The 56,302-nt window shown below is 53.1% G+C and carries 58 protein-coding genes (2 of these 58 only partly in view); 31 read left to right on the top strand and 27 right to left on the bottom strand.

The features are described 5' to 3' along the window. Positions 1–207, bottom strand: partial view of a LysR family transcriptional regulator ArgP gene (locus ACFOMG_RS16470; RefSeq protein WP_376868269.1) — the beginning only. The gene continues 666 nt to the left of window position 1, outside the view; 207 of the gene's 873 nt are visible here — the first part of the coding sequence; the start codon lies at positions 205–207; the stop codon falls past the left edge of the window. Between the two features lie 27 nt (positions 208–234). On the opposite strand from ACFOMG_RS16470, the gene ACFOMG_RS16465 reads away from it, so the two are divergent. The 3 genes from ACFOMG_RS16465 (at position 235) to ACFOMG_RS16455 (ending at position 3,371) form a co-directional block, all read left to right on the top strand. Then, positions 235–939: a LysE/ArgO family amino acid transporter gene (locus ACFOMG_RS16465; protein WP_376868267.1), complete on the top strand. Its 705-nt coding sequence runs from the start codon at positions 235–237 to the stop codon at positions 937–939. A gap of 143 nt (positions 940–1,082) precedes the next feature. Next, complete coding sequence (locus ACFOMG_RS16460) at positions 1,083–2,396, top strand: acetyl-CoA hydrolase/transferase family protein (protein WP_376868266.1); 1,314 nt, start codon at positions 1,083–1,085, stop codon at positions 2,394–2,396. Between the two features lie 66 nt (positions 2,397–2,462). Further along, complete coding sequence (locus tag ACFOMG_RS16455) at positions 2,463–3,371, top strand: hypothetical protein (protein WP_376868264.1); 909 nt, start codon at positions 2,463–2,465, stop codon at positions 3,369–3,371. A gap of 24 nt (positions 3,372–3,395) precedes the next feature. On the opposite strand, the gene ACFOMG_RS16450 is transcribed toward ACFOMG_RS16455, so the two are convergent. From ACFOMG_RS16450 to ACFOMG_RS16435, 4 genes are all read right to left on the bottom strand, one after another. Next, on the bottom strand, positions 3,396–4,424 hold the full coding sequence (locus ACFOMG_RS16450) for a hypothetical protein (RefSeq protein ID WP_376868263.1): 1,029 nt from the start codon (positions 4,422–4,424) through the stop codon (positions 3,396–3,398). A gap of 226 nt (positions 4,425–4,650) precedes the next feature. Continuing rightward, on the bottom strand, positions 4,651–5,391 hold the full coding sequence (rlmB, locus tag ACFOMG_RS16445; RefSeq protein ID WP_376868262.1) for a 23S rRNA (guanosine(2251)-2'-O)-methyltransferase RlmB: 741 nt from the start codon (positions 5,389–5,391) through the stop codon (positions 4,651–4,653). 123 nt (positions 5,392–5,514) lie between these two features. Further along, entirely contained in the window at positions 5,515–8,109 is a 2,595-nt protein-coding gene (gene rnr / locus ACFOMG_RS16440; RefSeq protein WP_376868260.1) for a ribonuclease R, read from the bottom strand. Positions 8,110–8,217: 108 nt separating this feature from the next. Next, the gene (locus ACFOMG_RS16435) at positions 8,218–8,589 is read right to left on the bottom strand and encodes a gamma-butyrobetaine hydroxylase-like domain-containing protein (protein ID WP_376868258.1); all 372 of its coding nucleotides are present in this window, start codon (positions 8,587–8,589) and stop codon (positions 8,218–8,220) included. 130 nt (positions 8,590–8,719) lie between these two features. On the opposite strand from ACFOMG_RS16435, the gene ACFOMG_RS16430 reads away from it, so the two are divergent. Then, positions 8,720–10,357 carry a methyl-accepting chemotaxis protein gene (locus tag ACFOMG_RS16430; RefSeq protein ID WP_376868256.1) on the top strand — a complete coding sequence of 546 codons (1,638 nt, stop codon included), beginning with the start codon at positions 8,720–8,722 and terminating at the stop codon, positions 10,355–10,357. 92 nt (positions 10,358–10,449) lie between these two features. Here ACFOMG_RS16430 and hslU read toward each other — a convergent pair whose 3' ends face one another. Both hslU and hslV read right to left on the bottom strand, forming a co-directional pair. Continuing rightward, the gene (gene hslU / locus ACFOMG_RS16425; RefSeq protein WP_376868255.1) at positions 10,450–11,796 is read right to left on the bottom strand and encodes an ATP-dependent protease ATPase subunit HslU; all 1,347 of its coding nucleotides are present in this window, start codon (positions 11,794–11,796) and stop codon (positions 10,450–10,452) included. Continuing rightward, on the bottom strand, positions 11,793–12,341 hold the full coding sequence (hslV, locus tag ACFOMG_RS16420; protein ID WP_376868254.1) for an ATP-dependent protease subunit HslV: 549 nt from the start codon (positions 12,339–12,341) through the stop codon (positions 11,793–11,795). Before hslV ends, hslU begins: the two co-directional genes overlap by 4 nt. Before the next feature lie 185 nt (positions 12,342–12,526). Here hslV and ACFOMG_RS16415 point away from each other — a divergent pair, with 185 nt between their 5' ends. Continuing rightward, positions 12,527–13,051: an FKBP-type peptidyl-prolyl cis-trans isomerase gene (locus tag ACFOMG_RS16415; protein WP_376868252.1), complete on the top strand. Its 525-nt coding sequence runs from the start codon at positions 12,527–12,529 to the stop codon at positions 13,049–13,051. Positions 13,052–13,095: 44 nt separating this feature from the next. Here ACFOMG_RS16415 and ACFOMG_RS16410 read toward each other — a convergent pair whose 3' ends face one another. Beyond that, positions 13,096–13,485, bottom strand: coding sequence for a hypothetical protein (locus ACFOMG_RS16410; RefSeq protein WP_376868251.1), 390 nt, complete (start codon positions 13,483–13,485; stop codon positions 13,096–13,098). 130 nt (positions 13,486–13,615) lie between these two features. On the opposite strand from ACFOMG_RS16410, the gene ACFOMG_RS16405 reads away from it, so the two are divergent. From ACFOMG_RS16405 to ACFOMG_RS16395, 3 genes are all read left to right on the top strand, one after another. Then, positions 13,616–14,197, top strand: a complete 582-nt coding sequence (locus tag ACFOMG_RS16405; RefSeq protein ID WP_376868249.1) for an LPP20 family lipoprotein — start codon at positions 13,616–13,618, stop codon at positions 14,195–14,197. 82 nt (positions 14,198–14,279) lie between these two features. Further along, entirely contained in the window at positions 14,280–15,800 is a 1,521-nt protein-coding gene (locus ACFOMG_RS16400) for a hypothetical protein (protein ID WP_376868248.1), read from the top strand. Between the two features lie 149 nt (positions 15,801–15,949). Next, complete coding sequence (locus ACFOMG_RS16395) at positions 15,950–16,600, top strand: MBL fold metallo-hydrolase (RefSeq protein WP_376868246.1); 651 nt, start codon at positions 15,950–15,952, stop codon at positions 16,598–16,600. A gap of 72 nt (positions 16,601–16,672) precedes the next feature. Here ACFOMG_RS16395 and ACFOMG_RS16390 read toward each other — a convergent pair whose 3' ends face one another. The 5 genes from ACFOMG_RS16390 to ACFOMG_RS16370 form a co-directional block, all read right to left on the bottom strand. Continuing rightward, complete coding sequence (locus ACFOMG_RS16390) at positions 16,673–17,206, bottom strand: hypothetical protein (protein ID WP_376868244.1); 534 nt, start codon at positions 17,204–17,206, stop codon at positions 16,673–16,675. Positions 17,207–17,297: 91 nt separating this feature from the next. Beyond that, a complete protein-coding gene (locus tag ACFOMG_RS16385) occupies positions 17,298–17,543 on the bottom strand; it encodes a FeoC-like transcriptional regulator (RefSeq protein WP_376868242.1) in 246 nt (81 codons plus the stop codon). Further along, complete coding sequence (feoB, locus tag ACFOMG_RS16380) at positions 17,540–19,816, bottom strand: Fe(2+) transporter permease subunit FeoB (RefSeq protein WP_376868241.1); 2,277 nt, start codon at positions 19,814–19,816, stop codon at positions 17,540–17,542. The genes ACFOMG_RS16385 and feoB overlap by 4 nt, the downstream gene beginning before the upstream one ends. Beyond that, on the bottom strand, positions 19,813–20,043 hold the full coding sequence (locus ACFOMG_RS16375) for a FeoA family protein (protein WP_376868239.1): 231 nt from the start codon (positions 20,041–20,043) through the stop codon (positions 19,813–19,815). Before ACFOMG_RS16375 ends, feoB begins: the two co-directional genes overlap by 4 nt. Before the next feature lie 127 nt (positions 20,044–20,170). After that, complete coding sequence (locus tag ACFOMG_RS16370) at positions 20,171–21,022, bottom strand: SDR family oxidoreductase (RefSeq protein ID WP_376868238.1); 852 nt, start codon at positions 21,020–21,022, stop codon at positions 20,171–20,173. A 172-nt stretch (positions 21,023–21,194) separates the two neighbouring features. Between ACFOMG_RS16370 and ACFOMG_RS16365 the strand changes: the two genes are divergently transcribed. From ACFOMG_RS16365 to ACFOMG_RS16355, 3 genes are all read left to right on the top strand, one after another. After that, complete coding sequence (locus ACFOMG_RS16365; RefSeq protein WP_376868236.1) at positions 21,195–22,091, top strand: hydrogen peroxide-inducible genes activator; 897 nt, start codon at positions 21,195–21,197, stop codon at positions 22,089–22,091. Positions 22,092–22,109: 18 nt separating this feature from the next. Continuing rightward, positions 22,110–24,206 carry an ATP-dependent DNA helicase RecG gene (recG, locus tag ACFOMG_RS16360; protein ID WP_376868234.1) on the top strand — a complete coding sequence of 699 codons (2,097 nt, stop codon included), beginning with the start codon at positions 22,110–22,112 and terminating at the stop codon, positions 24,204–24,206. 63 nt (positions 24,207–24,269) lie between these two features. Continuing rightward, positions 24,270–25,664 (top strand): aminoacyl-tRNA deacylase and HDOD domain-containing protein, encoded by a 1,395-nt coding sequence (locus tag ACFOMG_RS16355; protein ID WP_376868232.1) that lies wholly within the window; start codon positions 24,270–24,272, stop codon positions 25,662–25,664. A 48-nt stretch (positions 25,665–25,712) separates the two neighbouring features. Here ACFOMG_RS16355 and hisA read toward each other — a convergent pair whose 3' ends face one another. After that, positions 25,713–26,471: a phosphoribosylformimino-5-aminoimidazole carboxamide ribotide isomerase gene (gene hisA, locus ACFOMG_RS16350; protein ID WP_376868230.1), complete on the bottom strand. Its 759-nt coding sequence runs from the start codon at positions 26,469–26,471 to the stop codon at positions 25,713–25,715. Between the two features lie 157 nt (positions 26,472–26,628). Then, complete coding sequence (locus tag ACFOMG_RS16345) at positions 26,629–27,393, bottom strand: ribonuclease H family protein (protein WP_376868229.1); 765 nt, start codon at positions 27,391–27,393, stop codon at positions 26,629–26,631. A 128-nt stretch (positions 27,394–27,521) separates the two neighbouring features. On the opposite strand from ACFOMG_RS16345, the gene ACFOMG_RS16340 reads away from it, so the two are divergent. The 5 genes from ACFOMG_RS16340 to ACFOMG_RS16320 all read left to right on the top strand — a co-directional run bounded on the left by ACFOMG_RS16340 (position 27,522) and on the right by ACFOMG_RS16320 (position 32,973). After that, positions 27,522–28,022: a (2Fe-2S)-binding protein gene (locus ACFOMG_RS16340; protein WP_376868228.1), complete on the top strand. Its 501-nt coding sequence runs from the start codon at positions 27,522–27,524 to the stop codon at positions 28,020–28,022. Further along, the gene (locus tag ACFOMG_RS16335; protein WP_376868226.1) at positions 28,015–30,255 is read left to right on the top strand and encodes a xanthine dehydrogenase family protein molybdopterin-binding subunit; all 2,241 of its coding nucleotides are present in this window, start codon (positions 28,015–28,017) and stop codon (positions 30,253–30,255) included. Before ACFOMG_RS16340 ends, ACFOMG_RS16335 begins: the two co-directional genes overlap by 8 nt. A 284-nt stretch (positions 30,256–30,539) precedes the next feature. Beyond that, complete coding sequence (locus ACFOMG_RS16330; protein WP_376868224.1) at positions 30,540–31,523, top strand: XdhC family protein; 984 nt, start codon at positions 30,540–30,542, stop codon at positions 31,521–31,523. A gap of 73 nt (positions 31,524–31,596) precedes the next feature. Next, positions 31,597–32,190, top strand: coding sequence for a nucleotidyltransferase family protein (locus ACFOMG_RS16325; RefSeq protein ID WP_376868222.1), 594 nt, complete (start codon positions 31,597–31,599; stop codon positions 32,188–32,190). 96 nt (positions 32,191–32,286) lie between these two features. After that, positions 32,287–32,973, top strand: a complete 687-nt coding sequence (locus tag ACFOMG_RS16320) for a hypothetical protein (protein ID WP_376868221.1) — start codon at positions 32,287–32,289, stop codon at positions 32,971–32,973. Here the strand turns inward: ACFOMG_RS16320 and ACFOMG_RS16315 are convergent. Beyond that, entirely contained in the window at positions 32,970–33,725 is a 756-nt protein-coding gene (locus tag ACFOMG_RS16315; protein WP_376868219.1) for a Nif3-like dinuclear metal center hexameric protein, read from the bottom strand. The two genes, ACFOMG_RS16320 and ACFOMG_RS16315, sit on opposite strands and share 4 nt — an antisense overlap. A 59-nt stretch (positions 33,726–33,784) precedes the next feature. On the opposite strand from ACFOMG_RS16315, the gene ACFOMG_RS16310 reads away from it, so the two are divergent. Beyond that, entirely contained in the window at positions 33,785–34,951 is a 1,167-nt protein-coding gene (locus ACFOMG_RS16310; RefSeq protein WP_376868217.1) for a S1C family serine protease, read from the top strand. Positions 34,952–35,044: 93 nt separating this feature from the next. Beyond that, a complete protein-coding gene (locus ACFOMG_RS16305; RefSeq protein WP_376868215.1) occupies positions 35,045–36,148 on the top strand; it encodes a hypothetical protein in 1,104 nt (367 codons plus the stop codon). A gap of 55 nt (positions 36,149–36,203) precedes the next feature. Here ACFOMG_RS16305 and ACFOMG_RS16300 read toward each other — a convergent pair whose 3' ends face one another. The 9 genes from ACFOMG_RS16300 to ACFOMG_RS16260 all read right to left on the bottom strand — a co-directional run bounded on the left by ACFOMG_RS16300 (position 36,204) and on the right by ACFOMG_RS16260 (position 42,951). Beyond that, a complete protein-coding gene (locus ACFOMG_RS16300; protein ID WP_376868213.1) occupies positions 36,204–36,623 on the bottom strand; it encodes a VOC family protein in 420 nt (139 codons plus the stop codon). 204 nt (positions 36,624–36,827) lie between these two features. Then, the gene (gene hisD, locus ACFOMG_RS16295) at positions 36,828–38,132 is read right to left on the bottom strand and encodes a histidinol dehydrogenase (protein WP_376868211.1); all 1,305 of its coding nucleotides are present in this window, start codon (positions 38,130–38,132) and stop codon (positions 36,828–36,830) included. 121 nt (positions 38,133–38,253) lie between these two features. Beyond that, a complete protein-coding gene (gene hisG / locus ACFOMG_RS16290; protein WP_376868209.1) occupies positions 38,254–38,901 on the bottom strand; it encodes an ATP phosphoribosyltransferase in 648 nt (215 codons plus the stop codon). 66 nt (positions 38,902–38,967) lie between these two features. Continuing rightward, positions 38,968–40,242 (bottom strand): UDP-N-acetylglucosamine 1-carboxyvinyltransferase, encoded by a 1,275-nt coding sequence (murA, locus tag ACFOMG_RS16285; RefSeq protein ID WP_376868207.1) that lies wholly within the window; start codon positions 40,240–40,242, stop codon positions 38,968–38,970. Between the two features lie 3 nt (positions 40,243–40,245). Continuing rightward, positions 40,246–40,482 carry a BolA family protein gene (locus ACFOMG_RS16280; protein WP_376868205.1) on the bottom strand — a complete coding sequence of 79 codons (237 nt, stop codon included), beginning with the start codon at positions 40,480–40,482 and terminating at the stop codon, positions 40,246–40,248. A 95-nt stretch (positions 40,483–40,577) separates the two neighbouring features. Beyond that, the gene (locus ACFOMG_RS16275; protein ID WP_376868203.1) at positions 40,578–40,886 is read right to left on the bottom strand and encodes an STAS domain-containing protein; all 309 of its coding nucleotides are present in this window, start codon (positions 40,884–40,886) and stop codon (positions 40,578–40,580) included. A 3-nt stretch (positions 40,887–40,889) separates the two neighbouring features. Beyond that, a complete protein-coding gene (gene mlaD / locus ACFOMG_RS16270) occupies positions 40,890–41,348 on the bottom strand; it encodes an outer membrane lipid asymmetry maintenance protein MlaD (RefSeq protein WP_376868201.1) in 459 nt (152 codons plus the stop codon). Positions 41,349–41,350: 2 nt separating this feature from the next. After that, complete coding sequence (gene mlaE, locus ACFOMG_RS16265) at positions 41,351–42,139, bottom strand: lipid asymmetry maintenance ABC transporter permease subunit MlaE (protein WP_376868199.1); 789 nt, start codon at positions 42,137–42,139, stop codon at positions 41,351–41,353. Beyond that, complete coding sequence (locus ACFOMG_RS16260) at positions 42,136–42,951, bottom strand: ATP-binding cassette domain-containing protein (RefSeq protein ID WP_376868197.1); 816 nt, start codon at positions 42,949–42,951, stop codon at positions 42,136–42,138. Before ACFOMG_RS16260 ends, mlaE begins: the two co-directional genes overlap by 4 nt. 187 nt (positions 42,952–43,138) lie before the next feature. Here ACFOMG_RS16260 and ACFOMG_RS16255 point away from each other — a divergent pair, with 187 nt between their 5' ends. The 13 genes from ACFOMG_RS16255 (at position 43,139) to ACFOMG_RS16195 (ending at position 54,157) form a co-directional block, all read left to right on the top strand. After that, positions 43,139–44,098 (top strand): calcium/sodium antiporter, encoded by a 960-nt coding sequence (locus ACFOMG_RS16255; protein WP_376868195.1) that lies wholly within the window; start codon positions 43,139–43,141, stop codon positions 44,096–44,098. Positions 44,099–44,117: 19 nt separating this feature from the next. Beyond that, positions 44,118–45,092, top strand: a complete 975-nt coding sequence (locus ACFOMG_RS16250) for a KpsF/GutQ family sugar-phosphate isomerase (RefSeq protein WP_376868194.1) — start codon at positions 44,118–44,120, stop codon at positions 45,090–45,092. After that, positions 45,092–45,652, top strand: coding sequence for an LPS export ABC transporter periplasmic protein LptC (gene lptC / locus ACFOMG_RS16245; RefSeq protein ID WP_376868193.1), 561 nt, complete (start codon positions 45,092–45,094; stop codon positions 45,650–45,652). The genes ACFOMG_RS16250 and lptC overlap by 1 nt, the downstream gene beginning before the upstream one ends. Continuing rightward, positions 45,639–46,157, top strand: coding sequence for a lipopolysaccharide transport periplasmic protein LptA (gene lptA / locus ACFOMG_RS16240; RefSeq protein WP_376868191.1), 519 nt, complete (start codon positions 45,639–45,641; stop codon positions 46,155–46,157). The genes lptC and lptA overlap by 14 nt, the downstream gene beginning before the upstream one ends. Further along, entirely contained in the window at positions 46,154–46,882 is a 729-nt protein-coding gene (gene lptB, locus ACFOMG_RS16235) for an LPS export ABC transporter ATP-binding protein (protein WP_376868190.1), read from the top strand. Before lptA ends, lptB begins: the two co-directional genes overlap by 4 nt. A gap of 144 nt (positions 46,883–47,026) precedes the next feature. Next, on the top strand, positions 47,027–48,616 hold the full coding sequence (locus ACFOMG_RS16230; protein ID WP_376868188.1) for an RNA polymerase factor sigma-54: 1,590 nt from the start codon (positions 47,027–47,029) through the stop codon (positions 48,614–48,616). Between the two features lie 45 nt (positions 48,617–48,661). Continuing rightward, a complete protein-coding gene (hpf, locus tag ACFOMG_RS16225) occupies positions 48,662–48,964 on the top strand; it encodes a ribosome hibernation-promoting factor, HPF/YfiA family (protein WP_376868187.1) in 303 nt (100 codons plus the stop codon). A gap of 23 nt (positions 48,965–48,987) precedes the next feature. After that, positions 48,988–49,440, top strand: a complete 453-nt coding sequence (gene ptsN / locus ACFOMG_RS16220) for a PTS IIA-like nitrogen regulatory protein PtsN (protein WP_376868186.1) — start codon at positions 48,988–48,990, stop codon at positions 49,438–49,440. 82 nt (positions 49,441–49,522) lie between these two features. After that, positions 49,523–50,383, top strand: a complete 861-nt coding sequence (gene rapZ, locus ACFOMG_RS16215) for an RNase adapter RapZ (RefSeq protein ID WP_376868184.1) — start codon at positions 49,523–49,525, stop codon at positions 50,381–50,383. Then, positions 50,343–50,699: an HPr family phosphocarrier protein gene (locus ACFOMG_RS16210; protein WP_376868183.1), complete on the top strand. Its 357-nt coding sequence runs from the start codon at positions 50,343–50,345 to the stop codon at positions 50,697–50,699. The genes rapZ and ACFOMG_RS16210 overlap by 41 nt, the downstream gene beginning before the upstream one ends. A 256-nt stretch (positions 50,700–50,955) precedes the next feature. Continuing rightward, positions 50,956–52,308: a magnesium transporter gene (gene mgtE, locus ACFOMG_RS16205; RefSeq protein WP_376868182.1), complete on the top strand. Its 1,353-nt coding sequence runs from the start codon at positions 50,956–50,958 to the stop codon at positions 52,306–52,308. A gap of 36 nt (positions 52,309–52,344) precedes the next feature. Then, positions 52,345–52,866 carry a ribosome biogenesis factor YjgA gene (gene yjgA, locus ACFOMG_RS16200; protein ID WP_376868181.1) on the top strand — a complete coding sequence of 174 codons (522 nt, stop codon included), beginning with the start codon at positions 52,345–52,347 and terminating at the stop codon, positions 52,864–52,866. Positions 52,867–53,086: 220 nt separating this feature from the next. Further along, entirely contained in the window at positions 53,087–54,157 is a 1,071-nt protein-coding gene (locus tag ACFOMG_RS16195) for a BMP family ABC transporter substrate-binding protein (RefSeq protein WP_376868179.1), read from the top strand. Between the two features lie 341 nt (positions 54,158–54,498). Here the strand turns inward: ACFOMG_RS16195 and gatB are convergent, their stop codons facing one another. Both gatB and gatA read right to left on the bottom strand, forming a co-directional pair. Next, the gene (gatB, locus tag ACFOMG_RS16190) at positions 54,499–55,950 is read right to left on the bottom strand and encodes an Asp-tRNA(Asn)/Glu-tRNA(Gln) amidotransferase subunit GatB (RefSeq protein ID WP_376868177.1); all 1,452 of its coding nucleotides are present in this window, start codon (positions 55,948–55,950) and stop codon (positions 54,499–54,501) included. 11 nt (positions 55,951–55,961) lie between these two features. After that, positions 55,962–56,302 carry the final stretch of an Asp-tRNA(Asn)/Glu-tRNA(Gln) amidotransferase subunit GatA gene (gene gatA / locus ACFOMG_RS16185; RefSeq protein WP_376868176.1) on the bottom strand. The gene runs 1,126 nt beyond the window's last position, so 341 of the gene's 1,467 nt are visible here — the last part of the coding sequence; the start codon falls outside the window, past its right edge; its stop codon occupies positions 55,962–55,964.

Genomic DNA, 56,302 nt, shown 5'->3' with positions numbered 1-56,302 from the left:
TTGCAGATGATTGGTGAGCCGCTGCCCTATTTCCGTCAGCCTGGGGGGAGAGATGCGTAACAATACCGGCTGGCCAAGACGAAACTCCAACTGTCGGATGCGTTGACTGACCGCCGATTGGGAAATATTCAGCCGTTTTGCAGCGCGCTCAAAACCGCCCTGTTCTATCACTGCGGTCAGAGCTTCCAGCGCCCGATAATCAAACATTAGTTTTTCTAATATCCCATCAGATTTATGAGTTGGATTAATAATAACGCCGGTTCTATTGTGGCGGCAAATAGCCCGTTTTTGCCGTTAGCGGAGGACAATATGCAAACCGAGCTGCAGCAGTTATTCACCAATGGCGCGACCGGTTTTATGGTGGCGTTTGGCCTGATTGTAGCCATCGGTGCGCAGAATGCCTGGGTACTCAATAAAAGCCTGCGCGGCGAACATCCCTGGGTGATCACGGCAGTTTGTGTCGCCATTGATATCACCCTGATCAGCGTTGGGGTGTTCACCATCAGCCAGATCCAGCAATGGTTACCGCCGTTAATTCCGGCCGTGACATTATTTGGCGTATTGTTTTTATGCTGGCTCAGTGCCCAGGCGTTTTACCGCGCCTGGCTGGGTGGCGCAGGGCTGGCAACCAGTAACAATAGCCAGCTCAGCAGCCCCTGGCGCAGTGCCGGCCAGGCCTGCGCCATCAGCCTGCTGAACCCCCATGTTTATCTGGATACCGTGATCCTGATTGGCAGCATCGGCGCTCAGCAAAGCGCCCCGTTATGGTTTATCGCCGGTGCCGGCAGTGCCTCAGCGCTGTGGTTCAGCACCCTGGCTGCCGGTGGTCGCTGGTTGCGCCCCTACCTGACTCAGCCCCGCCACTGGCAATGGCTGGAGTTAATTACCGGCCTGTGTTTATTCGTAGTGGCTTTATTATTACTACAACGTTTGTGGTAGTCGCTCCCGCTTTATGGTGTGTTTTTTGTCATCACTGACCAGCGCCTTGACCCAGCTCAGCAAAGTTTCTGTAGCTGTCATAGACAGGCAACGCCGAACTGCTAAAGTTCTCAGCAACATTCACTTCCCGACAGGACCCGCAGATGGACATTGCCAGCCTTTACGACCAGAAAAGGATTAGCCCGGAAAACGCCGCCGACTACCTGAACGACGGTGACAACCTGATTCTTGGTATGAGCGTCGCCATGCCACCGGCACTGATGGCCGGTGTTGCCAGTGCTTTACATCAGCAACAGCTGAAGTCACTGAACCTGTATTACATGCACGGCACCCAGGCCTTATGTGACACCTTACTGGTGCCCGAACTGGCCGATCAGGTCTGCCCGCGCCCCTTATTTATGAGCAGCCACGACCGCGAAGCGCTGAAGCGGTTAAACAGCCATACCCTGATGGAGTTTGTGCCATCAACCTTCCATCAGGTCGGACGGTTATTAACCGAACAGATTGAGCCGCACTGTTTTATGGTGACGGTATCGCCGATGGATAAACACGGGTATTTCAGCCTCGGTACCAATGCCGACTACGGCGCCAGTGTGATTCGCAAAGCCAGGAAGGTGGTGGTGGAAGTAAATGAACATATGCCGCGTACCTTTGGCGAGTGCTCGGTTCATATTTCCGAGGTCGATGCCATCGTTGAGCATCACCAACCCTTAATCGAAATCAGCGCTCAGCCGCCCTCTGCAACCGATACCCAGATTGCCGAATTTATTGTTGAGCGCATTGACGATGGCGATACGCTGCAAATGGGTGTGGGAGGTGTTCCCAATTCGGTGCTGGGCTATTTATCCAACCATAAAAACCTCGGGCTCCATTCAGAGTTATTCAGCCCGGCGATGGTGGATTTAATTAAATCCGGGGTTATTAATGGCCGCCTGAAAAACTGGATGCAGCACAAACACGTTTTTACCCTGGCACTGGGTGACAAAGCGATGTACGACTTTATGGATGACAATCCATCGATTGTTGGTTACCCGGCGTCCTGGGTGAATAACCCCAGTATTATTCGCAAAAATCGCAATATGGTTTCGGTCAATGCCGCCATTGAGGTAGACCTCACCGGCCAGATCAACGCCGAGCAACTGGCCGGACAACCATTCTCGGGCACCGGCGGGCAGCTGGATTTTGTCCGGGGCGCCTATGCATCGAATGGCGGCCGTTCCTTTATTGCGCTGCACTCCACCGCGAAACAAGGCCAGCTCAGCCGCATCGTGCCACAACTGCAAGGCGGTGCGGTTACCGATACCCGCATGGACACCCAGTTTGTTGTCACCGAGTATGGTTGCGTTGATCTCAAAGGCCTGTCGTTACCGCAACGGGCCCGCGCGCTGATCGGTATCGCTCATCCCGACTTCCGTGACGACCTCAGTAATAAAGCGCTGGCGCTGGGCCTGCTTTAATCCACAGAGTTTTTATCAACTCCGGGATACAGGCTATGCTGTACCGGAGTTAACCGGGAAATGTCTATGAAAACACACAGCCTGAGCGCGCTGGTCCTTATAGCGGTCGGCCATATCGCAATCGCTAACGAAAACGAAAACGATGCCGACACTAACAGCTACATCCCCAAACCGCCCGCCGGTGCCTTTGTGGTAACCTATTTTGATAGCGCCGCCATCACCAATCTGAATGGTGTTGAGCCGGCACCCGAGGCCACTCAGGTGGATACCTACCTGAAAGTACCACTGGGTGTGTCCGGCGATCTGACACAAGGCCTCTGGGTGTATCAGTTTACCTTCCGGGAACGTGAATTCCGTTTCGACAATACGCCATCCTCCACCAAGCAACGGCTGTACGACATCGCCTTTCCGCTGAGCTACATCGTTGAACACGATAAAAACTCGCGCTGGGTGTTTAACCTGTCACCGGGGGTTAAATCGTCACTGGAATACTTCGGCAGTGACGATCTGGCGATGAATGCTGTAGCGCAATATTCCAGCAAGGGGCAATACCACGGTTATAACCTGGGTTTGGTGTACACCCATCGTTTTGGTGAAGGCAAATTTGTCCCCCTGATGAACTACCGCTATCGCAGTGGAAAAACCGTCAGTATGGTGGTCGGCTTCCCATTTTCCCGCCTCAGTTATGCGCCCAGCTTTGGCCAGCATTATTTTGCCAAGCTGACGCCGGAAGGTGGCAGCTGGCACGTTTACAACAAAGGCAATAAAAAACAGAGCTACCAGTTTGAACAACAGGGTTTCCGCCTCGGCTTAGGCGCGGAATATCAGCTAACCGGGCCGTTATGGCTGGGAGCGGAAGCCGGCGTACAATTTAAGCAGCAATTAACGCTGGATAACGATCAGGGCCAGAGTGGTACGCTGGAGCTGGAAGACAGTAATTACCTGCAACTGACGGCCAAATTACGCTTTCGCTGACACCGGCAGGTCAACGGCAATAACTCAGCGCCAGCTTTCTATTTGCAGGCGTATCTGGCGGATGTTTTCCACCATCGCCTCGGGCAGTTGCCAGTCGAGGATATCGGCACGTTTGGCTAATAACGCTTCCGGTTGCATCAAGTCTGGTAACAGCTTCAGACCATCTGTATTCAACAAGGTCGCCGCCAGAGTTTTATCATAACGTTGCGGCAATAATTCCGTCTGGCAGCGCGGCTGATAATCCATGACTTTGGTTAACATCGACGCGGTACGAAAGGCATTACAGTTCACCGCTTCATTCCAGCCCTGATCAACATACCCTGCCCAGCGGAATGGCTGGCTGACCTGCCAGCGTTTATTAATACAACGAATATAGGGTTCCGGCTGTTCACCGCTCAGAGGGTCTGGCTGGTGCGCCAGGATACGGTTCCAGAAACGTAAACCGTTAAAGTTGGCGGTTAAATCGGCATAAGAAAACACACCGGTTGTTTGTGCGCCAAAATACACAGATTCAGACCACTGACCAAATACCAGCGCCTCATTGATACCATCCCGCAGGCGGCTGGTTACTTCAAAATAGCTCAGCCCTTCGGTAAAAAAATGGCCCAGTTTATCGCTGCCGATTTCGACATCATGAATACGGATAACGGCGGCCATTCGTTCACTCAGCACCAGGGTTGGCGCTTCGGCACTGTCGTATTGGCGGTAAACAGACTGAGGAAAGCTGACCCGGCGTTTATCCACCTCTGCAGACTGCTCAGCGAACGTCTCCAGCTGACCGATTAACGGTCGCGCCAGTTGTGACTCCAGCTGTGTATACAGCCGATTAACATCACACTGAGCACGAATGCGGTGATGCACTTTTTTGGATTGCTGGGGACGGGCGTAAAAGCCATTGGCACGTCGTACCGCTTCGTGGATACGGCGATTAATTTCTTTTTCCAGTCGCTGGCTGCTGTCTTTTAATGGTCGCCCTGGTGTGAACTGATCAACCTCCGCCGCAAATGACAGGGGCAAGTAAAACAATAAACACACAACAAAACAGGCACGCATAAATATCTCAGCGGTTATATACACAGCCGCAGTATATCGTGAATCCGGAGCAGCCGGGTTAAAGAAGTGTATTTATCAGCGCGCAGCGCGGCTCAGCCGCTCACAGTCATCCAACTTAACGGCTTATTCGGTTAACTGCGAAAGCTCTTTTTATACATCGCGATGTTTTCAGGCGGATAAAAAAATAGCGCCGCTATGGCGCTATAGTATGACAAACCAGGCGATATTACAGCGAACCGCGCTGGCGCACCGCTTCAAACAAACAAATACCGGTCGCCACAGAAACATTCACCGAGCTGACTTCACCAGCCATTGGAATATTCACTAAAAAGTCGCAGTGCTCGCGCGTCAAACGACGCATGCCCGGCCCTTCTGCACCCATCACCAGCGCCAGAGGCCCAGTCATATTCTGCTGATAGATATTCTGTTCGGCTTCCCCCGCCGTGCCACCAATCCAGATGCCACGTTCCTGCAGTTCTTTCATAGTGCGCGCCAGATTGGTCACCTGAATATAAGGTACGGTTTCCGCCGCGCCACAAGCGACTTTAGCGGCCGTGGCATTCAACGGTGCGGATTTATCTTTCGGAGCAATGACCAGATGAACGCCTGCAGCATCGGCGGTACGAATACAAGCACCGAGGTTGTGTGGGTCGGTTACGCCATCCAGGATCAGAATAAACGGATGACCTTCGATGTTGTCCAGCACATCCGGCAGTTGTTTTTCACTCATGCCCTGTACCGGCTTGCGCCAGGCAATAATTCCCTGGTGATTACCTTCTGCTTTCTGATTCATTAAGCCTTTATCGGCTTCACGGACCGGTAAGCCCTGCTCTTCCGCCAACTCCAGTACGCGTTGCATGCGTTTATCCTGACGGCCTTTCATCACCCACAGCTCGACCACCTGATCGGCGCTGCGTTGTAATAATGTGGTGACGGCGTGTAAGCCATACACGGCTTCTAACTTCATTGTGTGTCTCCAATAGCGAATCACTCCGCTATTTTAAGCTTAAGCATTGAGCATGTTTTTCGCAGCAGCAACATGGATGTTGCGTCCGCCCGGCAGAAAAATATGCTTAATGATTAAGTGAATCTATTTCTTTTTTCCGCTTTTCGCGCTTTTGCCTTTGGCGGATTTCGCTTTCGCAGGGCCAGCTTTTTTAGCATTCAGCTTCTGACGCTTACTCGGCTTTTTGCTGCCTTTCTTTTTGCCACCGGCGTTTTCCGCCTGGGCTTTTTTAAAGCTATCGCGCTGTGAACGGCGTGGCTTAGATGACGTCTTAGCATCGGCTTTTTTGCCTGGCGCCAGGGTTTCCGTCTCGCCCTCGGCACCGCGACGGCGCGGCAGACGGGTTGGTGTCGGCAGCTCATCGGCACCACGACGGCCTTTATTCATCGGCGCGGTCGTCAGTTCAAAGTCGATTTTACGATCATCGAGGTTAACATCCACCACCCGCACCCACAGTTTATCGCCCAGTCGGAAACTGCGTCGTGTACGTTCGCCGATTAACCGGTGTTTTACCGCATCGAACTGGTAATAGTCATTTTGCAGGGTGGAGATATGCACCAGGCCTTCGACATAAACGTCTTTCAGCTCAACAAATAAACCAAAACCGGTCACCGCCGAAATCACACCTTCGTATTCTTCACCGATACGGTCACGAATGTATTCACACTTAAGGAAATCCATCACGTCTCGGGTGGCGTCGTCGGCGCGCCGCTCGGTAATCGAACAATGCTCACCCAGGCTGATCATACGGGCAGTATCGTACGGATAAATACGCCACTTCTGCATATTTTTTGCGCCTTCTACCCGGCGCACATGGCGACATTCCATTTCGCTGCGGATCACATGACGTATGCCGCGGTGTACCAGCAGGTCGGGGTAACGACGAATCGGTGAAGTAAAGTGAGTATACGCCTTGTAGGCCAAACCAAAGTGGCCTTCATTTTCCGGGTCGTAGACCGCCTGAGATAACGAGCGTAATAATACCGTCTGAATTAAATGGGCGTCCGGACGATTTTCGATCTGCTGCAATAACGCCTGATAATCTTTCGGCGACACTTCTTTGCCTTTATGCAGCGATAAACCCAGCTCGCCCAGGAAGCTGTATAAATTTTCCAGTTTTTCCTGGCTCGGGCCTTTATGCACCCGGAATAACGCCGGAATATTGTAGCGCTGGAAAAAGTCGGCCGCACAGACGTTCGCCGCTAACATACACTCTTCAATCAGCATATGAGCATCGTTACGTTCGGTCGGAACAATTTCCTGAATCTTGCGCTCGGCATCAAATACAATGCGGGTTTCTACCGAGTCAAAGTCCATTGCGCCACGTTGTTCGCGGGTTTTGCGCAATAACTTAAACAACTTGTACAGGCTTTCCAGGTGTGGAACCACCGGGCGGTAATGATTACGCCAGGCTTTGCCATCTTCCGTTAGCGGCTTCTGTAACATATCCCACACTTTGTTGTAGGTCAGCCGTGCATGGGAATGAATCAGGCCTTCCATAAACTTATAACCGGAAATTTTGCCCGCCGCCGAAATGGTGATTTCACACACCATCACCAGCCGGTCCACTTCCGGATTCAGTGAACACAAACCGTTGGATAATTTCTCCGGCAACATAGGTACAACATAACCAGGGAAATACACCGAGTTGCCACGTTCATAAGCCTGTTCGTCGAGTGCCGATTTCACTTTCACATAGTGAGACACATCGGCAATGGCAACGTATAAACGCCAGCCTCCGGTGTTTTTATTGACTTCACAATACACCGCATCGTCAAAATCTTTGGCGTCTTCACCATCGATGGTGACAAACGGCAGATGACGCAAATCGATGCGGTTTTGTTTGTCCGCCGCTTTCACCTGTTGCGGCAGTTTTTCCGCCTCGGCCAGTACCTCTTCCGGCCATTCTGCCGGGATGTTATGGCTGCGGATGGCAACGTCGATCTCCATGCCTGGTGCTAAGTGGTCACCCAGGACTTCAATCACTTCACCCATTGGCAGAGAACCCGGACGCGGCTGCTGAGTGATCTGCACCACCACAAACTGGCCATGCTGGGCGGCTTTACGCCCGGCCGGTGGCACCAGCACTTCATGACTGACGCGTTTATTGTCGGGCTGTACCACGCCAACTCCCGACTGATCGAAATAACGACCCACGATTTGCTGGGTATTACGTTCCAGTACTTCGACAATTTTACCTTCCGGCCGGCCACGACGGTCGAGACCTAGAATCTGAACCGCAACTTTATCGCCGTGGAATACTTTGCTCATCTGCCGGTTGGACAGATGAATATCATCATTGCCTTCGCGCAGCACAAAGCCAAAACCATCGCGGTGGCCCATCACAGTGCCCACCACCAGATCGGCTTTGCTCATTGGCATAAACTGGTTACGGCGGTTAGAAATCAGCTGGCCATCACGCGACATAGCAATCAGACGGCGGCGTAACGCTTCAACCCGTTCTTCATCGCTTTCGCCCAACGCCGCGCAGACGTCGGAATGAGTCATCGGATGACCCTGTTGTTCCAGCAGCATCAGCAAAGCATCGCGGCTGGCGACCGGGTTGTCGTAGCGTTGCGCTTCAACCGCGGCATTCGGATCTTTAAAGGTCTGCTGCTGACCTTTTGAGGAAGTTTTGGAGGTCTGAGTACCCTGAGAAGGTTTTGACTTTTTCGTCATGGAATCCTGTTTTCGGAATTGTCCGTAGGCCGGACATCGCGCCCGGCCGGTGAATGATGGCCACAGTATAACCAGAAATAAGACAAATCGTCGGTTTCTGCGGTCTTTTTACAGTGCTTTAAAGTTAATACTGGCCGATTCGCGTTTTTCTCCGGCCTGTTCCAGCCGCTGCAGGTAATCGGCCCACAGTGACTGCTGATTGATACACAGATGATGCAGGTAGTTCCAGTCGTACAAGCCGGAGTCGTGACCGTCATCAAATACCAGCTTCAGCGCATAGTTACCGGCCGCTTCCATGGTCAGCAGCGTCACATCTTTTTTACCAACCTGCAGCACTTCGTTACCCACCCCGTGGCCGCGCACTTCGGCTGACGGGGAGTACACCCGCAGAAATTCAAAACTGAGCTGATACAGATCATCACCATAGCCCAGTTCGACACAACGGCTGTTTTTGCGGACTTTAATGGAAGTTGGTGTCACGACTTTCGCTCCAAAAATGGCTGGTCTTATTCTAAGGAATTCTAACCCTTTAGTCTCAGTGACGATATGCCGGAAAAACCCTTTACTACACTGTAAAGATCCGTATAGCGACGACATAAGGAGGCGCCAAGTGAACTGGCTCCGCAATCTGAGTATTCGTGCCCGCCTGATCGCCTTATTAGTGGTGTCGGCGGTCAGCCTGATTCTGGCTGAAGCCACCAACGTGTTCAGCAGTAAACAACAGTTACTGGAAGCGCGCCAGCTGATCGTGCGCCAGCAGGTGGAAACGGCCTACAGTCTGATTGAACATTTTTATCAGCAACAACAACAGGGCATGGCAGAGCAACAGGCCAAACAACTGGCTGCCAATGCGATCCGCGACCTCAGTTACGGCAACAATGAATATTTCTGGGTCAATGACTCACAACACGTAGTGCAGGTTCACGGTGCCAAAACTGAGCTGGAAGGCAAAAAACTCGACGATCTGAAAGATCCGAACGGGCTGTATATTTTCCGCGAAATTGTACTCGCTGCACAACAAAACCGCGCCGGCGGTTACGTCAATTATTTCTGGCCGAAAAAAGGCTCTGATAACCCGGCGGCCAAAACCAGCTTTGTAAAACGCTTCCCGCAATGGGACTGGATTGTTGGCAGTGGTATTTATCTCGATGATGTCGACGCCGCATTTTACAGCCTGCTACAGCAAACCTTACTGAGCAGCTTATTGGCTATTGCTCTGCTAGCCGCGGTGATGCTGGCGATTCTATCCAGCATTCGGGTACCGCTGAACCGGGTAAATCAGGCGATGGCCGATATTGCCCGGGGCGAAGGTGACCTGACGCAACGCCTGCCCGCTAATGGCAACGATGAAATCACAGCCATGGCACGTGCGTTTAACAGTTTTATCGACCAGATACAGCAACTGGTGAGCGAAGTGAAAAATAACAGCGCTCAGGTGACCCACACCAGTGAATTGTTATCGCAAAATGCCAGCCATGTGCGGGGTCTGACCGAAGGTCAGCTGCAACAATCGGATATGGCAGCCACCGGTTCGGAAGAAATGGCACAAACGGTATCGGAAGTATCCGGCAACGCCGAACGGGCGGCCGACGCAGCACGCCAGGCCGATGACAACGTCAAAAGCGGGCTGCAGATTATGCAGCAGGCGCAGCAGCGGATTGTCAGCCTGGCCGAGGATATGCACAACTCGCAACAAGTGATCAATAACCTGCGCAGCGAGTCTGATAATATCGGCTCGGTGCTGGATGTGATTCGTGGCGTGGCGGAACAAACCAATCTGCTGGCACTGAATGCCGCCATTGAAGCCGCCCGTGCCGGGGAACAAGGCCGTGGTTTTGCCGTGGTTGCAGACGAAGTACGCACTCTGGCATCGCGCACCCAGGAAAGTACCGAAGAAATTCACAATATGATTTCGCGGCTGCAGGATCAGGCTTCCCAGGCGGTGGTTGCAATCGAAAAAAGCGCCGACAGTACCCAGTCATCGTCACAAATGTCGCAACAGGCTGCGGAAGTCATCGCCCAGATCAGCACTGCGGTGGCCACCATTACTGAAATGAATCTTGGTATTGCCAGCGCCGTAGAACAACAAAGTGTGGCTGCCCGGGAAATCAATTCCAATATCACTCAGGTGGTGGAGTCGGCCCATTCCATTAATACCGTGGTGCAGCAGGCCGACGATGAAAGTTCCGCGCTGCTGTCCAGCAGTCAGTCACTGACTCAGCTGGTTGGCCGCTTTAAAACCGAATAATAACTCGCGAAAATAACCACCCATAAAAAACAGGCCAGTCGGCTAACACCGCACTGGCCTGTTGTTATCCTGCTGGTTGATCGTGAGGAATATCAGAGAATAAACTGACTCAGATCCTGATCCTGCACCAGGTTACCCAGCTGTTCATTCACGTAGCTGGCATCAATCACCACCGCCTGCTCCATATCTGTGGCGTCGAAAGAAATTTTTTCCAGCAGCCGTTCCAGAATGGTGTGCAAACGACGGGCGCCGATGTTTTCGGTGCTTTCATTCACTTCAAAGGCGATCTGCGCCAGACGTTTAATCGCATCATCGGCAAATGAAATATCCAGTCCTTCGGTTTTCATCAGCGCTACATATTGTGCGGTTAATGAGGCATTCGGTTCCGTCAGGATACGTTCAAAATCTTCCGGCGTCAGCGCCTCCAGTTCCACCCGGATCGGCAACCGACCCTGTAATTCCGGAATCAGGTCCGATGGTTTGGAAAGATGGAAAGCACCAGAAGCAACAAACAGAATATGATCCGTTTTGATCATGCCGTATTTAGTGGAAACGGTGCAGCCCTCGATCAGAGGTAACAGGTCACGCTGTACCCCTTCGCGCGATACATCACCACCAGAGCCACTTTCCTGACGTTTCGCCACTTTATCGATTTCATCCAGGAACACGATACCATTCTGTTCCACCAGGCTAACCGCCTGAGCCTTCACTTCGTCCATATTTAACATGGACGCGGCTTCTTCATCCTGCAGCTGTTTTTGTGCATCTTTAATTTTCAGTTTGCGGGTCGCTTTCTTTTCGCCCCCCAGATTAGAAAACATGTTCTGCAACTGGCTGGTCATTTCTTCCATGCCCGGCGGGGCCATAATTTCCACACCAACGTTCGGCATCTGCGCCATTTCGATTTCAATTTCTTTATCGTCGAGCTGACCTTCGCGTAACTTTTTACGGAAAATCTGACGTGTGGAAGAATCTTCGGCTTTCGGCTCTTCCGTCGTATCCCAGCTGGTCTGATTATTACGCGCCGGAGGTAATAAAGCATCGAGAATACGTTCTTCAGCCGCTTCGGCAGCGCGCTGGGAAACTTTTTCCATTTCCTGCTCACGCAACATTTTCACCCCGGTTTCCACCAGGTCACGGATAATCGATTCCACATCTTTGCCGACATAACCCACTTCGGTGAACTTGGTGGCTTCGACTTTAATAAAAGGCGCATTGGCCAGCTTTGCCAGCCGCCGGGCAATTTCGGTTTTACCCACACCGGTGGGGCCAATCATCAGAATATTTTTGGGTGTCACTTCGTCACGCAGCTCACTATCAAGCTGCATCCGCCGCCAGCGATTACGCAGCGCAATCGCTACTGCACGCTTGGCATTATTCTGGCCGATAATATGGCGGTCTAATTCGTGAACAATTTCACGCGGGGTCATCTGGCTCATGGTTGTTCTCCCGCTACATCGCTGGCATTTAAGGTTTCAATAGTAAGATTAGTATTGGTAAAGACGCAGATATCACCGGCAATATTCAGACTTTTTTCGACGATATCGCGGGCGCTCAGCTCGGTATTTTCCAGCAGCGCACGGGCCGAAGCCAGGGCAAAATTACCACCGGATCCAACACCAATCAGATCGTCTTCCGGCTGCAACACATCACCATTACCGGTAATAATCAGCGACGCGGTATGGTCTGCCACCGCCAGAATGGCTTCCAGCTTGCGTAACGCCCGGTCAGAGCGCCATTCTTTGGCCAGCTCAACTGCCGAGCGAGTCAGCTGACCGTGGTGTTTTTGTAGCTGAGCCTCAAACTTTTCAAATAAGGTAAATGCATCAGCGGTACCACCGGCAAACCCGGCAATCACCTGACCGTTATATAAACGGCGAACTTTACGGGCATTACCTTTCATCACGGTATTGCCCAGGGAAACCTGACCGTCACCGCCAATTACCACTTCATCACCGCGGCGTACGGATACAATTGTTGTCATCGCTAAATCCTGATTGTGTTAGCCAGAAACTCTTTTGTTAGTTCTGATATGGGGACAGGGTTGCAGAGTTCAAGAGCTTGTGTCGTGGCGGACAAATCCCGATACTAGCCAGCCTCAGTATCATGCGCCGCCCGTCATAACCACAGACCAGGCGGCCAGAGCCTTATCGATAAAGAAGCACAGCTATGAAAATCGCCAAAGATACCGTGGTGCAACTGCACTACAGCCTGTATGACGACCAGGGCAACCTGATCGAAAGCACTCTGGATGCATCCGGCAACTCAGAAAGTGGCAGCGAGCCGGTGGCTTACCTGCAGGGCCATCAGAATATGATTGCCGGCTTTGAAAAAGCCGTTACCGGTATGGAGCCCGGGGAACAACAGAGTTTCACACTGGAAGCCAAAGACGCTTACGGTGAGCGTAAAGAAGGTAATGAACAACGGGTGCCGGTCAAGCACCTGCAAAGCCCGGATGCCGGAAAAGGCAAAACCAAATGGCGCAAAGGCATGGTCGCCTGGGTACAAACCGACCAGGGCACCCGTCAGGTGACCATCAGCAAAGTCGGGCGTTTTATGGCTGATGTCGACACTAACCACCCGTTAGCGGGAAAAACACTGCGTTTTGACGTGGATATTGTTGCCGTGCGCGCTGCAACACCGGAAGAAATCGACCATAAACACGCCCATGGCGTGGGTGGCCATCAGCACTGAGCCCCGATATTCAGCGCCGCCTGCGGCGCTGATCGTTCGCCGGCTTATTCGGCAAACATCCAGACGTAATATTCATCCCGCTGGGCGTCGTACCAGCTTTCGCGCAAGCGCGCTTTTACCGTTACCTGATTCACTTTTTCCAGCGTTTCCTTATCCAGCGATACCTGCTGCTGATCATTGCGCACCCGGGTGTTGAGATAAGAAATACTGCTGACTTCAACCCCGCGGCGCGCCGCCAGACGCTCGCGCGCCCGTTGCAACGCACATTCCTGCTGCGCGTAATGGCCTTTAATATGAAAACCACAAGACGCCACCACTCCATCTCCCGGGTTCAGCAACCATTCAGGTGGCCCCTGTTTAACTGGCGCACTGGTACACGCCGATAGCCATAACATGCTGATTAGCAGGGTGATTTTAGCCGCCGGACAGCGCATTCCGATGCCTCTCTTGAGTGATTAATCCTGTGTAGCATTTTGCCATAGCATTCGCTATTCTCGGCACACATTCTTTAATTCTGGCCGGTGATAACCCCTGGCCACCCCCGCTTCAGTCAAGGAGAGGAAGATGATGATCCGTAATATGTTTGTTGCCGCTGCGGCCACCTTATTGGTTGCCTGTGCATCCAACCAGCCTGCACCGCAACAGCCGGTTGCCAGCTGTATGTTTGCTGATGGTTCTGGTCAGGCTGCCCCGGAATGGGTATGTGGTGCACCGGTTAACGGTGTTGACCTGTCTGCCGTTGGTTATGCTGACAAGTCCGCTGCTGGTCCTAACTTTATGAAACAAATGGCGGCAACGGCTGCCCGTGTTGAACTGGCACAAACCATGAAGGTTGAAGTTCAGAACATGGTGAAACAGTTTGCCGAAACCACCGGTACCGGCGACAGCGAAACCGTTGACCGGGTTAATACCTCAGTGACCAAACAAATCACTAAAGAAACCCTGGTAGGTTCAAAAATTTTCCGTCAGATGCCAACCCCAAGTGGCGGTATGGTCGTTCTGGTTGGCCTGGACGCCGACACCGTTAACAAACTGGCGGAGCAGGCACTGAAAACCTCAATGAATAATGAGCGTGCTCTGTGGCAAAAATTCCAGGCAGAGAAATCGTTCGACGAACTGGCTTCAGAAATTGCCAACATGGAATAAGCCGTAACCGCATAAACCCGGTCGGAAACGACTGATAAAGCCGGCGTTATGCCGGCTTTTTTGTTTGATCAGGAGAGACGGAATGAAAAAACTCTTGTTATTGAGCAGTGCTCTGCTGTTAAGCAGCCTGGTCCAGGCCGACAGCAAGCTGGACGAATACCAGAAATGGCGCCAGCAGGAATTAACCAGCTTTCAGAACTATCTGGATGAAAACGATAAAGCCTTTATTGGTTTTCTGAAACAACAATGGAAACCGGTTGAGGTCAAACCGGCAGAAGTCCGCGACCCAAAACCCAAGCCGGTTACATTGCCGCAAGCGCCAGCGCAAACACCGGAGCCTGACCGCAATATTCCAGCCGATCAGCCGTTACCCGCGGGTAAACCACTGGTGGTTGAAAAGCCTGAACCAGCCCCTTCGAAACCAGCGACTCCATCACAAACTACGCCAGCACTAACGACTCCAACAGCGGATAAACCCGCAAACAAACAGCCTGGTGTACAGCTGCAAAGCAAAAAAGTCCGTACCGCCAGATTTAATTTTTACGGTAACCCGGTCAGTATTGAATATCCGAAAAATTTTAAGCGTATTTTTGCCGGCAGTATCAACAGCGAAAAAATCGCTGCGTATTGGCAATACCTGGCCAGTAAAGAACATGCACCAACAGTCAATCAGCTGAAAGCCGCCGCCAAACGGTTAAAACTGAACGACTGGGGTACAGCCCAATTATTCGACCGTTTCAGCGGTACGGTATTACGCCAGCAAACCAGCCGCCAGCTGACCACCTGGTTCCTGCTGGTAAAAGCCGGTTACGACGCCCGGGTGGCCTATAACGATAAAATGCACCTGTTATTACCTTCACGTCAGGAGCTGTTTGGCGTGACCTTTTTTAAGCTGAGCGGTAAACGTTATTACGCGGTAAATCTGAGTGGTAAGTCGTTAAAACCGGGCAAAGTATTTACCTATAAAGGTCAGCATGGAGCCGGTCATGGTGCACTGGATTTCAGCCAGCCCAACGAGTTCAGCGCCCGCGGAGAAATCACCCAGCGGCAGCTGAAATTCCGTTATGACGACGAAACCTTCAGCATCGATATCGCTTACCCGAAACGGTATGTGGAATATTTCAACAGCTTCCCACAATTGTCGCTGCCGAATTATTTCCAGGCGGGCTTACCGGCGGTTACCTCAGAGTCGTTGCTAAAACAGCTGCAGCCAGTGGTTGCTGGCCTGTCGGAACAGGAAGCGGTTAACCGATTATTACGGTTTGTGCAGACGGCTTTTCAATACCAGACCGATGATCAGCAGTTCCGCGAAGAAAACTACCTGTTCCCGCTGGAAACACTGCATTATCCCTACTCCGACTGTGAAGACCGCGCCGCACTGTTTGCCTGGCTGACCGAAAGCCTGCTGCAGCTGGAAGTGATCATTCTCGATTACCCGGGGCACGTTGCCACGGCAGTGAATTTCAACAGCAGGGTGCCCGGAGATGCCTGGCAATACCATGGCAAACGTTATGTGGTGGCAGACCCGACTTACGTTAATGCCAATGCCGGCATGACGATGCCACAGTTCGCGGGTAAAGCACCGAAGGTGCAGCCGTTCTGAGTCCGGCCTTTCAAAGCCGGCTCTTCTGAGCCTGCCCGGCAAAGCCATGGAGGACTTTGCCGGGCCACAGCTAACGCTTCTTCACTGGTCTTTCCCGTTCTCCGGGTTTACCCTAGCCGCCATAATGACAAGCTAAATGAGAGAGCGTTATGTCCGCGTTATCCGTTGCCGTGGTACCGGTAACCGCCTTCGCCCAGAACTGCACCATTCTGATGTGCAACCACAGTAAACAGGCTGCGGTGATTGATCCGGGTGGTGAAACCGACAAAATCAAACAACAGCTGAAGCAGATGGGAGCGACCGCAACCAAGATTCTGCTGACTCATGCCCATATTGATCATGCCGGAGGCACAGCTGAGCTGGCCAAAGATCTGGATCTGACCATTGAGGGGCCACATCAGGGCGACCTGTTCTGGATTCAGAGCCTGGCGCAACAATCCGCCATGTTTGGCTTCCCGGCGGTGGAAAGTTTTACCCCGGATCGCTGGCTTAACGACGGCGACCAGGTGCAGGTGGGCGAGCTGAGTTTTGACGTGCTGCACACGCCGGGTCACACCCCCGGTCATGTGGTGTTTTATAACGCTGCGGCAAAACTGGCCTTTGTTGGCGATGTGTTATTTAACGGCTCGATTGGCCGTACCGATTTTCCCCAGGGTGACCATGCTCAACTGATTTCCTCAATCCGGGAAAAGTTATTCCCGCTGGGGGATGATATTGAATTTATCTGTGGCCATGGTCCGAACTCGACCTTCGGTCAGGAGCGCCGCAGCAATCCGTTTGTCTCCGATCATCGCGGTTAAATTACGGTCGTTGGTTTAAACCAGAAAAAACCCGGCAAAATGCCGGGTTGTGGTTCAGCCTGCGGGCATGAATTATTCATCATTCAGCGGCTTCGCCAGACGTGATAAGCGTTTGGTTTGTAAGCGCTCCAGTTGCTGCTGCCGGGCTTTGCTCTGTTTCAGCGCCAGATCCATCTTTTCGTTATAGATCTCCAGCCAGGTGCGGGACCCCGGCATCATACGCGACAGATCTTTCATGCCCTGCTTCAGGGCGGTCAGATGCAGCTGATAACTCTGTTCCTGATCGAGCAATAACTCTTTGAAAGCCGACGCACTGCTGCTGTCGAGAATGGCATTGATGTCTGATAACTGACCCTGCCAGCGCTCGGAGCTGGTTTCCAGAAACTCCACCTGTTTTGCCAGCGAATTAAAATCACGCTGCTCGACATAAATCACTTTCGGCTGAGAAAACTTCAGCACCACCACAGTCACCGCCACCGATACGCCCACCAGCGCAATCAGAGCCATCACAAGCAGAATATTACGGTTAGTAGCGACATAACCTTCCAGAACAGTAAGACGCTGGCCGTCGCTCAGGTCATATTCTTCTTCCCTGGAGTCGTTCACAGCAACCTCCGACACAGTTTAATGAGTCTTTTAAGTGTAGCAGCTGGTTATAATTACGACGGTTGTTTAGATGTTTTTGTCTGAGGCCCACTTAATTCTGCTGAATTCCTATGGTGCCGGCTTGCGCCCAGCGGTATTGCACACCGCCGGAGGCATCGCCACAACCACAACCGCCGGAGCAGCCAGCGGCAGTATTACGCACCACCAGCCCACGCCGCATCCAGATACTTAACATCGAATCCAGCGCATCCTCAGACAGATTAAAACGCCGCATCAGATTACGCTGCTCCACCCAGCCCTGATCTTCCAGCGCCTGCTTCAGTTGTTGCAAAATCATCCGGCTAACTCCCAGCGGCTGGCTAATACATCTCCGCGACGACGCATCAGGCCGACAACCAGTATAAATAACACCAGATACACCAACACCCAGAGTGACGAACTCAGTGGATGCCGGGCAAAGGTGGCCAGCTGATAAAACAGCGTCGCGACCATAAAGGCCATGGCCATCGACCAGCTGGCAATAAAAGCCGACCAGCGCGGTCCGACTTCACGGACGAAGGCCCCCATCGCCGCAGCGCAAGGGGTATACAGCAAAATAAACAACATATAAGCAAAGGCACCGACCGTGCCGTTAAACTTACTCTGCAGGGTGCTCAGCGTGGTGACTTCCACCTCCTGCTGTTGGGCGGCATTTTCCAGCGTCGAAATATCACCGATATCCAGACCGATCGGGTCACTGGCACTGATATCAAACAGATTTTCCGGAATGGTTTGCAGCGCCTGTTGCAGGCTGGCCAGCAGATCGTATTCGCCACCATCATCAGTGGCGCCGGAGTACAGGCTGTTTAACGTACCCACCACCGCTTCTTTGGCAAAAATGCCGGTCACAATACCAATCGTCGCTTCCCAGTTATCCTGCTCAACCCCAATCGGGGCGAACAACGGAGTAATGGCCTGGCTGGTTTTCGCCAGAATGGATTCACCGGCTTTCAGGTCACCAAAACGACCATCCAGACTGATACTGTTCAATACACTTAACACCGCCACCACCCAGACGATGGTTTTACCGGCACCGGTTAAAAAACCTTTCAGCTTTTGCCAGGTTTTAATGCTGATATTGCGCAGGCTCGGCACTTCGTAATCGGGCATTTCCAATAACAAATTTTCACTGCTGCCGGGCAACAGGGTATAGCGCAACACCAGGCCGGTCAGAATGGCGGCCGCCACGCCACATAAATACAGCAGAAAGACCACATCCTGGCCATTGTCCGGAAAAAATGCGGCAACAAACAAGGCATACACCGGTAAACGTGCGCCACACGACATAAACGGGCTCATAAAACTGGTGATCAGCCGTTCGCGTTCCTTATCCAGCGTACGGGCCGCCATCACCGCGGGTACGGTACAGCCAAACCCCATCACCATAGGTACAAACGATTTACCCGGCAGGCCGATTTTCTGCATTAAGCGGTCAACCACAAACGACGCGCGGGCCAGATAACCGGAGCTTTCCAGTACGGATAAAAACAGATACAAACAAGCGATCACCGGAATAAAGGTCAACACCGTCTGAATACCGGCACCAAAGCCCTGAGCAACGATAATATCCAGCCAGCCGGGCAGCCCCAGTGCCGCCATCACTTCGCTGACACCATCAACAAACAGCGCACCGGCAGCAATATCAAAGAAGTCGATAAAGGCACTGCCAATATTGATAGAAAACTGGAACATCAGGTACATCACTGCCAGAAACAGCGGTATCCCCAGCCACTGATTTAACAGCAAGCGATCTATTTTATCGCTGACTCCGGCACTCAGCTTGCCGCTCTGCCCGACCGCTTGCTGAGTCAGCTGATAAATCCAGCTGAAGCGGCTGTCGGCGACCTGTAAATCCAGATCGATATCGAGCTGATGGCTTGCCCGGGTCACTTCTGCCCGCTGTGTTTCATCGAGTTTATCCAGCAGCCAGTTATCGTGTTCCAGCAGCCGTAACGCCAGTGCCCGTGAATCCAGTGCCGGCAATAACTGCTGTGCCAGTGGCGCCAGCTGCTGCTGTTGCCTTGCTACTTCAGCGCCATAATCCAGTGTCAGTGGTTTAAGGTTGCTCAGCTGCTGCAATTGTTGTGGCAGCTGCTTGCAGAACTGCTTAACCTGCTGCTGTTTATGGGCTGATAACGGCACTACCGGGCAACCCAGCGCCTGCTCCAGCGCGCCATGGTCGATGATCAGTCGCTTACGTTTGGCGGCATCCATTTTATTCAGCACCACCAGCATCGGCAGGCCCAACTCCCGCAGCTGCAGCGTCAGGTATAAACCACGCTCCAGTGTGGTGGCATCCACCACATTAATGATCAGATCCGGGGTTTTGCTGGTGATATAAGAAAAGGCAATCTGTTCGTCGAGGGAATGCTGATCGTTTGCATCGAGCGAATAAATACCCGGCAGGTCGATCAGACGGGCACGTTCACCCGCCAGCAGCAGCTGACCTTCTTTTTTATCGACGGTGACACCGCTCCAGTTACCCACCTGCTGGCGGCTACCGGTGAGGGCATTAAACAGTGAGGTTTTTCCACTATTGGGATTGCCTACGGTGACAATATGCAGGCTCATACAACTAACTCTACGTGGATTTTTTCCGCCAGCGCCTGACGGATACTGAATTGTGAAGACCCGATGCGCAGCTGGATCGGATCACCCAACGGTGCACGACGCACAAACTGCACCTGACGGTTAGGCAACAGCCCCAGCGCCAGCAGTTTTTTGCGGATGGCCGGGTCCATATCCAGGAATGCCAGCACCCGGGCCGTCTGCCCGGCAGACAATTCGCCCAGTCGCATAATACCTCTCAGGGAAAATCAGATTAATTCTCAATAAGATTGCGAATTATACAAAGATCCACGGCAAAAGGTATTGTTTTAGCTCAGGCATTACAATTTAACAGCCTTGAGTCACCGGGCCGGTGCGTTACACCAGGCCCATGTCCGTTAGTTGTTTGTCATAACCCTGGCGGTAATCCGGGTAGCGGAAACGATAACCCAGCGCTTTGATTTTCTGATTATTGCAGCGCCGGTTAGCACGCCGGGTCGCTTCCGGCAGGTCGTGGTCGTCTTCCACATCACCGATGCGGTCTTTCATCCACTCCAGTACATCGTACAGGGTGGCGGGTTCGTCATCGGTTGCCAGATAAACATCATCCAGTGGTTCATCACTGAGGGCTTTATCCACCAGCAACTGCAACACCCCAACACAGTCATCACGATGAATGCGGTTCGTCCACACCGGCGGCTCCGGATCGCAATGACTGCCTTTTTTGGCCTGTTCAATCATGCGGTTACGCCCCGGGCCATAAATACCGGTTAACCGCACTACTGTGCCTGGCAGCTTATCTTTGAGTAATGCCTGTTCCGCTGCCAGCATTTCTTTACCGGCAAAACTGGCCGGCTGGGTATCACTGCTCTCATCCACCCATTCACCGTCCATCTGGTGATAAACGCTGGAGCTGGAAACAAAAAACACCCGCTTAGGGTTGAGTGGTTTTACCGCCCGGAGCACATTACGTAAGCCCTTGTAGTAGTAGGTGTGATACCCCTCCTTGGAAAACACCGGTGACGCCACACTGTAAACCACAATGTCGATGGCATCGGGTAAGTCGAGCAGTGTTTCCGGGTCTGCCACATCGGCGCGGATCAGCTCCACTCCGGTGGCAATGGGTTTATCAGAACGTCTCAGGCCCCATACCTGATGACCAGAGCTGACCAGTTTTTCCGCCAGGTGGCCGCCGATATCACCAGCCCCCACAACCAGAATCCGAGCCATGTACTTCCCTCCAAACATTCATGCGTTACTGCTTTTGTCTGCAGTTCTGATTTTTATATTAGCAGGCTTTATTTCGCCCTTTATTTCACCCAACACCATAGGTAAGCTAAATCGAATCAGAGTTCTCTATTTAACCTGCCAATAAGGCGGCAACTCTCTTACCGAGGTCGTTATGACATTAACCGAGCTGAAGTACATCGTCACCCTTGCTCAGGAACGCCATTTCGGGCGGGCCGCTGAAAAATGTTTTGTCAGCCAGCCCACGCTGAGCGTAGCGATAAAAAAGCTCGAAAGCGAGCTTGAAATTGCCATCTTCGAACGCAGCAAAAGCTCGGTGACTGTAACCCCTCTGGGTGAACAGATTGTCGCTCAGGCACAAAAGGTACTGGAAGAGTCTCGCGCCATCAAAGACATCGCCAGCGCCGGCAAAGATCAGCTCGCCACGCCGCTGAAGCTGGGTGCGATTTTCACCATCGGTCCGTATCTGTTTCCCCACCTGGTACCGCAGATTCATCAACAGGCCGCCACAATGCCGCTGTATCTGGAAGAAAACTACACCGGTGTGTTACGCAAACAGCTGCGCGACGGTGAACTGGACGCCATTATTGTTGCCCTGCCGTTTAATGAACCCGACGTCCTGACCCGGCCGCTGTACGACGAAAATTTTGTTGTGGTGATGCCCAAGGATCACCCCTGGGGCAAACAGGACAATATCGAACCGGAGCAGCTGATCGACGAAGATCTGCTGATGCTGGGGGAAGGCCATTGCTTCCGTGACCAGGTGTTTGAAGCCTGCCCGGCACTGAGCAAAAAACACCACACCCGGCTGGGCACCGTCACCGAAGGCAGCTCGCTGGAAACACTGAAGCATATGGTGGGCACCGGACTGGGCATCACAGTGCTGCCGGAATCCGCGGTCAGCAACCTCGACCAGAATCTGGTCATGACCCGGCCGTTTACCACGCCATCGCCGAGCCGTACCGTGGCCCTGGCCTGGCGTGCCAGCTTCCCTCGTGGCCAGGCGGTTGATCTGTTGCTCGATACCGCCCGCCAGTGTCGTATCAGCTGATATTCTTCGGGAGCATACGTGGCTAAAGTAAGCCAGCTGACAGAGCTGAAGGGCGTTGGGCCAAAACTGGCGGAACAGCTGCATAAGCTGAATATTTTTACCCTCGCCGACCTGTATTTCCATCTGCCGTTCCGTTATGAAGACCGCAGCCGTATCACCCCGATTGCGGGGTTGCAGCCGATGCGGCCGGCGGTGTTTCAGGGTGAAGTACGTGGTGCCAGTGTGTTGTTCGGCAAACGCCGCAGCCTGCTGGTCAAACTGCAGGATGCCAGCGGCGTGATCAGCCTGCGTTTTTATCACTTCAGTGCGGCGCAGAAAAAACAGTTCAGCAACGGTGCCACCCTGCGCTGTTATGGCGAACCACGCCGCGGTGCCAGTGGTCTGGAAGTGTATCACCCGGAATACCAGCTATTGGAAGATGGCCTGGACGAACCACTGGAACCCAGCCTGACACCGGTTTACCCGGCCACCGATGGTATTTCCCAGCAACGGTTGCGGTTATTACACCAACAGGCACACCAGCTGCTGCGTGACCAGCAGGTCGCATTAACCGACTTATTGCCGCGCAGCTGGCTGCAACAGTGGCGTCTGCCAACACTGGAAGAATCGTTATTATTCCTGCATCAGCCCGATCGCAATACGCCTCTGGAATACCTGTTGTCTGGCCAGCACCCGGCGCAGAAACGCCTGATTCTGGAAGAGTTACTGGCTCACCAGCTGTCACTGCATAAAATCCGCGCGCAGGTGCAGGCACATCAGGCACCGGCGATCAACAGCCCGCAACAGCTGCAACAACAGTTACTGGCGCAGCTGCCCTTTACCCCGACCGGCGCTCAGCAGCGGGTAGTAAAAGAAATCGAACAGGATATTCGCCAGCCTTATCCTATGTTACGGCTGGTACAGGGCGATGTCGGCTCCGGCAAAACCCTGGTGGCAGCACTGGCCGCCTGCGATGTACTGGAAGCCGGTTTTCAGGTGGCCCTGATGGCCCCGACTGAAATTCTGGCCGAACAACATCTGAATAATTTATCCGCCTGGTTTGAGCCACTCGGCATCCGTTGTGGCTGGCTGGCCGGCAAGGTTAAAGGTAAAGCCCGCAACCAGTCACTGAGTGATATTGCCGATGGCAGCGCGCAACTGGTGGTCGGCACCCACGCCTTGTTTCAGAATGATGTCGACTTCGCCCGGCTGGGGTTAATTATCGTCGACGAACAACACCGCTTTGGTGTACACCAGCGGCTGGAGCTGCGTGAAAAAGGCGTGCAGATGGGGCTGTCGCCGCACCAGCTGATCATGACTGCCACCCCGATTCCGCGCACCCTGGCGATGAGTGCTTACGCCGATCTGGACACCTCCGTAATCGATGAGCTGCCCCCCGGGCGCAGCCCGATCACCACTGTGGCCATCGCCGATTCCCGACGACCGGAAATTATCCAACGGGTCAGTGCCGCCTGTGCCGCAACAACCAGGGGTGAACCCGCCGCTCAGGCGTATTGGGTCTGTACCCTGATCGAGGAAAGTGAAGCACTACAGTGCCAGGCGGCTGAGAACACCGCCCAGGAGCTGCAACAAGCCTTGCCACACCTGCGCATCGGATTGGTCCACGGACGTATGAAGGCGGCCGAAAAAGCCGACATCATGGCCGCCTTTAAAGACCATCAGCTGGACCTGCTGGTTGCCACTACCGTGATTGAAGTGGGGGTTGATGTGCCAAATGCCAGCCTGATGGTAATCGAAAACCCCGAGCGCCTGGGACTGGCGCAACTGCATCAGTTACGTGGCCGGGTGGGTCGTGGCAGTGCCAAAAGCCATTGTGTACTGCTGTATAAGTCACCGCTGTCGTTTACCAGCAAACAACGGCTGCAGGTAATGCGCGACAGCCAGGACGGCTTTTATATTGCCGAACAGGACCTGATGATTCGTGGCCCGGGCGAAATGCTCGGCACCCGTCAGACCGGCCTGCAGATGTTACGGGTAGCCGATTTACAGCGCGATGGCGATCTGCTTCCCCAGGTCAGGGAAATGGCCGAGCAGTTGTGGAATCATCACCCGCAAACCGTTGAACCCCTGATTCAGCGCTGGCTGGGCGAAGCCGAGCGCTTTGCCAATGTCTGAACTATAGTAGGTACACAGTTCAATCAGATGTGCGGTGCAGCCGCCGTTATTAAGGATTTTGATATGGCTATACCCGCCACAGTCATGAAAGTACTGGATGATTGGCACGTGCCTTATTCACTGACCGACGACGATGAAATAAACCAGCTTATGCAAAGTAATCCTCCGGCCTCCTACTCATCAAAGGTGGCCAACGTTGTATTCCTGAAAGATCAGGATGGTAAAGTCCAGGTGGTGATACCGGGTAACCGGTTGCTCGACCTGAACCTACTGGCCCATCGTTTTGGCCGCCAGTTTACCGCACTGTCGGCCGCTGAATTACAACACCTGAGAAATCAGTACGGCCTCGACGATTTTCCGGCACTGCCACAAGTCACCGGACTGGATTCCATGGTGGATGAGTCACTGCTGAATGAAAGTGAACTGTTTATCGTATCCGGTGCAGAACACGAATGGCTGAAAATTCCGACCGATAAATTCCGCAACCTGACCACCAGCTCACATGTGGGCAACTTCACCGCACCGCTGGCCGGCGATATTCACCATAACGACAGCGAACAGGACCTCGACGACGTTCACGCAGCCATTCGTCAGTTTACTCCGATGCGCATCAAACAGCGGCTGGAAGAAACCCTCGATCTGCCACCACTGCCGGAAACTGCACGGCGGATTATCGACCTGAGGGTCGACCCGAATGCTGATACCGTCAGCCTGGCTCAGGCGGTGGAGCTCGACCCTGGCATGTCGGCTCAGGTGGTCAGCTGGGCCCGTTCGCCTTATTACGGCGTGCGCGGTGAAATCAAAACCGTCGAAGATGCGGTATTACGGGTTTTGGGTTTTGATCTGGTCATCAACCTGGCACTGGGACTGGCATTAGGCCGCACTCTGGCGGTCCCCAAAGAAGGACCGCACGGTTACGCCCCCTTCTGGCAACAGGCGGTGGTAACTGCCACTTTATGTGGTGAACTGGTTCGCCTGATTCCGGCACGCCAGCGTCCGGATCACGGCCTGGCGTATTTATGTGGCCTGCTGCATAACTTTGGCTTTCTGGTGCTGGGGCATGTTTTTCCGCCGCAGTTTTCGCTGGTCAATCGCCATATTGAAGCCAACCCCCATATCAACCGTTTTTATATCGAGCGCCACCTGCTGGGGATGACCCGCGAACAGGTGTCCGGCTGCCTGATGCAACAATGGCGCATGCCGGAAGAACTGGTGACCGCATTACGTCAGCAGCATAATCCGGCGTTCAGCGGAGAGCATGCGGCATACGCTCAGCTGCTGTATGTCGCTACCCGCTCATTACGACGCCATGGCTTTGGTGATGGTCCGTCAGAATTGCCGGAACAATATGTGCTCGACGACCTCGGGCTGCAGGCCGAGGCCGTCGATGACATCACTCAGTCGATCCTGACTAAAATGGACGACCTGAGCGATCTGGTCTCTATGCTGAATAAATAACCGTGACCTTTTCAGAACGGCAAATGCCAGCCGGCGCTTGCCGTTTTTTTATGTCTGGGCATTCCACTGCAGACATTGCTCCAGCGTCACGCCTTTGCCACCAAAAATATCCAGTGCACTGCCGATGGTTAGATCCACCTTGCCGTTGGATAACTCATGAACCCGCTTTAAGTCATCCAGCGAGCGGGCACCACCGGCATACGTCACCGGAAGGGTGGCATGCTGACCCAGCAGTGTTACCAGTTGTTCATCAATACCGGCCTGCAGACCTTCCACGTCGGCCGCATGTATCAGGAATTCATCACAATGATTGGCCAGCTCGGCCAGATTTTCGCCATTAACCTGGGTCGAGGTCACGGTCTGCCAGCGGTCGGTGGCGATGTTCCAGCCAGTTTCTGTACGGCGGCAACTTAAATCGAGAATTAACCGTTGTTTTCCGGTTTCTTTTTTCAGCTGCTCCAGCCGTTGCCAGCTGAACTCACCCTGATCAAATAGATAAGAGGTAACAATCACATGTGACGCACCGGCCTGGAGAAATTCCGCCGCATTGCTCTGGTTTACCCCACCACCAAACTGCAACCCCTGAGGCCAGGCGGCCAGCGCTTTTAACGCTTCCTCTTTATTGCCCGGGCCCAGCGCAATCACATGACCACCGCGTAAATCGTGCTGCCGGTACAGGCTCGCGTAATAAGCGGCATCGTGGTCACTGACGAAATTGGTCTCCGCACCCTGATCGTTCAGGCTGCCACCAACAATTTGTTTTACTTTACCCTGGTGAAGATCAATACAGGGACGAAATACTGTCATATTTTTTCTCACTTCCGGTCAGCTCTGACCACAAAGAGAAGAATTATAGCGTTTGTTTTTCGACCGTCTGCCGCAAGGACGCGGCAGTCGAGCGTACATGGATGTATTTACCGCGTGTCGAAAAATAAATGCTGTAATGCTTCTCTGGTTTATCCGATTAACCCGCACGCATTTTTAATAACGCCGCAATATCAAAGCTGCCATCGTCGCGGGTTTCGTATTTGTGCCAGTCCGGTTTTTTCCGATCTACCGCCACCATGGTCATACGATCAGCCAGTTCATTGCCTTCGGTACCAGCGTGGGCTTTAACATGGGACAAAATCAGCGTGTGTTTGATTTTATTAAACAAGGCATAAGCCTGTTTAATAATTTCCAGATTCTGAATTTCTCCATCTTTGCGTTTCCAGCCACGTTTTTCCCAGCCCGGTGCCCAGTCACGGATGCACTGGATCGAATACATAGAATCGCAGCGTACTTCGGCTGTTTTTCCCTGCGCGATCACTTTTTCCGCCAGCAACAACGACTGATACAAAGCATTCAGTTCTGCGGAATTATTGGTACCGTTTGGATTAAACATGCCATACCACAACTGGATCAACTGATCGTTGCGGTAAATCGCGATGCCGGAACCGGCTTTGCCCGGATTCGGCTCACAGCCACCGTCGCAATAGAAGGTGAAATCAGTGCTGAAAGTTTCCGCTTTGGCCGTGCTGCGTCCGGCGCTTTTGCGCTGAGTTTTACCAGCCGGCGCGGCACTTTTAACCGTTGCCGGACGGCCAAACGCTGCCAGGGCTTCGGCTTCACTGCTGAACGACTTATAACGGGCACCGGCAAAACCATCGACCTGACGCTTAGCCGTTGGCCAGTCGCTGTAAATACCCGGCTCATGACCGGCCCACACCACGTAATATTTTTTTGCCACCTGAACAATCTGCCTGGCTGTTACTGCTGTTGAATGTCTGGCGGCGATATTAGCAGAAAAGTCCCTTTACCTGTTCCCGCATTCGTTGGTAACCTTGAGTCACTTAGACTAATAATCACAGGTGCCGGATGATTGAGCTAACCGTAAACGGCGTACGCCATACGCTGGATGTTGAGGCGGACACACCGCTGTTGTGGGTGGTACGCGACTACCTGAACCTCACAGGCAGTAAGTTTGGCTGTGGCGCCGGCTTATGTGGCGCCTGCACTATGCACCTCAATGGCAGCCCGATCCGCAGCTGCATTACCCCGCTGGCGGCAGTAGCAGGTCAGCAAATCACCACCATCGAAGGGATTGGCAGCAGCGGTAATCTGAGCACAGTGCAACAGGCCTGGGTCGAGCACAATGTGCCCCAGTGTGGTTATTGTCAGTCGGGACAGATTATGTCGGCCAGCGCCTTATTGCGCGATAACCCGAACCCCAGCGATGCCGATATCGATAACGCCATGAGTGGCAATATCTGCCGCTGCGGTACTTACCCACGAATTAAAAAAGCGATCAAACACGCCGCCGGCCAGCTGTCGGCAGACCGTAACAGCGATCTGTTTAAGGAGCTGACCCATGGCTGATAACACTCCGGCGCTGGATCGCCGCACCTTCCTCAAGGCGTCATCAGTGACGGGTGGCGGCCTGCTAATGACCATCGCCCTGCCGGCCTGCAGTACGTTAAAGAACGGCGGTATCAACCGTGATAACGGCAGTCAGGGCTGGGATGCTAACGCCTGGTTACGCATCGACAGTGACAACAGTATTCATTTTGTACTCGATCGCACCGAGATGGGCCAGGGCACCTACACCGGGATGACATCGTTACTGGCGGAAGAGCTGGAAGTCGACCCGGAAGTGGTGCAGGTCAGTTTTGCCGGTGTTGATTCGGTATACCGCAACACCATTTATGGCATTCAGATCACCGGTGGCAGCACCAGTGTCGCCAGCAGCTGGCAGATTATCCGTGAGTGTGGCGCCGCCACCCGCATGATGCTGATTCAGGCTGCCGCCACAACCTGGGGCATCAGCCCGGATTTGTGTTATGCCGAGCTCGGACATGTGGTGAATAAAACCACCGCAAACAAAATCAGTTTCGGACAGCTGGCTGCCATTGCCGCAACTTATTCGCTGCCGTCGGATATTCCACTGAAAGATAAAGCCGACTTTAAAGTGATCGGCAAATATAACAAACGCCTGGATGCCGAAAAAAAGGCCACCGGCAGTGCTGACTTTGGTATCGATACCCAATTGCCGGGCATGTTGTACGCCGTGGTCAGCCGTGCGGCACGCTGGGACAGCGAGCTGAAAAGCTTCGATGACAGCAACGCACGCAAAGTCCCGGGCGTCGTCGATGTCTTTGCCATTGAGGTCCCGGGCAGCGCCGGTGTTGCGGTGGTGGCAAACAGTTACTGGCAGGCCCGTAAAGCACAACAACAATTAACCGTTGAATGGCACAACAGCGAATTAACTCAGGTCAGCGACGACAGTATTTTTGCCCAGTATCAGGCGGATATGGCCGCCGACAGCGGAAACAATGTTCGTGATCAGGGCGACATTAATGCTGCGCTGGACAATGCCGCCGACACCATCCGGGCTGAATATAAAATGCCGTTTCTGGCCCACGCCACACTTGAGCCACAAAACTGCACCGCCTGGGCGCGCGAAGACGGCTTAGAAATCTGGGCACCAACTCAGGGGCCGGATATGGCCAGAGTGGCGGCTGCCAAAGCCAGCCGTTATTCACTCGACGATATAAAAGTGAATGTCACCTTTATTGGTGGTGGTTTTGGCCGCCGCATTAATAACGATTTTGTTGCCGAAGCCGCCGCCATTTCCGATCGTTTGCAACAACCGGTAAAACTGATCTGGTCGCGAGAAGAAGATACCCAGCGTGATTTTTATCGCCCTTCCAGTTACCACCAGTTAACGGCCACGGTCGACCAGCAAGGTAAAATCAGCGGCTGGCGCCATCAGATGGCCGGCTCCGGTGTGTTTGATTATTTTGTTGGCGAGGCTGCTCCGGCACAGTACCCGTTTATGCCGAAATTTATGTTTGGCATGTTAGAAAGTGCCGGCAAGCTGGGGGAAGGCATTATTGCCCCGGCAGACGGTTCGATTTTTGAAGGCGCCAATCACCTGCCGTATGAATTCGATAATATTTCCGTCGATTATAAAAAATCCGATTCCGGCATTCTGGTCGGTAACTGGCGTAGTGTTGGTTATTCCCACAATGGTTTTATTACCGAAACCTTTATCGATCAGCTGGCAGCCAGACAACAAACCGACCCGGTTAATTTCCGCTTAAACTTATTAAAAAATAATCCACGCGCCACACGGGTACTGAAGCTGGCTGCTGAAAAAGCCAGCTGGGGAACCCCACTGCCCGGTTGCAGTCAGGGAGTGGCACTGCATAAATCGTTTGGTACCTGGGTCGCCGAAATTGCCGACGTTGCGGTTAAAGACGGTAATATTCAGGTGAAACGTGTCGTCTGTGTGGTCGACTGTGGCCAGGTGGTCAACCCGGATACCGTAACCGCACAAATGGAAGGCGGGATTATTTTTGCGTTAACCGCAGCGCTGTACGGCAAAATCAGCATTAAAAATGGCGAGCCACAACAAACCAATTTCCACGATTATCAGTTGCTGCGCATGCCACAATCACCACAAATTGATGTGCACATTATCGACAGCGATGAATCACCCACCGGTGTTGGAGAACCCGGAGTGCCGCCGCTGGCTGCCGCCGTCGCCAACGCCATCAGCCGTAAAACCGGGCAACGGTTTTACAGTTTACCGCTGGAATTAAACAGCTAGGCTCTGAAGCAGGCAGCAAGATCGTAAATTAATGGCGACACGCCGTGAATACATCCATGTAGGCTCTGCCATGGCATCCATGCCATGGAAGGTCGCCTTATTAACATACGACCTTGCTGCCCAGTCAGACTGGCACAGTGTTGAATAACCCGGATCGGTAGCGTCGTTAATCAGAATGACCTTCGGCAGCAGGGATGCTGCGGACGAGCTTACAGGGACGTACTGGCAGCGTGTCATGAGATTAATGACGCGACTGAGACATCAGCGTCTTAGCGATTAAAACCATGAACGGCAGTAACTGGCACGTATTACAACAACTTCTGCACTGGCTGGAACAGGGCCTCGAACCCTGGCTCGCCACTGTACTGGAAACCTATGGCTCATCGCCGCGCCCGGTCGGCTCGCTGATGATATACCACCCGGAGAAAGGCATCGTCGGCTCGCTGTCGGGCGGCTGTATCGAACAGGAATTGCTGCAACAGCTGGCCAACGATCAATACCCAGAGACCACACTGCCGGACATAATTCGCTACGGCGGCTCCGGTGCAGAACAGCAGCGCCTGCAACTTCCCTGTGGTGGTCATCTGGATGTATTACTGGAAAAAGTCGGTCAAAACCAGCAACACCATTTTCAGCAACTGGTTAACCCGTTAAAACAACGCCTCCATATTGGCCGCCGGATTCAGCTCAGCGATGGTGGTAGTAGCAGAGGTCGTGGTGGTAACGGTGAGCTGAGTATTATTGAGGCTCAGTTATTACCCGACACCGATATTCAGCGAACGAACAACACCGTTGTACATGCCTTACGGCCACAGGATAAATTATTAATGGTTGGCGCCGGTGAAGTGGCACGCTGTGTCGCCAGTATGGCATGTGAACTGGAATTTGAAGTCACCCTGTGTGATTTCCGCGATGAATTTTTACAGGGCTGGGAGATGCCGGGAGTCAGGGTGGTCCGGGCTATGCCCGACGACCTGATTGGCGACGCTTTTTACGATTCACACTGCGCTATTATTGCCCTGGCCCACGATCCACGGGTCGATGATATGGCCATGCTGGAAGCGCTCAACAGCAACGCTTTTTATGTTGGTGCAATGGGATCACTCAGTACCTCAGAAAAACGCCGTTTACGTTTGCGGGAGCTGGGCCTGAGCCAAACGGCAATCAACCGATTACACGCTCCGATCGGTGTCGATATTGGCAGTAAAACGCCGTATGAAATTGCTCTGTCGATTATGGCCGACGTGATCAGACACCGGCGCCGGTGATTGGCCGGCAAACTTGGCGACTCTTAAACAGCCGTGCTAGGGTGATTTTCCGGCTCTCTGTTAAGGAACACCCATGACAACCGGTGTTGTATTGCTGGCCGCTGGCCAGAGCCAGCGCTTTGGCAGCGATAAACGTATTGCCAGCCTGCGCCAGAAATCACTGTATTCCGATTCGGATCAGGTGTTATTCCAGACACTGGGACATATTCGCCTGGCCCGCTTACCGGTTTTTGTTGTATTACACCGTGGCGATGAACAACTGGCCAGTCGGCTGACCCGCTTACGGGTCGACTGGGGCGTGTGCCCTGACGCTCACCTGGGGATGGGTCATAGTCTGGCCTACGGTGTGCGTTGTTGTCAGCACTGGCATAACTGGCTGATTGCACTGGCCGATATGCCCTGGATCACACCGCTGAGTTACCACAAAATTGCTGCCGCCGTCAGTCCGGGACAGATTATCCGCCCCTGCTATCGTGCGACTCCCGACGGCCAGCCGCAACCTGGCAACCCGGTCGTTTTTTCCCGCCGTTATGGCTGGCAACTGATGCAGTGCCGCGGCGACACGGGTGCCCGCCGGTTGTTACAACAATATCATCAGCAGGTGATTAGCCTGCCACTGGATGACCCCGGTATCCTGCGTGATATCGATACGCCACAACAGTTATAAAGATGGCCCGATATACCGTGCCACAGAGCTTTTATCCCCTAATTTATTCCTCAATAATAGCTGAAAGCTTTTTCCAGCAGTGATAAGGAAACTGATATGCGCGTGTTTTTTGTTGTTATATGTTTATTGCTATCTACTAAAAGCCTGGCTGATCAGACGCTGGAACAACTGGAGTTATTATCCTATCGCTTATCATCATCCTTTGGTGCTTTTATCTTTTTTGAAGGCCAGCAGGATTACCTGCAACGGGCGGAGCAAAACCTCAGTCGGGGCAGCGAGCTGTTAACCCATATCGAAGGCCAACATCCGGATATTCATAAGCTCTGGCATCAGGCTGAAGATTTTATTGAACAAAATACCCACCGCTCTTTCGAAGGAGTGGACATGACACTGGAAGCCAGCTGGAGTTTATTAACCCTCGAGCTGCAGGAAAAAATCAGCAAACTGACAGCACAAAATTACTCCAGCCCCGCCGTAAAATTACAGGTCGAGCTGGAACAGATTCTGGTGCATTATATGAAATTCGCCAACTCCACCGTTGGCGGTTATGGCGTCAGCCTGTCACACAAAACCATCGAACAAAGAGTGGCGGATGCGCAACAGTTATTAAACGAAAACTTTGCGGAACAGCGCCAGCTGCAACGCAAATGGAACTATATTAAAAGAACGGTGCTGGCGTATAACTCCAACACCGCGCCTTATATTGTTATTAAAGTGTTTGACGATATGCGTGAACTGGTTCGCCAGCCAAGTGAATCGGCCAGCGCACTGGCCGCCAGTTAAACCGGGTTATCCACATCGACAAATTCCACCTTAATGGCGAACTCCTGCGCCAGGTATTCCCCCAGCGATTTAGCACCATAACGTTCGGTGGCGTGATGTCCGGCGCTGTAGAAGTGTGTGCCGGTTTCACGCGCCAGGTGAACCGCCGGTTCATTAATTTCACCGGTTAAATAAGCATCCACACCGGCATCAATCGCAGTCTGTAAATAGCCCTGAGCTCCGCCGGTACACCAGGCGATGGTTTCGATCATATCTTCGTCTTCACCGATATGCAGTGGCTCGCGCTGCAGACAATGAGTAATCCAGTCGCGGAATTCTTTGCCGCTCATCGGTCTTGGTAAACGACCGATATTGCCGGGTTTAGCCGGATCATTTTCGTCAATCGGGCCATCCACCGCCAAACCCAGCACATCAGCCAGCTGCACATTGTTGCCATACACCGGGTGAACATCGAGTGGCAGGTGATAGGCAATCAGGTTGATGTCGTTCACCAGCAGCGCCTTCAGCCGCTCTTTTTTAATCCCCAGCAGACGTTCATCCTCACCTTTCCAGAAATAACCGTGGTGTACCAATATGGTGTCCGCGCCCCGCTCAATGGCGATATCAATCAGTGCCTGACTGGCGGTAACACCGGTAATAATATGGCGCACCTGCTCGCTGCCCTGCACCTGCAGGCCATTGGGGCAATAATCGCGAATACGGGCGCTCTGCAATAGTGTGTCGAGATGCTTGATTAGCTGACGACGATCCATAATCCTGTACCTCTGAATCTGATTGGGCCATTTTAGAGTTGTTTAAGGAAGTCAGGCAAATGCAGCCATTGTCCGCCACGCTGAAGCGCTTAGTTGTACCGGTATTAACCGGCCTGGTCACCGCGCTGGCTATTCTGCAGTGGGCTCCCGGCTGGATTCAGCCCGCCAGACTCAACCCGGCGACAGCCATCACGTTACAACAAAGTGGCCAGTCTGCCAGCGACAGCGGCAAAGTCAGCTACGCTGCTGCTGTCGATGCGGCGGCTCCTGCGGTGGTGAATATTTACACCCGCCAGACGGTCAAACGTAAACACCACCCTATCTTTGACGATCCGCAGTTTAATCAGTTTCTGCAAAAAGCCCCCGACCATCAGCAACGAATGAAATCCAGCCTGGGCTCCGGTGTGATTGTCGCGGCTGAGGGTTATGTATTAACCAATCATCATGTCATTCGCAGCGCCGACGAAATTGTTGTGGCATTACGCGATGGTCGCGAAGCCAACGCCATGCTGGTTGGCAGCGACAGTGAAGTGGATCTCGCACTGTTAAAAATTGAACTGCCGGATATTCCGGTGATTACTCTGGCGTCGGAGCGCAGCCAGAGTGTCGGGGATGTGGTACTGGCCATCGGTAATCCGTTTGGTGTCGGCCAGACGGTGACGATGGGCATTATTTCTGCGATTGGCCGTAATCAGCTGGGATTAAATACCTACGAAAATTATATCCAGACGGATGCCGCTATTAACCCGGGTAACTCAGGTGGTGCACTGATTAATGCCTATGGTGAACTGGTGGGCATTAACGCCGCTATTTATTCACAGTCCGGCGGCAGCGAAGGCATTGGTTTTGCCATCCCGGCCGAAACCGCCGTGCGGGTATTAACCGACCTGATTACCCACGGCACCACCATCCGTGGCTGGCTGGGCATTGAAGTACAGGAAGCGACCCCGGCATTATTGCACCAGCTGCAGCTACCGGATGCACTGCGCGGATTAATTGTTACCGGCATTTATCCCGCGGGTCCGGCCGAACAAGCCGGCCTGGCGATTGGTGATATCCTGACCATGATTAACGATCAGGACGCCGCTAACGCCCGCCGGGCAATGAATCAGATTGCTGCGCTGCGTCCCGGCGACAGCATCGATCTGCGGCTGCTGCGCGGCGGAGAAAGCCTGCACACCCGGGCGATTGCCGGCCAGCGTCAGTCACAGCTGAAACAACCGTAGCCGGAAACGCGAATCACACCATGATCGGGACTGGTCAGCGGCGCGCAGCTGTGGTCGAATACAGCGTATACCGGCCAACAAAAGGATTTGCTCATGAAGGCAGTTACCCTGCCGCTGGCATTGTTGTCAGCACTGACTTTAACCGCCTGCAGCGACATTCCCGAGCTGGCGCTGGGGCAGGAATTAAAACCCGCCGCTGAAGACCAGATCATCCGGAATATCAGCACCCTGCTGATCGATCACCTGAGCGACGTCTACCAGGATGAAAAAATTCTGCGTGATACCCACCCCAAAGACAATGGTTGTATCCGTGGTCGCTTTACCGTCAACAGTGATATCGCACCCGCCTACCGCGTTGGTGTATTTCAGCCGGAGGCGCAATATCCGCTCTGGATGCGTTTTTCTAATTCAGTAGAAGAAATTACCAGCGATAAAGAAAAAGATTTCCGTGGTCTGGCGATGAAACTGAGCAACGTAACTCAGGGAACCCGGCTACCGGAACCCGGTGACGAACACTTTACTCAGGATTTTTTATTCCTCGGCCACGATGCGTTTTTTGCCGCGAATCCACAGCAGTTTTTCGATTTTTTTGACGCCAACTTTAACGGCTCAAGATTATGGTTTCTTGCCACCCATCCACGTGGCGCCTGGAACATTTTCCGCGGTGCAAAAACGTATAACAATCCACTGGATGTCCAATGGAACAGCGTGGTGCCTTTTGCACTGGGCTACCCCAAAGCAAACAGTGATGGCAACCTGATTTATCCTCAGGTGGTGCGTTATGCATTACGCAGCTGCACGACAAACAGCGGCCGCATAACGGAGTCGGATGACTATCTGGCAGAAAATCTGGCGCAACAACTTAAACAGAGCAGCGGCTGCCTGGACTTTTATATTCAGCGCCAGCAGGACCCGGTTAAAAATCCGGTGGAAAATGCACTCTACCGCTGGGATGAACAACAATCGCCACTGATCCATATTGCCCGGATTGATATACCCTCCCAGACCTTTACTTCCGAAGCACAGAAGCAGTTCTGTGAAAATATTTCGTTTAATCCCTGGCATGGTATTGAGGCGCACCGCCCCCTGGGTGGTATTAATCGCGCCCGTCAGGTGGTGATGAAAGACATTTCGGATTTTCGCCTGAAAATGAATGGCGTTGAGCGCTTTGAACCAAGCGGTTCAGAGCGCTTCTGAGCCGGCGCAGATATAACATGGCAATCAAAAATGATTGCCATAATTTTACTTAAAGTTATTCCTTTTCCTCATGCAGCCAGGGAGCATAACTTAAACCGATCAGCACACCTTCCGGGCTGATAAAACGGGCAACCGTCTGGCCCCAGGGCTCAGTTCTGGCTTCGTGAATAAAGTCCTGACCTTTGGCTTTCATTTCCTCTACTGCCGCCGCAACGGCCGCTGCATCGGCCAGTTCAAATTCAATCGTGGCGTTGGGCTCAGGCACGTTTTGTGGCCATTCATCCTGGCCAAAACAAGACCGGGCGGCCATGGTCAGCGGCCAAACACCAAAATGATGGGCACCGGGAAAGCGATCCATAAAATAATAATCGTCCTGCTGCTCCAGCGGCAGACCCAGGGTTTGCAGGTAAAGAGCTGCGCTGCTATCCGGCTGTTTTGTAATGGTGGCAAAGCCGGCGATGCTGGTTATTTCCATATAAACTCTCCTGAAAGAACGGCAACCTGTGCGCCCTTAATAACGGTCGGATCAGGCTGCACAGATTTACTGAGACTCAAGCTAACACCCGCCCGTCACAGTGACAAGCCCAACAACCAACCACTAAAATCCACCACAACAGCCAGATACAAAAAAGGCACCATAAGGTGCCTTTTACTAACGTGCTGAGCGACATCGCCGGCGTTATTTTTTAATCCGGTACTCAGCTGAACGGGCGTGTGCTTCCAGCTGTTCACCTCGTGCCAGTACTGAGGCAACCTGTCCCAGTTCAGATGCACCATCTGGCGAACACATAATTAACGACGACCGTTTCTGGAAATCATATACCCCCAGCGGCGACGAAAAACGCGCCGTGCCGGACGTTGGCAAGACGTGGTTTGGTCCGGCACAATAATCCCCCAGCGCTTCAGAGGTATGACGCCCCATAAAAATAGCCCCGGCATGACGGATCTGCGGCAACAACGCCTGCGGGTCTTCCACCGATAATTCCAGATGCTCCGGTGCAATACGGTTAGTCACTTCCATGGCTTCATCCATATCGGCCACTTTAATCAGAGCCGCCCGGCCAGTCAGTGAAGCGCGGATGATATCGGCACGCTGCATATCCGGTAATAATTTATCGATGCTGGCTTTGACCTGATCGAGGAAGCCGGCATCCGGCGACACCAGAATCGCCTGGGCGTCTTCATCGTGTTCCGCCTGGGAGAACAAATCCATCGCGATCCAGTCAGGATCCGTTTTTCCGTCACACACCACCAGGATTTCAGACGGTCCGGCAATCATATCGATGCCGACGGTACCAAACACCTGGCGTTTGGCCGTGGCAACAAAAATATTACCCGGGCCAACAATTTTATCGACGCCCGGAACGGTATCCGTACCATACGCCAGTGCAGCAACAGCTTGAGCTCCACCAATGGTAAATACCCGGTTAACACCGGCGACCGCAGCAGCTGCCAGTACCAGCTGGTTTAATTCACCACCCGGGGTTGGTACAACCATAATAATTTCGTTCACACCGGCAACGTGTGCCGGAATAGCGTTCATCAGCACGGAGGATGGATACGCCGCTTTGCCACCCGGTACATAAATACCGACCCGGTCCATCGGTGTGACCTTCTGGCCTAATAACGTGCCATCGGCTTCGCGGTATTGCCAGGAATCCTGCTTTTGTTTTTCGTGGTAGCTACGTACTCGCTCGGCGGCTTTTAATAACGCATCACGCTGCGCCTGTGGCAGGGTGTCCAGTGCCTGTTGCAGCTGCTCCTGACCCAGTTCCAGCTCGCTCATGGATTGTGCATGCAGGTGATCGAAACGGTTGGAATATTCCACCACCGCGGCATCACCGCGTTTTTTTACGTCGGCCAGAATGTCGGTGACAATTTGCTGAACCTGATGATCAGAAACCGCTTCCCAGGCCAATAACGCATCCATTTGTGCGGAAAAGTCCGCCTGATCCGAACTAAAACGACGAATATCAATGGTCATAAACAAACCCTTGTCTGCTGCAACTGCAGCCTGAATAAAGATGGTGACTCCGGCTATACAGCCATAGCCGGGGTCATAAAGCGTAACCCATATGGCCGCCAGATCCTTGCTCTGAGTCGTCTCAGCCGGCGTTTTTCTGACGTTCCACTGCTGCCGCCATCAGCTCAATAATCGGCTGAATCTGCGCATGTTTCACTTTCATCGCCGCGCGGCTGGCAACCAGACGTGAGCTGACCGGTGCAATCAGATCACGTGCTTCCAGGCCATTGGCTTTTAATGTGTTACCGGTATCGACAATATCAACAATCATATCGGCCAGGTTCATGATCGGTGCCAGTTCCATACCACCGTATAACTTAATGATGTCGACCTGGCGGCCCTGCTCGGCAAAATAACGTTTGGCCACGTTAACGAACTTGGTCGCCACTTTTAATCGCCCCTGAGGCATTTCTGCATCTTTCATCGCCGCCGTCATCAGACGACAGGTGGCAATGTTCAGGTCCAGTGGCTCACACAGATTATCACTGCCGTATTCCAGCAATACGTCTTTACCGGCAATGCCGAGATCGGCAGCGCCGTACTCAACATAGGTCGGCACGTCCACCGCACGCTGCACAATCAGCTTGATGTGGTCGTGATTGGTATCAAAGATCAGCTTACGACTCTTTTTAATATCCTCCGCCGGATGAATGCCCGCTTCTGCCAGCAGAGGTAAGGTGTCGTCCAGAATCCGGCCTTTGGAAAGGGCGATGGTTAATGGCTGAGTCATTTTTTTACTCTTAATAAAACGTTAAACTGATTTTCCGTGATCACTCAAAAGCGTTAGCGGCAGCGATTAATGGCTGCCACCCGGTACACGTTTGATATTGGCACCCAGCTGCTGGAACTTTTCTTCGATACATTCATAACCTCGGTCGATGTGGTAAATGCGGTTAACGTCCGTTGCACCCTGGGCCACCAGCGCAGCAATCACCAGTGAAGCTGAAGCACGCAGATCGGTAGCCATCACCGGCGCCGACGTCAGGCCTTGTTTACCGGTAATAATGGCGGTATTGCCTTCCACATGAATATCCGCGCCCATACGCATCAGTTCATTAACGTGCATAAAGCGGTTTTCGAAAATGGTTTCGATGACCGTACCTGTGCCTTCGGCAATGGCGTTCAGTACCACAAACTGGGCCTGCATATCGGTCGGGAAAGCCGGATGCGGGGCAGTTTTAACATTAACGGCTTGCGGCCGGCGACCTTCCATATCCAGTTCGATCCAGTCTTTACCAGTGGTGATTTTAGCGCCGGCTTCTTCCAGTTTATGCAATACCGCTTCCATCAGTAACGGATCGGTATCTTTGCATTTCACCCGGCCGCCGGTCACCGCCGCCGCCACCAGATAAGTACCGGTTTCAATACGGTCAGGTAATACGTCGAAGTGGCAGCCCTGCAAACTGTCGACCCCTTCAATCACCAGCGTATCACTGCCAATGCCCTGAATCCTGGCACCCATGGCCACCAGGCAATTAGCCAGATCCACCACTTCCGGTTCACGGGCGGCGTTTTCGATGGTGGTGGTACCTTGTGCCAGCACCGCTGCCATCAACACGTTTTCGGTGCCGGTCACAGTGACCGTATCAAAGAAGATATGTGCACCTTTTAAGCGGCCACCCGGCGCCCGGGCTTTGATATAACCATCCACCACGTCGACTTCCGCGCCCATGGCTTCCATACCGCGAATGTGCAGATCCACCGGACGGGAACCAATGGCACAACCACCAGGCAGCGATACTTCGGCTTCGCCGTGTTTCGCCAGCAATGGGCCTAACACCAGGATAGAGGCACGCATGGTGCGCACCAGATCGTAAGGAGCGACGCAGCTGTTCATGTTGCCGCAGTCGGTTTCCACCGACATATCTTCGTTGATCGCTACCTGCACGCCCATACACCCCAGCAGTTCCAGCATGGTGGTGATATCGTGCAAATGCGGCAGATTGCCAACATGCATCACGCCATCGGCTAATAAGGTAGCGGCTAAAATCGGTAACGCTGAGTTTTTCGCGCCGGAAATACGGACTTCACCGTCAAGGCGGTTGCCGCCTTCAATTCGTAAACTGTCCATGCATCAGGCTCCGGCTTTTTCAGCAGGGGTCAATGCACGGATAGTGACCGCGTGAATACGGCCATCGGCGATATACGGGTTAAGAATTTTGTACACGTATTGCTGACGTTTAACGGCATTGAGGCCATCAAATACATCGGCAACGGCTTCCACCTGGTATTTGTAACCGTCACCATCGACCAGCCAGTTAACGTCAGGTGCTTCAGATTGCAGAATTTGCAGGATTTCCGCCGGGGTCATAAGCGCTTCACTACTCAGCTTGAGAAAACGCCCAATCATAGCGGATTTATGCGCTAAACCGAAGGATAAAAGCGGCGTACTGTGACGCCGGTAATTCAGCTCAGCAGCGGTTCGAACAGAGGTTCGAGATCACTGACACGGATAATTGGCTGCATATGAGAAGGCAGATTTTCGATTTTAAAGTCCAGCTTGCGGCTTTGGGCGTAACGCAGCCATTCCAGTAACAGTGCCACCCCAGCACTGGATACCCGCTCCACCGCGATCATATCCAGAGTCCAGCTCTGACTGGCCGCCGCCATCAGTTGTTTGCCCGGTTCAATCACCGCCACCACCGTGTTATTCAGCAGATCTCCACTGAGTTGCGCACGTTCCTGACTGATGCTGCTCAGTTCGGCGTTGGCCATAAGTTATCCTTCCGCCTTGTTAAACAGGAAACGGCCGATTAACTCTTCCAGCACCAGCGCTGACTGGGTGTCTTCAATCCAGTCACCATCCCCCAGAAACTCATCTTCCGCTCCGACCGTCAGGCCGATGTATTTCTCGCCTAACAAACCGGCAGTCAGAATCGACGCCGAGGTATCCAGTGTCAGGGTGCTCATGGATTCATCAATTTCCATTTCCACCACAGCGGAATACCACTCCGGATCCAGATACACTTTTGTCACCCGGCCGATGGTCACTCCGGACATTGATACCTTGGCCCGCTCTGTCAGTCCGGCGAGGTTTTCAAACCGCGCTTTCAGAGTATAAGTATTGCCATTGGTCTGGCCGGATAAACCACTGACCCTGAATGCCATCAGCACCAGAGCGATAATTCCCATCACCATAAAACTGCCTACGGTGAGTTCCACAAAACGCATGCGCATAATTAAACGCCTCCCAACATGACGGCGGTGAGTACAAAATCCAGTCCCAGTACCGCCAGTGATGAAATCACCACGGTCTGAGTTGTCGCTTTACCAATCCCTTCCGAGGTGGGTATTGAGTCATAACCCTGAAATACGGCAATCCAGGTCACGACCAGGCCAAACACCACTGACTTGATCATGCCTTTCACCACATCTTCATAAAAATCCACTGAGGCCTGCATATTGCCCCAATACGCTCCCTCATCAATCCCCAGCATATCGACGGCGACAAAAGCTCCCCCCCAGATACCAACGGTACTGAACAATAATGCCAGCACCGGCATGGCGATCAGACCGGCCCACAGTCGTGGAGTTATCACCCGTTTTAGCGGATCAACCCCCATCATCTCCATCGCCGATAACTGCTCGGTGGCTTTCATCAGGCCAATCTCTGCGGTTAACGCCGAACCCGCCCGGCCGGCAAATAACAGCGCCGTCATCACCGGCCCCAGTTCGCGTAATAACGTCAGTGACACCATAGTGCCCAACGCCGCTTCAGAGCCAAAATCCGACAGAATGGTGTAACCCTGCAGACCCAGCACCATGCCCACAAAAAAGCCGGCCACCAGAATAATGGATAACGAGCGCACCCCAACCGAATGAATCTGTTTGATTAAATCAGAGAAACCGGCACTGCCCGGGCCGCCCCAGGCGGACGAATGAAACAACAATAAAGTCGCACGTCCGAGTGACTGTATGGCCTCCACGCCACGGCGGCCAAACGCCAGATAGCGATCGAACATCGTCATTGACCGCCTCCGCTGAGCAATTCTGCCTGATAATCCGGCGCCGGATAATGAAACGGCACCGGGCCATCCGGATCACCACGTAAAAACTGTTTCACTTCATCGTTACCTTCATTCAGTAATTCCTGCGGTGAACCAAAACCGATGACCTTGCCACCGGACACCACACATAAATAGTCGGCAATATTGCATGACTCTTCGATATCGTGAGACACCAATAAACTGGTCAGCCCCAGTGCTTCGTTCAGGCCACGGATCAGTTTCACAATCATGCCCATGGAAATCGGATCCAGTCCGGTAAACGGCTCATCGTACATAATAATTTCCGGGTCCATGGCAATCGCCCGGGCCAGAGCCACCCGCCGCGCCATACCACCGGATAACTCCGCCGGATTCAGCTGATGCGCACCACGCAGACCAACCGCTTCCAGTTTCATTAATACCAGGTCGCGAATCATGGATTCCGGCAAGTCGGTATGCACCCGCAACGGAAAAGCCACGTTGTCGAACACGTTCAGATCGGTAAATAACGCACCGGTCTGAAATAACATACCCATGTTCTTACGACGAAAATCAAACAACGCTTTACGCGACAGTTGCGGAATATTATGACCGTCAACCTTAACGCTGCCTGAGTCCGGCAACAGCTGACCACCAATCAGACGTAACAGGGTGGTTTTACCGGTGCCACTCGGCCCCATAATGGCGGTGACTTTGCCACGCGGGAAATCGACATCCATGGCGTCATAAATCAGCCGGTCGCCACGACTGAAACTCATGCCACGGATGGATACGTAAGGCTCTGCAGCGGACATTGATGCGTCCCTATTAGCTGAGGATGAAAAGTCGGATTAGCATAACGGATTGTTACCAGCGAACCAATGCTTGTAAGGCTGTGTAAAAGACCCCTGATAAAACGCATTGTTGCGATTGCTAAGCCCGCCGCCTTGGGTACAATGGCGCGTTTGTTTTTTGCCCTCACCCACCGGACTTGTGAGCCCTATGTTAACTGCTTATGCAACCATATTAATCGGACTGGTCATACTGGTCTGGAGCGCTGATCGTTTTGTGATTGGTGCCGCGGCTACCGCGCGGCGACTGGGAATGTCGCCACTGCTGGTTGGCCTTACCATTGTTTCTATCGGCACGTCGGCGCCGGAAATGTTCGTTTCCGCGATGGCGTCGTTTGACAACGCCGGCAATCTGGCAATTGGTAACGCACTGGGTTCCAACATTACCAATATTGCTCTGGTACTGGGTATCACCGCGCTGGTCAGCCCGATTCCGCTGCAGAAAAAACTGCTGAAAAAAGAACTGCCACTATTAATTCTGATTTCCATCATCGGTGGTCTGGTACTCGCCGACCTGGAACTGAACTGGATTGATGGCGCCATTCTGATTGCCGCACTGGTGTTCTCTTTGTACCTGATGTTTCAGGATTCGGAAGAATCCGGCGAACCAATCGTCGATGAAGAAGAAGCCGAAGCGATTGAAAATACCAGCCTGAAGTCGGCGCTGTTCTGGTTATTCGCTGGCCTGACGGCGTTAATGGTCAGCTCAAAAATGCTGGTCTGGGGTGCTACCGAAGTTGCCACTGCGTTTGGTGTCAGCGACCTGGTGATTGGTTTAACCATCGTTGCCATCGGTACCAGCCTGCCGGAACTGGCCGCGTCCGTCGCCAGTGCCTTAAAAGGTCATCACGACATCGCCATCGGTAACGTGATTGGTTCCAATATGTTTAATCTGCTGGCGGTAATGCCGATCCCCGGTCTGGTGGCGGTCACCGCCGTCGAACCGATGGCACTGTACCGCGATTACAGCGTGATGATGGCGCTGACCTTCGCGCTGTTGATTCTGTTCCTGATCAGTTATCGTAAAGGCACGCTGGGCCGTATGTCTGGCAGCGTATTGACCGCGGCTTACGCCGGTTATCTCATCACCCTGTTTTATATGACTGCATAACAGACGGCTGTGTATTTAAATGAGCATTAATAAAGAATTTAATTTTATCCAGTCTGGTCAACGCACCATTGAACTGGAACAACAGGCCATCATCAGCCTGAAGCCACGCATCGACGATGCCTTTGTCACCGCCTGTCAGCTGATCCTTGATTGTCAGGGCCGGGTGGTTGTTACCGGTATGGGTAAATCCGGCCACATCGGCAATAAAATCGCTGCAACGCTGGCCAGCACCGGCACTCCGGCATTTTTTGTCCACCCCGGCGAAGCCAGCCACGGCGATATGGGCATGATCCAGCCACAGGATGTGGTGATTGCCCTGTCGAACTCCGGCGAAAGTGGCGAAGTCACCTCCTTGCTGCCGCTGTTTAAACGCCTTGGCAGCAAGCTGATCAGCATGACCGGCAATCCCGATTCTTCGCTGGCTCGGGCGTCTCACGCACACCTTAATACCGGGGTCGAGAAAGAAGCCTGTCCGCTTGACCTGGCGCCGACCTCGTCCACCACCACCGCTCTGGTGATGGGCGATGCGCTGGCGGTGGCGCTGCTGGAAGCGCGCGGTTTTACCGCCGAAGATTTCGCCTTTTCACACCCCGGCGGCAGCCTCGGCCGCCGGCTGTTACTGAAAGTCGAAGATATTATGCACAGCGGCGATCAGGTGCCGGTGGTTGCACCCGATACCCCGATGGCGGAAGCGCTGCTGGCAGTCACGTCCAAAGGCCTGGGCATGACCACCATTCAGCAGGATGGTAAGCTGGCCGGTATTTTTACCGACGGCGACTTACGCCGGGCGGTGGATCAGGGCGTAGATATTCACAGCGCCCGTATTGCCGACGTAATGACCGCCAACTGCAAAACAGCAGAACCCGGCATCCTTGCTGCTGAAGCGCTGAAACAGATGGAAGACGGCAAAATCAACGCACTGGTCGTGATGCAGGGCGACGCCGTCGCGGGTGTGGTCACCATGCACGATATGTTACGTGCCGGAGTGATCTGATGCGTAAACGTTATGTACTGCTGGTTCTGACGATTCTGGTAGGCCTGGCATTACTGGCAGTGGATAACTATACGCAGGAAATTAACACCACCCTGTCTGAAAACCAGGCCGCTGAGGCCGACTATTACGGCGAAGGTTTATACAACCGCCGCTTTAATGCTCAGGGACAACTGGAGCAGACCTTTGCTGCTACCCGTTCAACCCACTACCCGCTGACCAACAGCACAGTGTTTAATCAGCCCCGTATTAATGTTCAGGATGAAGATGGCCAATACTGGCTGGTCAGCGCCGCCGAAGGATCGATGAACGACAAAGACGATTTATTACGGCTGCGCCGCGATGTCGAAATCCGGCCCCAACAGGAAGATGCGCCGGAGCAGGTCAATATTCAGACACCTGCGCTCGATTATTACACCCGGGCACAACTGGCCATCACCGATCAGCCGGTCGTGATTCTGCATCCCAGCAGCCGTATGACGGCTATCGGAATGCGCATCGATCTGAAAAAACAACGCATGGAACTTAACGCCAAGGTAAATACCCGCTATGTCCCGCAATAACTATCTGGCCCTGCTGATGCTGTTACTGGCAGCCTGTCACACCCAGGCTTTGCCACAGGATGCCGAACAGGAAATGGTGATTTTCTCCGATACCGCAGAGATTGATCGCAAAGCCGGCATCGTCATTTATAAAGGCAACGTGGTGCTGACCCAGGGCACCTTAACCATAGAGTCTGACCGGCTGATGATTCTGCGCAACGACGATGTGCTGGAAAAAGCCGTGGCTGAAGGCAAACCCGCGGTTTTTAAACAACAACTGAGCGTCGACCAGGGGCTGACCACCGCCGAAGGACAACGCATCGATTATTTTGCCTTGCGCAAAGAAATTCACATCAAAGGTCAGGGCCGCCTGCTGCAGGAAGGCAATGAGTTTAACGGTGAAAAAATCACCTACGACATGACCCGCGAGCGTATTCTGGCGACCTCGGCAAACGACGAAGGCATAGCCAGCGAACGTATCAAAGTGGTGATACAGCCCAAAGCAGAAGGCACCAGCCAGCCATGAAAAAAACCCTCAAAGCTCAGCATCTGGCCAAAAGTTACAACGGGCGTGAAGTGGTCAAAGACGTTTCCATGTCGGTACAGAGCGGCCAGATTGTTGGTTTGCTGGGCCCGAACGGCGCCGGTAAAACCACCTGTTTTTATATGATCGTCAATCTGGTGCAGGCCGACAAAGGTCATGTTCATATTGACGATGAAGACATCAGCCACCTGCCGATGCATGGCCGCGCACAGAAAGGCATTGGTTACCTGCCTCAGGAAGCGTCTATTTTTCGCAAGCTGAGCGTCGCCGACAATATTATGGCCATTCTTGAAACCCGTCAGGATCTGAACCGCCAGCAGCGCCAGGAGCGGCTGGAAGGTCTGCTGGATGAATTTCATATTCAGCATATCCGCAACAGCCTCGGCATGGCGTTATCCGGTGGAGAACGCCGGCGGGTCGAAATTGCCCGGGCGCTGGCTGCTGAACCGTCTTTTATTTTACTCGACGAACCTTTCGCCGGTGTTGACCCGATTTCTGTGTCTGACATCATGGACATCATTCGCCAGCTGCGGGATCGCGGTATTGGTGTATTAATTACCGACCACAACGTGCGGGAAACCCTGGCGATCTGCGAAAAAGCCTATATCGTCGGCGGTGGTCATATTATTGCTGAAGGCAACGCCGAAGAAGTCCTGGCCAACGAACAGGTGCGCAAAGTGTACCTGGGTGATGATTTCCGGTTGTGAGTAACAGCCCGGTTTGTTGCTCACAAGCAATATTTATGACATCTCGGTTAAAACAGGGATTCCAAGTGCACGGGCTTTGCCTATAATGCAAAGTATTGGTTGGCCACATACGAGGCCTGACATTCGCGTGACTATCGACACTTTATGAAAGCATCACTCCAGTTAAAGATGGGTCAGCAGCTGACCATGACACCACAGCTGCAACAAGCTATTCGTTTGTTACAGCTGTCGACACTGGATCTGCAACAGGAAATTCAGGAAGCGCTCGACTCCAACCCAATGCTCGAAAATGAAGAGCACGACAGCGACGACTACAGCGACGGCAATGATCAGGGCGAAGGCAACGACTACAGCAACGACCAGGACAGTCGCGCCTCTGACAACGACAGCAACGACCAGCACAACAGCGATAGCCTGAACGACTACAGCGCCAGTGCCGATAACAGCAGCACGGCTAACGACAGCGATTACGATGTTCAGGGCAGCGACAGCCAGGAGCTGGGGGATCACTTATCCAACCAGCAACTGCCCGATGACCTGCCGGTCGACAGCAACTGGGACGACACCTATCAGCCTACCGCCGGCGTGGCATCCAGCGCTGGTCCGGCTGACGACGACTTCGATTACGATTCCCGCCATGCCACCACCGATGATCTGCAGGATCATTTATTGTGGCAACTCAACCTGACACCGATGTCGGACACCGACCGTGAAATCGCGCTGATGTTTATCGACGGCGTCGACAGCGACGGTTATCTGCACACCAGCATCGAAGACGTACTGGAAAGCATCGATCCGGAACTGGATGTCGAAGAAGACGAAGTCAAAGTCGTCTTACGACGCCTGCAACAGTTTGATCCGGCCGGAGTGTTCTGCCGCGACCTGCGAGAATGCCTGTTATTGCAACTGGCCCAGCTGCCCGCTGAAACCCCGTGGCTGACAGAAGCCCAGCTGGTGATCAGCGACTATATCGATATGCTCGGCAGCAAAGATTATCCGACCCTGATGCGCAAAACCAAGCTGAAGGAAGACAGCCTGAAGTCGGTGATGCGACTGATTAAAGAACTCAATCCGAAACCCGGTGCCGGCATCTCTCCCGACCAGGCAGAGTACGTTGTGCCGGATGTGATTGTACGCAATATCCGCGATGAATGGCGGGTCGAACTCAACCCCGACATTGCCCCCCGCTTGCGGGTAAACGAAAGTTATGCGGCACTGGTAAAACGTTCGGATAACAGCCCCGACAACACCTTTATTAAAGATCACCTGCAGGAAGCACGCTGGTTTATCAAAAGCCTGCAAAGCCGTAACGATACCCTGCTGAAAGTGGCGACCAAAATTGTCGAATACCAGATCGAGTTTTTCGAAGAAGGCGAAGAAAAAATGAAGCCGCTGGTATTGCATGACATCGCCGAGGCGGTAGGCATGCACGAGTCCACCATTTCCCGGGTGACCACACAAAAATACATGCACACTCCACGTGGCATTTTTGAGCTGAAATATTTCTTCTCCAGCCACGTCAGCACAGATACCGGTGGCGAATGTTCGTCCACCGCGATCCGTGCCATGATCAAAAAACTGATCGCCGAAGAAAACCAGCGCAAGCCGTTAAGCGACAATAAAATTGCCGCCATGCTGGGTGACAAGGGGATCAAAGTCGCACGTCGTACGGTGGCAAAATATCGTGAAGCCATGCATATTCCACCATCCAACGAACGCAAGCAGCTGATCTGATCAGCCGTTGATACACCTCAGACAAAATTAAAGAAGGAGTCTGATATGCAAATTAATGTTAGTGGCCACCACGTGGAAATCACTGAAGCAATGCAAGCCCACGTGGAAGAAAAAATGGGCAAAATCACCCGTCACTTTGATAACGTGACCACTGCTCAGGTCACTCTGACCGTGGAAAAAGACGAACGTCACCACGCCGAAGCCACCATTCATGTCAGCGGTGCCGACCTGAACGCCAGCGCTGACAGCGACGACATGTACGCGGCCATTGATGCCATGATCGACAAGCTGGACCGCCAGGTGCTGAAGCACAAAGAAAAAATGGTTGCCCGCCAACACGGCCACTGATTATTACCCAAGAAGGTTGATCCATGACCATCGCCGATATTCTGAGCGCCGAGCGCACTGAAATTGATGTACCGATTTCCAGCAAGAAAAAACTGTTGGAATATCTCGGGCAGATTATTTCAGCGCAGCTGAAAGACAGCGCCGCTGACGATATTTTTGAGCGCCTGCTGGGCCGCGAGCGGCTCGGCAGTACAGGTATCGGTGAAGGTATTGCCATTCCGCACTGCCGTCTGCCCAACTGCGAACAGGCCTTTGGCGTGTTATTACGGCTGGAACAACCGATTGATTTTGACGCCATCGACCGCCAGCCGGTCGACCTGGTGTTTGCGTTGCTGGTACCGGAAGAAGCAACGGAAGAACATCTTCAGGTATTGTCGATGCTGGCCAGAAATTTCAATGAACCCGATTTCCGCCAGGCATTACGCAACGCTCCGGACGCCAGTCAGTTATTTAAGCGGGCATTGCTGGCCAGCTGACAAAAGTCATCGGCACGCCATAAACATCTGCTATAACTGACACACTCCCTAACACACCTGACGAAAAGTTAAGGACAAGCTTATGCGCCTTGTGGTTATCAGCGGACGCTCAGGATCGGGTAAATCCAGTGCTCTGCATGTATTGGAAGACCTGGGCTTTTATTGCATCGACAATCTGCCCATCGGCCTGCTCAACGATCTGGTACGTGAAACCCATCATGAAGAGCGGTTATCGAAAGTGGCCGTCAGTATCGATGCCCGCAACCTGGTCCACACCTTTGACCAGATCGATCATATTCTGCACAGCCTGCCACACGACGAATATCAGCTCGATATTATTTATCTCGATGCCGGTGATGACGTGTTATTGCAGCGCTTCAGTGCCACCCGCCGTAAGCACCCACTTACCAGCGGACAGTTATCGTTACCGGAAGCCATCGAAAAAGAACGCGAACTCCTCGATCCGATTGCCAACATCGCCGATCTGACGCTGGATACCACCAGCATGTCGGTTCATGAACTGCGTTCACTGATTAAAAAACGCGTCAGCGGTAATCAGGGGGCCGACATCGCCATCCTGTTTAAGTCGTTTGGCTTTAAATACGGTATTCCCAAAGATGCCGACTACGTGTTTGATGTGCGCAACCTGCCCAATCCATACTGGAACCCGGAACTGCGCCCTTACAATGGCCAGGACGAACCGATTCAGCAATTTCTTGGCGGTCGGCCGGAAGTCAAAAAGATGCAGGCCGACATCGCGACTTTTGTCGGCAACTGGCTACCGTCCTTTATCAGCGCCAACCGCAGTTACATCACCATAGCCATTGGCTGTACCGGCGGTCAGCACCGCTCAGTTTACCTGGCAGAGCAATTAACTGGACAGTTCAGCCAGCAGTTCGCTAATGTTCAGGTACGCCATCGCGAAATGGCAGTACATTATTAACCCGGACGCCGGAGCGCGCGACCAGGAACAGCAAGAGAGCACCGGAATGATCCGCCGCGAAATAACCATTATCAATAAACTCGGGCTGCATGCCCGGGCTGCCGCCAAGCTGGTTTCCACCGCTTCCGCCTACTCCTGCCAGGTGAAGGTGGGTTACAAAGACCGTATGGTGGATGGCAAAAGTATTATGGCGGTGATGATGCTGGCCGCCAGCAAAGGCACCGACATTGAATTGCACGCCGATGGTTCGGATGCTGAGGACGCTATCAACGCCCTCACCGATCTGATCAACCGTCGTTTTGATGAAGAAGAATAATTCCTCCTCGCCTTTCCCCCCTGGAATTCGGTCAGATGGTTTTTATCGCAGCAACAGGATGTTGCACCAGCCCGGTATCGGGGCGGCCAAAGACAAATATCTGACTGAAACCTCATAGAAAACAAACCACTGGCGACTTTTTTGCGAGTACTTTCATGGTCTGAAAGTCACAATCAGGCTAGAATTAAAAGCATTCGCTCCGGAGTTCAGCAGCAACTCATCAACGGATTCCCATTCACCCGCCCAGAGTTGAGTTATGCCGCAGCATACGGAAAAAGCAAAAGCAAAGTTACACAGCCTCACCGCCGCACTGGAAAGTGGTGCGCTGAGCAAAGTGCGCCGCATGCTCAACGCCATGGCCGCGGTGGATATCGCCCACCTGCTCGAAGCGTCCACCCCGAAAGTACGGAAAGTGCTGTGGGAGCTGGTCGATAAAGAGTCCGAAGGTGAGGTACTGCAACACCTGAGTGACGAGCTGCAGGGCCACTTCTTAAGCGACATGAGCGCCGAAGAAGTTGCCGACGTCACCGCCGACCTCGACACCGATGACGTGGCCGACATGCTGCAGCAGCTGCCGGAACGTGTCACTCAGGAAGTTCTGAGTTCGATGGACCGCCAGGATCGGGTACGCATCGAATCCATCCTGGAGTATCCGGAAGACTGCGCCGGCGGTCTGATGAACACCGATACCGTGACCATTCGTCCGGATATCACGCTGGAAGTCACCCTGCGTTACCTGCGGCGACATAAAACCCTGCCGGACATGACCGACAACCTGCTGGTTGTTAACCGTCAGAATGAATTTATTGGTGTGCTGCCGATCAATAAGCTGCTGGTCAGTGATCCGCAGCAAACCGTGCGTGAAGTGATGAACACCGACAGCAAAGTTATTCACGCCGACCTGCACGAAACCGAAGTCGCCAAACTGTTCGAACGCCACGACCTGGTATCCGCTCCGGTGGTGAACCTGGCCGGCGAACTGCTCGGCCGGATCACCATCGATGACGTGGTTGACGTGATCCGCGAAAATGCCGACCACTCGCTGATGAGCATGGCCGGTCTGGACGAAGAAGAAGACACCTTTGCACCGGCCATGAAAACCAGCCGCCGCCGGGCAGTCTGGCTCGGCATCAACCTGATTACCGCATTTATCGCCTCGGCGGTGATTGGCCTGTTCGACAAAACCATCGAACAAGTAGTCGCACTGGCGGTACTGATGCCCATCGTCGCCAGCATGGGAGGCATCGCCGGCAGCCAGGTATTAACCCTGGTGATCCGGGGCCAGGCGCTCGGCCACCTCAGCGGTGCCAACTTCCGCTGGTTATTTAATCGTGAGCTGATTGTCGCCGGGGTTAATGGCAGTTTATGGGCGCTGGTGATTGCCGCCATCACCTTTGTCTGGTTTAACGACCCGATTATTGCCGCCATTATCGGCGCCGCCATTATTATTAATTTATTTGTTGCCGCCATCAGTGGTGCAGCGTTGCCGCTGATTCTGAAAGCACGCGGCATCGACCCGGCACTGGCCGGTTCTGTTATCCTGACCACAGTAACCGACGTGGTCGGCTTTTTATCTTTTCTTGGCCTGGCGACCATTTTTTACTTGTAACGCCAGCCCTTCTGAACTGCATTTCCGGAAACTATTATGAGCAAAAAACAGCAACCGTTTGATGACGAAGACAGCGAATACGAACTGGTCAGCAAATCGGAAATGAAGCGGGAAATGGAACGTCTGCAACAGCTGGGCAAACGCCTGACCGAACTGAGCCCGGCGCAATGGCAAGGGCTGAGCATCTCAGAAACCCTGCTCGCCGCACTGACAGAAAGCAAACGGCTGAAGAACCACGAAGCCAAACGTCGTCACCTGCAATACATCGGTAAGCTGATGCGCAGTGAAGACGAAGAAACGATTCAGTACCAGGTCGACCTGCTTGACCCGTCCAGCGAAGCTTTTGGCCGGCGCACCGGTCAGATGGAAAAATGGCGCGAGCGTCTGATCAAAGATGCCAAAGCCATGAATGCCTTTATCGACGAATACCCGGACGTCGATCGCCAGCACCTGCGCAATCTGGTGCGTAATGCCAGCAAAGAAATGGCCGGAGATGAGCCTAAACCGGGTTCCGGTTATAAAAAGCTGTTTCAGTTTATTAAAGAAACCATGATCTGAAAGTGACAGCACCAGGGGCGGATAACCGTCTGACTGATGAAGTGCTGCCGCATTATGTGTATTGCGAACAAGGGCCGGCTGGCTTTGTACTGAATCGCTGAGCCGCAGAGGCTCAGCGCAAAAATATTGTGAACTTTGCCCGTTAACTTTATTTTCTGTCTTGTCGGTCAGATATTTCTCCGGATAATGCCTGACCGTTTGATCAGATTATGAGTTCACAATGAAGCTGAAACACCTGGCCACTGGCCTGTTCCTGACTACCCTGCTGTTGTTGTCCACTGTGGCCAACGCCCAGATCCGGGCCGCATTTGTTTACGTCGGCCCTGCTGCCGAAATGGGCTGGTCCAACTCCCACGATATTGGCCGCCGTTACCTGGAACAGACATTTGGTTCACAAATCAGCACCGAGTTTGTCGAACTGGTGCCCGAAGGCCGTGCCGCCACCGATGTGATTCGCCAGCTGGCAGAAAAAAATGACATCGTATTCACCACCTCCTGGGGCTATATGATCCCGACCCTGCGCGCTGCCCGGGAATACCCCAAGGTGAAGTTCGAAAATATTACCGGCATGCGACTGCGGGATAACCTCAGCAGTTTTGCCGACCGCGCTTATCAGCCACGTTATTTGTCCGGCATGCTGGCCGGCGCCATGACCCAATCCAATACCATTGGTTACGTCGCAGCCCACCCAACAGCGGAAGTGATTCGCGGTATCAACGCATTCACTCTGGGTGTACGCCGCACCAATCCCCGGGCCGAGGTACAGGTGCAGTGGACCCGCCAATGGTATGCGCCGGCAAAAGCCCGACAACTGGCGCAACAAATGATAAAACAGGGTGCCGATGTACTCAGCCATCACACCGACTCCCCTGCCGTCGCGCAGGCCGCCGAACAGGCCGGTATTTATGTCATCAGCTTTCACTCTGATATGCGCTCGCTGGCACCAACCGCACAACTGGCATCAGTTGGTCATCACTGGGGGCCGTATTACGCACGCAGCATTACAGCGTTACAACAGCAGCAATGGCAGTCGGGCAAACACTGGCTGGGTATGGCCGATGACGTTGCTCAGCTGAACCACATCAGTGATAAAATCCCGGCCGCAGTACGCCAACAGGTAGAGCAAACCGAAACGGCGATAAAACAGGGAAAATTTGCCGTCTTCAGCGGCCCGATTCAGAACAGCCGCGGCAGCACCCTGGTACGCCAGGATGAAATCTTATCGGACGAAGACCTGGAACGGATGAACTGGTACGTCGATGGTGTGGTGGGAGATCTGGTGTCTTTCTGAGATACATCAGTCCCCCATATCATCAGCTTATCTCCGCTGCTCTATTGCTCTATGAGCAAACTCATATGCAATCGACCTCTCATTATTGCAGTGAACTCAGCGATGCGGAAACGCTGAAAATGACCGGTGAGTATCGATGTTATAGTGAGTACTTAGGCAGGGGGATGTTATCGATCAGCCTTATCCTGTTTGGCATTATGGTCATCTATGCTCTCGCCAAATAAAAACGCCCAATCAGCTTTCACTGATTGGGCGTTTTTATTTGCTATCGCGGACAAGGTCCGCTCCTACAGAGGGTTATTATTGTAGGATCGGACCCTGTCCGCGACATTCTTGGTTTATCACCCTAGCTCAGAAAGTTTCTTCTTCAGAACTTCCATCACCACCTGCGGGTTAACTCCTTTCGCCGCTTTACGGGTGGCACCAATAAATGGTCCCATCGCTTTGCCACGTTTTTCTTCCGGTGTCGCCAGGTAAGTTTCCACCAGCTTAGCGTTATCGGCTAATACCTGTTCCACAATCGCTTCGATCGCACCGCTGTCAGAAACCTGCTTCAGCCCCAGCGAATCAACCAGTGCGTCTACTTCGGTACCTTTACCTTCCAGCAGCGCGTTAAAGACTTCTTTGGCACCACCATTGTTCAGGGTGTTGTCTTTAATCAGCTGCAGAATACGGCCCAGCTGCTCAGCATTAACGCTTAATTCATTAATACCCACTTCCAGCCGGTTCAGCGCTGCCGATACATCACCCTGCACCCAGTTAGCGGCCAGTTTGTAGTCGTTGGCGATTTTCGCTGCCGCTTCGAAGTAATGAGCCAGGTCGCGGTTAGAGGCAATCACTGCAGCATCAATGGCGCTCAAGCCATGGTCTTTGACAAACCGGGCGCGTTTGGCATCCGGTAATTCCGGCAGGGTTTCGCGTACCGCTTCGATGTAGTTATCGTCGATAATGACCGGTAATAAATCCGGGCATGGGAAATAACGATAATCGTTGGCCACTTCTTTCGAACGCATGGAACGGGTTTCGTTTTTATCGGCATCGTACAGCCGGGTTTCCTGCACGATTTCGCCACCATCTTCCAGGACATCCATCTGGCGGGCAATCTCAACCTCAATCGCCCGTTCAACGTTACGGAAGGAGTTGACGTTTTTGATTTCGGTACGGGTACCGAATTCTTCCTGGCCTTTCGGACGCAGGGAAACGTTACAGTCACAACGCATAGAGCCCTGGGACAGATCGCCGTCACACACACCTAAATAGGTCACGATGCTGTGCATCTTACGGAAATAGGCAGCCGCTTCTTTGGCGGAGCGTAATTCCGGCTCAGAAACGATTTCGATTAACGGCGTACCGGCACGGTTCAGGTCAATACCGGAAAAACCGTCAAAGCCTTCGTGTACCGATTTACCGGCGTCTTCTTCCAGGTGCGCACGGGTAACGTTAATACGACGCGTCTCACCGTCATCCAGCTCAATGTCGATATGGCCCATACCGACGATCGGATGATGCAGCTGGGTGGTCTGATAGCCTTTAGGCGAATCCGGGTAAAAATAGTTTTTACGATCAAAGACGGATTTTTTGCCAATTTCCGCATCAATCGCCAAACCGAATTTTACTGCCATACGCAGCGCTTCTTGGTTAAATACCGGTAATACGCCCGGTAATCCCAGATCAACGGCGTTGGCCTGGGTATTTGGCTCGGCACCATAAGCGGTGCTGGAGCCTGAGAAAATTTTGGATTTAGTCGACAGCTGAGCGTGAATCTCAAGGCCGATCACTACTTCCCATTCCATAATGATGCTCCTTAAATGCCAGCCGGTGCTTTTAAATGCCAGTCGGTTGCCTGCTGGAATTTATGGCCAGCATTTAACAGACGCGCTTCGTCGAAATAGTTACCAATAAGCTGCAAGCCAACCGGCAGATTCTTACCACCGTCAACACCCACCTGACCACATGGCACCGACATACCCGGTAAACCGGCTAAGTTGGTGGCGATGGTGAAAATATCTTCCAGGTACATAGCCACCGGATCATCACCTTTTTCACCGGCTTTAAATGCCGGGGTCGGTGACGTCGGGCTCATAATCATGTCGACGTCTTTAAAGGCTTCAACAAAGTCATTTTTAATTAAACGACGCACCTGCT

The sequence above is a fragment of the Bacterioplanoides pacificum genome, assembly GCF_042648445.1.
In the GTDB taxonomy this organism is placed as follows: domain Bacteria; phylum Pseudomonadota; class Gammaproteobacteria; order Pseudomonadales; family Oceanobacteraceae; genus Bacterioplanoides; species Bacterioplanoides pacificum.
This window is presented reverse-complemented; position numbering and strand designations above follow the sequence as displayed.

What these genes read in the sequence shown, in the direction of transcription:
- ACFOMG_RS16405 (WP_376868249.1), top strand. Translation starts at nt 13,616, where the DNA reads ATGATGATCCGTAATATGTTTGTTGCCGCTGCGGCCACCTTATTGGTT.
- ACFOMG_RS16255 (WP_376868195.1), top strand. Translation starts at nt 43,139, where the DNA reads ATGTTAACTGCTTATGCAACCATATTAATCGGACTGGTCATACTGGTC.
- mlaD (WP_376868201.1), bottom strand. Translation starts at nt 41,348, where the DNA reads ATGCGCATGCGTTTTGTGGAACTCACCGTAGGCAGTTTTATGGTGATG.
- hpf (WP_376868187.1), top strand. Translation starts at nt 48,662, where the DNA reads ATGCAAATTAATGTTAGTGGCCACCACGTGGAAATCACTGAAGCAATG.
- ACFOMG_RS16275 (WP_376868203.1), bottom strand. Translation starts at nt 40,886, where the DNA reads ATGGCCAACGCCGAACTGAGCAGCATCAGTCAGGAACGTGCGCAACTC.
- ACFOMG_RS16375 (WP_376868239.1), bottom strand. Translation starts at nt 20,043, where the DNA reads ATGCGACTGGGCGAATTGTCTGCCGGGCAGACGGCCCGGGTGCTGGCA.
- ACFOMG_RS16305 (WP_376868215.1), top strand. Translation starts at nt 35,045, where the DNA reads ATGAAGGCAGTTACCCTGCCGCTGGCATTGTTGTCAGCACTGACTTTA.
- hslV (WP_376868254.1), bottom strand. Translation starts at nt 12,341, where the DNA reads ATGACAACAATTGTATCCGTACGCCGCGGTGATGAAGTGGTAATTGGC.
- hslU (WP_376868255.1), bottom strand. Translation starts at nt 11,796, where the DNA reads ATGAGCCAGATGACCCCGCGTGAAATTGTTCACGAATTAGACCGCCAT.
- ACFOMG_RS16195 (WP_376868179.1), top strand. Translation starts at nt 53,087, where the DNA reads ATGAAGCTGAAACACCTGGCCACTGGCCTGTTCCTGACTACCCTGCTG.
- ACFOMG_RS16310 (WP_376868217.1), top strand. Translation starts at nt 33,785, where the DNA reads ATGCAGCCATTGTCCGCCACGCTGAAGCGCTTAGTTGTACCGGTATTA.
- mlaE (WP_376868199.1), bottom strand. Translation starts at nt 42,139, where the DNA reads ATGACGATGTTCGATCGCTATCTGGCGTTTGGCCGCCGTGGCGTGGAG.
- ACFOMG_RS16415 (WP_376868252.1), top strand. Translation starts at nt 12,527, where the DNA reads ATGAAAATCGCCAAAGATACCGTGGTGCAACTGCACTACAGCCTGTAT.
- gatB (WP_376868177.1), bottom strand. Translation starts at nt 55,950, where the DNA reads ATGGAATGGGAAGTAGTGATCGGCCTTGAGATTCACGCTCAGCTGTCG.
- murA (WP_376868207.1), bottom strand. Translation starts at nt 40,242, where the DNA reads ATGGACAGTTTACGAATTGAAGGCGGCAACCGCCTTGACGGTGAAGTC.
- rnr (WP_376868260.1), bottom strand. Translation starts at nt 8,109, where the DNA reads ATGACGAAAAAGTCAAAACCTTCTCAGGGTACTCAGACCTCCAAAACT.
- rlmB (WP_376868262.1), bottom strand. Translation starts at nt 5,391, where the DNA reads ATGAAGTTAGAAGCCGTGTATGGCTTACACGCCGTCACCACATTATTA.
- ACFOMG_RS16395 (WP_376868246.1), top strand. Translation starts at nt 15,950, where the DNA reads ATGTCCGCGTTATCCGTTGCCGTGGTACCGGTAACCGCCTTCGCCCAG.
- rapZ (WP_376868184.1), top strand. Translation starts at nt 49,523, where the DNA reads ATGCGCCTTGTGGTTATCAGCGGACGCTCAGGATCGGGTAAATCCAGT.
- hisA (WP_376868230.1), bottom strand. Translation starts at nt 26,471, where the DNA reads ATGACAGTATTTCGTCCCTGTATTGATCTTCACCAGGGTAAAGTAAAA.
- ACFOMG_RS16410 (WP_376868251.1), bottom strand. Translation starts at nt 13,485, where the DNA reads ATGCGCTGTCCGGCGGCTAAAATCACCCTGCTAATCAGCATGTTATGG.
- ACFOMG_RS16460 (WP_376868266.1), top strand. Translation starts at nt 1,083, where the DNA reads ATGGACATTGCCAGCCTTTACGACCAGAAAAGGATTAGCCCGGAAAAC.
- yjgA (WP_376868181.1), top strand. Translation starts at nt 52,345, where the DNA reads ATGAGCAAAAAACAGCAACCGTTTGATGACGAAGACAGCGAATACGAA.
- ACFOMG_RS16355 (WP_376868232.1), top strand. Translation starts at nt 24,270, where the DNA reads ATGGCTATACCCGCCACAGTCATGAAAGTACTGGATGATTGGCACGTG.
- ACFOMG_RS16210 (WP_376868183.1), top strand. Translation starts at nt 50,343, where the DNA reads ATGTTCAGGTACGCCATCGCGAAATGGCAGTACATTATTAACCCGGAC.
- ACFOMG_RS16315 (WP_376868219.1), bottom strand. Translation starts at nt 33,725, where the DNA reads ATGGATCGTCGTCAGCTAATCAAGCATCTCGACACACTATTGCAGAGC.
- hisG (WP_376868209.1), bottom strand. Translation starts at nt 38,901, where the DNA reads ATGACTCAGCCATTAACCATCGCCCTTTCCAAAGGCCGGATTCTGGAC.
- ptsN (WP_376868186.1), top strand. Translation starts at nt 48,988, where the DNA reads ATGACCATCGCCGATATTCTGAGCGCCGAGCGCACTGAAATTGATGTA.
- mgtE (WP_376868182.1), top strand. Translation starts at nt 50,956, where the DNA reads ATGCCGCAGCATACGGAAAAAGCAAAAGCAAAGTTACACAGCCTCACC.
- ACFOMG_RS16365 (WP_376868236.1), top strand. Translation starts at nt 21,195, where the DNA reads ATGACATTAACCGAGCTGAAGTACATCGTCACCCTTGCTCAGGAACGC.
- ACFOMG_RS16250 (WP_376868194.1), top strand. Translation starts at nt 44,118, where the DNA reads ATGAGCATTAATAAAGAATTTAATTTTATCCAGTCTGGTCAACGCACC.
- ACFOMG_RS16340 (WP_376868228.1), top strand. Translation starts at nt 27,522, where the DNA reads ATGATTGAGCTAACCGTAAACGGCGTACGCCATACGCTGGATGTTGAG.
- ACFOMG_RS16230 (WP_376868188.1), top strand. Translation starts at nt 47,027, where the DNA reads ATGAAAGCATCACTCCAGTTAAAGATGGGTCAGCAGCTGACCATGACA.
- hisD (WP_376868211.1), bottom strand. Translation starts at nt 38,132, where the DNA reads ATGACCATTGATATTCGTCGTTTTAGTTCGGATCAGGCGGACTTTTCC.
- ACFOMG_RS16335 (WP_376868226.1), top strand. Translation starts at nt 28,015, where the DNA reads ATGGCTGATAACACTCCGGCGCTGGATCGCCGCACCTTCCTCAAGGCG.
- ACFOMG_RS16465 (WP_376868267.1), top strand. Translation starts at nt 235, where the DNA reads ATGAGTTGGATTAATAATAACGCCGGTTCTATTGTGGCGGCAAATAGC.
- ACFOMG_RS16455 (WP_376868264.1), top strand. Translation starts at nt 2,463, where the DNA reads ATGAAAACACACAGCCTGAGCGCGCTGGTCCTTATAGCGGTCGGCCAT.
- ACFOMG_RS16330 (WP_376868224.1), top strand. Translation starts at nt 30,540, where the DNA reads ATGAACGGCAGTAACTGGCACGTATTACAACAACTTCTGCACTGGCTG.
- lptB (WP_376868190.1), top strand. Translation starts at nt 46,154, where the DNA reads ATGAAAAAAACCCTCAAAGCTCAGCATCTGGCCAAAAGTTACAACGGG.
- ACFOMG_RS16280 (WP_376868205.1), bottom strand. Translation starts at nt 40,482, where the DNA reads ATGACCCCGGCGGAAATCCTGCAAATTCTGCAATCTGAAGCACCTGAC.
- ACFOMG_RS16400 (WP_376868248.1), top strand. Translation starts at nt 14,280, where the DNA reads ATGAAAAAACTCTTGTTATTGAGCAGTGCTCTGCTGTTAAGCAGCCTG.
- ACFOMG_RS16325 (WP_376868222.1), top strand. Translation starts at nt 31,597, where the DNA reads ATGACAACCGGTGTTGTATTGCTGGCCGCTGGCCAGAGCCAGCGCTTT.
- ACFOMG_RS16300 (WP_376868213.1), bottom strand. Translation starts at nt 36,623, where the DNA reads ATGGAAATAACCAGCATCGCCGGCTTTGCCACCATTACAAAACAGCCG.
- lptA (WP_376868191.1), top strand. Translation starts at nt 45,639, where the DNA reads ATGTCCCGCAATAACTATCTGGCCCTGCTGATGCTGTTACTGGCAGCC.
- feoB (WP_376868241.1), bottom strand. Translation starts at nt 19,816, where the DNA reads ATGAGCCTGCATATTGTCACCGTAGGCAATCCCAATAGTGGAAAAACC.
- ACFOMG_RS16320 (WP_376868221.1), top strand. Translation starts at nt 32,287, where the DNA reads ATGCGCGTGTTTTTTGTTGTTATATGTTTATTGCTATCTACTAAAAGC.
- ACFOMG_RS16385 (WP_376868242.1), bottom strand. Translation starts at nt 17,543, where the DNA reads ATGATTTTGCAACAACTGAAGCAGGCGCTGGAAGATCAGGGCTGGGTG.
- ACFOMG_RS16450 (WP_376868263.1), bottom strand. Translation starts at nt 4,424, where the DNA reads ATGCGTGCCTGTTTTGTTGTGTGTTTATTGTTTTACTTGCCCCTGTCA.
- ACFOMG_RS16260 (WP_376868197.1), bottom strand. Translation starts at nt 42,951, where the DNA reads ATGTCCGCTGCAGAGCCTTACGTATCCATCCGTGGCATGAGTTTCAGT.
- lptC (WP_376868193.1), top strand. Translation starts at nt 45,092, where the DNA reads ATGCGTAAACGTTATGTACTGCTGGTTCTGACGATTCTGGTAGGCCTG.
- ACFOMG_RS16370 (WP_376868238.1), bottom strand. Translation starts at nt 21,022, where the DNA reads ATGGCTCGGATTCTGGTTGTGGGGGCTGGTGATATCGGCGGCCACCTG.